The following is a 57,671-nucleotide window of genomic DNA, read 5'->3' as shown; positions in this document are numbered from 1 at the left end:
AGAGGTAGCCTAAGCCCAAGTCGAGCAGGCGATGGGCTGTGTCAGTAAAGGCTTCGCATATATTTTTAGCCATTGGACGCATTGCTTCGGGCAAGGATTCGGGTACGCCTGCTACCCAAATCATCAGCTCATCGAGGGTCATAGCGGTGGCTTCGGCTAAAGAAATCCCCCTAAGGCGAGGGGCACGTGAGGCTTCAGAAAGGCGTGTACCGTGGCAATCGTGGCACACTTCCTCCTTTAAGAATTTTTCAAGGCGCTTCATTCCCTTTTCGTCTTGTACCTTATCCAAAGCATTCTGCACGCTATATACGGCACTGTAGTAAGTGAAATCCATTTCGGCTGTTTGCCCTGTTTTGGGATTTAGGTAGAAGATATGTTTCTTTTCGGCAGGTCCGTGGTATACGATTTCTTTTTCTTCGGGCGTCAAATCCTTGAAGGGGACATCGGTACGTACGCCCATTTCGCGGCATACGTCTTTCATCAGCGACCACATTAGAGTGCCCCATACTACGACAGCGCCCTCGTCGATAGTGAGGTTTTCGTTGGGGACTAAGGTGCTTTCGTCTACCATTCTTACGGTACCTGTACCACTACAGGTGGGGCAAGCCCCGCGACTGTTGAAGGCTAAATCCTCGGCACCAGGTGCATAGAAGTGCGTGTGGCACTCAGGGCAAGTGATTTCCTGCTCGGCAGCAACGGCTAAAGTAGGCGCTACATAATGTCCGTTAGGGCAACGGTGGTTGGCAAGGCGCGAGAACATCAGGCGGAGGCTATTGAGGAGTTCCGTCATTGTGCCGAAAGTGCTTCGGATACCTGGCACGGTGGGACGCTGGTGGAGGGCTAAAGAGGCGGGGACGTAACGCACGTCGTCTACCTCGGCGCGCTCAGCTTGGGTCATACGGCGGCGTGTGTAGGTAGAGAGGGACTCTAAATAACGGCGTGAACCTTCGGCATAAAGCACGCCTAAGGCGAGGGAGGACTTGCCAGAGCCCGACACTCCTGCGATACCTACTATCTTATTAAGGGGGATATCGACGTCTATATTCTTCAGGTTATGCACCTTAGCACCGCGTACTTCAATGTGCTGGGGGCGTTGTGGGTTTTCTTTTTTCATTGTATAGTGAGTTCTTGAGTGGTGGTGTTCTGGGGGCGGTCGGTGGCGGTGATGGTGATGGTGGGTAGTGAATAGTTTGGTTAAGATTTATAAGTGTTTCTCAAAGAAATTGAGAGTAAGTTCATTTAGCTTACGATGTGTTTCTTTAATAGGTGTTTTACCACTGAGTCCTAACTGCTGTGCAAAGGGCAACCACAGGGGAGCATCGGTGAAGTCTATATGAAAAATATTGGATATTTCTACAAATTCACTATCGTGGGTGTTCTTGCACAAGCTTTTCATCGTGCTAAGGTGCTGCTCTATATCGCTTTCTGTCCATCCTCCTGAGTGTTCTCTTTCTGTGCGCATAGCTTCTGCAGGGCGTGTGATAACCATTGTGGGAACCGCTAAACCTGCTTGCGCTATTTTCTGTGGAATTGGTGATTCCATAATTAAGTTTGCCTTGATACGCGCGTCCTTTGATGAGGCTTCGGATAGGATTACTCCTCCGAGCGACACTCCAAAGGCTCCTAACTTATCGATATTGAGCTTAGAGGTAAGGAGATTATTAGGGTCGTTCGTGTTGATTTCTGTAAGAAAATCTATGACTTGGGATACATCTTCTGCAAAGTAGGCGATGATTCCCCCTTTAGAAGTTTTTCCGTTATAAGTAAGAATGGGGTTCTCTTCTGTTAAACTGTTATCAATCAGTGGATTTATCACACTTTTCGGCTGACTTTTAAGGGTGCTGCCATCGGGGAAAGTAGCCAATACTACCGCCATAGGGCTGTCTATTCCCACTACTATATATCCTTGTGAGACCAATTCTTGTATCTGAAAAGTACTCATTGTTCTATGTCCGTAGAGCCCTGTGAGATACAATAGTACGGGATAGGAGCTTTTTTCCTTGCTTATGGGGGCTTTTTCTAAAGCATTAGAATGCTTGAATCTCAGCGGATAGAGTAATGTTTTCGGGATGTGTAAAAGTTCAGAAATAGCTTCAGTTACCTTGGTAGTTTCAGGAATATAGGGAGTATAGTCGGTGCGATTTGTGTCTTCGGCAGGATACCACACTTGTATAGGTATTTGCCTGAGTTGCTGTTTATCAGTGATGAAAAGCTCTTCTCTATGAGGGTCGGTTACCCAATAGCTTACAGTCCCGATGGCGTATTTGCCTGTAGGTTTTGTAAAAAGGGTGGGGCGAAATATATAGTAAGCCATTGCTATAAGCAGACATAACACTATAGTTATGAGGATATAAGCCATTTTCTTTTTCATTTTATTTGTTTAAGGGCATTTGTTTTATTGTATGGTAACTTCTTGATAGGTAGTGTTCTGGGGGCGGTCGGTGGCAGTGATGGCGATAGTAGTGCCTTTTAGATGAGGGTTGAGGGCGGTGGTGTGGTAGAGCCAAGTGCACGAGCTATCATTTTGTAACAGCGTTGCAGTGCCTTCTTCGATGATTTCGTCGTGATGGGTGATGGTTACTCGCACGGCTGTTACCTTGAAATTATCGGTTACTTCAATACTGATGCTCTCACCAATGCGTGTTCCAGTATAATTCGAAACGTTTATATGAGCGATTTCAGGAGTCTTCATAAAGTCAGAAAGCGCCATTTTATAAGCACCTTTTAGTCCACGATGTTTGGCTTCGGCTTCATATAGAGCTTTGAGGTCAGGGTCTTGAACGGAGCTTTTAGCATAGTTATTAGCTTCTTTAAACCGATTGTTTTGCTTGATGAGCGTAGGATGAGTAGTAGGCTTACGGTTTGGTTTAGCGCAAACAATAGTCTTATCACCTACTTGACGAAAAAAGAATTGACTGCCTACTTTACCTGAAATACCTTGCGTTAGAGTGTTGTTTTTTATGTGTCCCATAGTTTTTTAAGATTTAGGGTTTAAGTGTTAGATTGGTGCAAAGGTACGGTACAATTATCAAATTAGCAAATTAACAGATGGGTAAATTAGGGAGATAAGATAATAAAAATCCGATACAGCAAGGTGGCTATACCGGATTTTGTTTTTGTTGTAGTGCGACGGGCAGGATTATAGATTAAACGCCTCTTTCAATTCATTATATACGGTTTGATAATGAAAGTTAGTTGCAGAAGGGTGAGAAATATACATAGCAGCGATTTCTTTATTACCTACTTTGTAGTAATAGAATCCCTTTCCTTTATTGATGAGCGTATTTTCCTTGGAGCGATATTCTCCCGTGTAAGGCATATTTATCCAGAGTCTATGACTCCAAACTACAATAATATCGGGTTGATAGGTTTCTAACACTTCCCAGAAAGCCTTTTCTGATTTTGCAAATTGTTCGGTCGTAGGCGACTGACGAGGGCCTGCCATAGGTTCTTGTACGTAGTTATAGAAAACTACACGCTCCCAAAAATCTACTATCTCATCAGCAGAGAGTTCTCCATTATGGAAAACTTTAGCAAACTTGGTGAAGGTACGCATCCAATTAGCGTGCTCTCTTTCGCCCTTTTGATAGTTTTTAAACTCTTGTACTATGTAGTTAGTAAAAGTAGGGTCATCAAGAGAGGCATTACCTTCAGCATCAGCGCTATAATGACTTTCACCTAACACCAATACTTTTTTACCTTGGTAGCCTTGTTCATATTTTTCGCCTATGTAAGGGGTGAATAATACGGAATGTAATTGTTTTGTCATTTATCTAAAAATATTTAAAAAATCATCTAATCTAGACGAACCACCTCCTACTTTTTGTTTTCTGATTAACTCTCCTTTTCTGACACGAATATCCCCTATTTCTTTTTCTAAATTTCCTCTAATTTCTTTCTCTTTGGAGGTAAAAGCAGAATCATCAAAAATAGGTTTTGAAGGAGTAATGCTATTGTAATCAAACTTCTTTAAGGAATTGATTTTTACATTAATCTCATTTATTTTAGCATTTGCTTCAGCCACAACACTTTCCTTGTTATTTTCTTTATCTTTAATAGCATTAAAGTTTTGCTGCTCTTGTTCACGTTTACGCTTTTGCATCGTCTCAGTAGCTAAAGATTTTTCATAAAGTAATTTATCTTTCTTGTCTTGTGCTAATTTTCTTGTGTCGTTATTAATTGAAAGGTATTTAGATTCAATTTTTCTTTTATTAGCAGAAAAATTAGTAGTTCCTAAACTCTTAATTTCTGCTTGCTCTTTAGCCTTATTGTTCTCTAACTGACGAATAAGTTCTTCATCAATAGCTGATATTTTCTTGTCATATTGATCTATAGATTCTCCCAAAAAGGAAAAACCTTCTAACTCTTTGATTTCCTCGTCGATATTATTGATATCACTATTCTTTTTTTCTCTTATTGCCTTGATTTGGTTTTCTAAATAAGTTATTTGAGAATTTATCTCATTTTTCTTTTGAGAAACTGCTACAGAAACTTTTGCCTGATACTCTGCATTAAATTTCCCAAGAGCTTCTAATCTTTCCCCTTCATTAGCGTCTAAGGCTTTAAAGTATTTAGATAAAACCTCATAGTATTTTACCATCTCACAAAAAAGCTCGTATGTATTTTTATTAGGCTCCCCACCACTAACATACATAGTAGCTGTTTCTAATTCTTTGAGATACTCTCTTGCTTCCTCTCTAAGATCTCTATTTTGAATATTTTTTGGGAAAGCAAGGTTAGAATCTGGCCAATACGCTTGGGAAAAAGACATTGTTAAGTTATAGCGATTCCTATCATAGAAGCTACTACCTGTGTTTCGTTTAAAAGTTCTGTAATCCACTATTGACGCTTTAGCTGTCTCATATCGTGGGTCTGATTCAAAATCGGTTTGAGAAAAGGATATTTCAACAAAACCAATAAAAAATACCACACAAAGTGTTTTAATTATTGTACTTTTCATTTTCTTTAGCTTTTTTAATATTCTAAAACTATGTAGAACTGCCCTTCATCATCAATTTGGACAGTATAACTAATTCTCATACTTTGAAGCATATCACTTTTTACTGTAGCTTCACAACTACATTTTTTATTCTCACCTTCTTTAGGTTCTTGTTGGGTAAGTATGTTTTTGATTGAAAGATTTTCAAAGTATTTAGCAACGTACTGATTTGCTCTTACTTCTATTTTTTCTCTTTCTTTTTTCAATACTTCATCATATGAAATATTATTGGTATAAGCATAATCTCTTAAATCAGAAGAATTAAGATTATTTAAAATGAAATCATCTTTTAGTCGATCTTTCATTTTTTCTTGTAGCATTTCTAAAACAAGTTTTTTTACTTGTTCATCGCTACATTTAGGTGTTTTTGTTATATTACAAGCTAACAATAGCATTGATAATATAAGTAGAATTACATTCTTTTTCATTGTTTGATGTATTTTAAAATTAAACTTCTTTTTGTGAGTTGCATACTATCTTTCATTATTAACAAAGTTTTAGAAGTAGGGGTAAAAATACCCCTACTTATTTTTTATAGCCACTTATGAGAAAGCTCTTTTAGCCTCTCATCATAGACAAACAACATTTTATTTTTTGTAAATGAAATTGTCTTCCCTGCTACATTCCTAAATTCGCCCAAAGAGTTTTCCCAATTATGGGAAATTTCTTTTAACTTCTCATCATAGATATAAAACATTTTATTTTTATAGAATACAACAAGTTCAGAGCTAAATCCCATTAGCTCTCCAAGACTATTTTCCCAATTATGTGCAATCTCTTTTTGTTTTTCGTCATACACATAATACATTTTATTTTTTAATTCAACATTTGATATTGGCATTGTTATAAAGTTTAAGGTTATTTTCTTACTCACTTATAGGCTTTTCAGTTACTCCTTTTTATAAAAATCAGCCCTTCGGATAGCTGTTCTATTTCAGTTACAAAATTACAGTGGGTAATGGTCAAACTATGACTCTTGTAAATATTTCTTCACTTTAAAGCATAAAAAAACGTGATGCATTCCTTCTTACCCATTATAGAAGCCCGACCAAAGGCAATATCAAAAGGTAAAAGGAATGCCCACGCTTAACCGCAGGCATTTCCACTACACTTTTCCTTTTGATATTTGAGAAAAATTGGTCGTATTTCTATAATAGGAAAATGTAAAGCGAAATGCTAAATTATGTCTTTATGTAATTGTTTTTCTGTTTCTTTTAAATAGGGTTTAAAGAGTGTTTAAATTTGCGACAAAAGTATGAATAATATTTTTATGTGCAAAGCTTTTAGGAAGATTTTTTAGTAAAAAAGCGTGTAGAATTGTTTTTCCTTCGGTATAGATTCGCTTAGTGTTCACTATAGAGCCGATGTAGAGCCGATGTAGAGCCGATGTAGAGCCGATGATAGTTCGATATAGGTTCGGTGTAAGTTGGGTGTGAGTTCGGTGTGGGTAGTAATAAAAAAGGCACGAGGTATGAGCTCGTGCCAACTGTAGATTTTTAGGAGTTCTATTTTTGAAGAGGATATCCCAAAAGTCGCTTTTGCATCGCTACAACTCCCCCTCTTGGAGGGGGCTGGGGGGAGGTTGTCTCATAGCTACTTGATTATTAAACTCTCGCGGACAACCTCCAAAGGGACGACAATCCATAAAAGTGATTCTTAGGACTTTTTAGAACCTCTTCCTCTCTTTTTTCCTATTTATTGAATATTTTCTGTATATTTTTATAGGAATCTTTCACCAATTCTCGTACCTCTGCCTCGTCTTTCCAACACGCTTTTTCGATGTCTTCTTCGGTTTGAGGGACTAACTTTTTCTTGTAGGTGGTGGTCATATCGTACCAATAAGTTTCCTTTAGGAAATACTGTCCGTCGCGTTTGAATATGTGATAGGTGGTCATACGGAAGCGCTGAATAAGGAGTTTTTTAACGCCTGTTTCTTCTTCGACTTCGCGCAGGGCACAGGTGGCGATGTTCTCACCTTTTTCTTTCTTTCCTTTGGGCAAGTCCCATTTGCCGTGACGCTTAATCATCAGCACTTTTCCTTCAGGGTTGTAGACAATGCCTCCCCCTGCTTTGATGGTAGGGATAAGTTGCTTAAACTTCTTCATAAGTTTCTCTTCCTTAGGGTGATACAAGTAGATTTTATCCACTTCTTTTCGCTTGAGTTCCTGCAAGATAACATCAAGCGTAACATCTTTTAGCAGAAAATATTTGACGTTCTCAATATTTTCTCGTACATTTGTCAAAATAATCGACTTTTCGTCTAAAAATATTTCATACATAACCTATGATTTTAGATAATATTACGGCGCAGACTACTGCTGAATTTTTACTGCAAATTAACGCAATTAAATTGAATTCTGAAAATTATTTTACTTGGGCGAGCGGTTGGAAGTCGCCTATTTATTGCGATAATCGTATAATTCTCTCATTCCCAGATGTCAGAAATCACTTTGCTAATGTATTAGCCAAAGGCGTAAAAGAGCATTTTGCTCAAGCGGAAGTGATTGCTGGGGTAGCTACAGGGGCTATTGGCATCGGTATGTTGGTGGCTAATGCGCTCGGGTTGCCTTTTGTGTATGTGCGCCCCGAACCTAAAAAGCACGGCAGGCAAAACCAAATTGAAGGGCTGTTGCGTGCGGGGCAGAAGGTAGTGGTAATCGAGGATCTTATCAGTACGGGAATGAGTAGTCTTAATGCGGTAAAAGCCCTGCGTGATAGCGGTGCCGAGGTATTAGGAATGCTTGCGCTCTTCTCTTACAATTTTGATGTGGCTAATGAGCGTTTTGCCGAGGAAAAAGTGCCGCTTTACACGGCTGGTGATTATGGCAGTCTGCTTGAAAAGGCTTTGGAGTCAGGTTACATTAAAGCGGTAGAGTTAGGGTTGCTGAAGCAGTGGCGAGAGAGTCCGGACACTTGGAAACAGTAATACACTTATAACAGTTTTATGAAATATCTAATTATCATATGGTTGTTTTTTAGTGTAAGCATCTCTGCACAAAATGAAGTGCGTGGCAGGGTGATGCGCGATACAATACCCTTATCGGGAGCTCACGTGATGAACCTTTATACCAATGCTATTACAACTACTGATGCCAATGGTTATTTTACACTGAAAGCCCGTGAACGCAACACTTTGCAGATTACTTTTGTGGGAATGCAAACTGTCTATCGTGCTCTTACAAAAGCTGATTTTGGCTTTGGTGGAGTTTTAATACAAATGAAGGAACAGGTCAATCAGCTTGATGAGGTAGAAGTATCGAAATATCAGGGGGTATCGGCTCAAAGTTTAGGTATTTTACAGCACGCTCCTGTGGAGCGTACTTTTGCTGAAAAGCGATTGTATTCTGCTACTCATAGTGCAGCAGGAAATTTGTTAAGCATTGATTTGCTTATTAACACCATAACAGGAAGAAAGAAACTTTTAAAGAAAATTGTAGCCAATGAGAAGAACTTAGCGGTAGCTACTTATATACGTGAAAATATGAAAGCATTTTTACAAAAAGAACTCAAGCTAAGTGAAGAGGAAATAGATGTTTTGGCTTACTATGTAATGGAAAGAACCGACTTCCACGAGCTTGTAAGAAAGAAGGAAAATAAGCAAATGGAGTTTATGCTTATAGAAGCGTGGGGTGAGTATCAGAAATTAGCAAAAGCAGAATGATAAAGAATAAAAAAAGATGTATCAAAGAGAGTTTGATACATCTTTTTTTTATTGTGATTACGATACAACATCTGAAGATTTATCTTCTTCTTCACCTGTATCGTGAGGGTCTTTAAATTGGCGCTTACCAAAGATGCTTTCGAGGTCATCGCGGAAGATAACTTCGCGGTCTAAGAGCAAGTTTGCCAAAGTAGTGAGCTTATCTTTATTTTTGGTAAGAATATCAATAGCACGCTGGTATTGTTCTTCTATAATCTTAGAAATCTCTTCATCTATCAGATGCGCTGTTTTCTCACTATAAGGTTTGGTAAAACTATAATCGGACTGGGCTGAATCGTAATAAGTAAGGTTCCCTATCTTGTCGTTCAATCCATAAATGGTTACCATAGCGCGAGCTTGTTTCGTTACTTTCTCAAGGTCGCTGAGAGCTCCTGTTGATATTTTGTCGAATATTACTTTCTCAGCAGCTCTACCTCCAAGGGCAGCACACATCTCATCGAGTATTTGCTCGGTACGTACGATTTGGCGTTCTTCTGGTAAATACCAAGCAGCACCCAGCGATTGCCCGCGAGGTACAATGGTTACTTTTACTAATGGTGCAGCGTGCTCTAAGAGCCAACTTACGGTAGCGTGCCCTGCTTCGTGGAAGGCAATTGCTTTGCGTTCTTCAGGAGTGAGGATTTTGCTTTTCTTCTCTAAACCGCCTACAATTCTATCTACCGCATCAAGGAACTCTTGTTTGCTTACCGCTGTTTTTCCTTTACGTGCTGCAATAAGAGCTGCTTCGTTACATACGTTAGCAATATCAGCCCCTGAGAAACCTGGGGTTTGTTTTGCTAAAAAGTCGATGTCAAGTGTTTCTGCTGTTTTAATAGGGCGCAAATGTACTTCAAATATCTGTTTACGCTCATTTAGGTTAGGCAAATCTACATAAATCTGACGGTCGAAACGACCTGCACGCATCAATGCCTTATCCAAGATATCAGCGCGGTTAGTAGCTGCCAAAACAATGACATTGGTATGTGAGCCAAAACCGTCCATCTCGGTAAGCAATTGGTTGAGGGTATTCTCACGCTCATCATTAGCTCCCGTCATTGCATTCTTACCACGAGCACGCCCTATAGCATCGATTTCATCAATAAAAATAATACAAGGCGACTTCTCTTTGGCTTGTTTGAAAAGGTCACGCACACGAGAGGCACCTACCCCTACGAACATTTCCACAAAGTCAGAGCCTGAAAGCGAGAAGAAAGGTACTTGCGCTTCACCTGCTACGGCTTTAGCTAAAAGGGTTTTACCTGTACCTGGAGGACCTACTAATAGCGCCCCACGTGGTATTTTACCTCCCAATGAGGTGTATTTATCAGGGTTTTTGAGGAAGTCTACAATCTCTTGTACTTCTTCTTTTGCTCCTTCTAAACCTGCTACATCTTGGAAAGTTACTCGCGTTTCTTTCTTTTCATCGAATACACGTGCTTTTGATTTGCCAATACTGAAGATACCACCAGCTCCTGCACCACCTGCCATACGACGCATTATAAATATCCACAAGCCTAAAATCACGATAAAAGGCAATATGGTAAATAGTAAATCACCAAAGATATTTTGCTGGGTTTTGTTTTCACGCGTAGTGCTGAGGTTATTATCTTTTACAATTTGGTCGAATCGGTTTTCGAAGTTGCTCAAATCACCTAATTCAAAACGGTATTGGGGCACTTCTCCTGCGTTAGCACCTTGCATAAGGGAATTGCCTGTAGGCTTCACCTCTTTGTGCTCTTCTTTTTTAAGAGCATCTTCGGTGAGATATACATTAGCTTCTTTCCGATTCAAGATGATGATTTTAGAGACATCACCATTGCTGAGGTATTCCTCAAATTTAGATTGCGGTATCTCCTTAGGTTGCGACCAAAAGCTCGCTCCTGAATAATAATTAAAACCTATGAGAATCAGCAGTAATATGGCATATAACCAATAGGCTGAAAAACGAGACCCGTTGCTTTTGTTGTCGGACATATGTTTAATAGTTAGTTTCTAAGTTGATAAATTTAGCATCACCCCAAAGACCTTCGAGGTCATAATGCTCACGTATTCTTGTTTGGAAGATGTGTACAACCACATCTACGTAGTCTATAAGCACCCATTCGGCATTGGCTTCGCCTTCTACGTGCCAAGGGTGTTGATGACCTTCGGCTTGGCTTACCATCTTTTGAATAGCTCCTGAAATAGCCGACACTTGGGTGTTAGATGACCCATTGCACAAAATAAAATAATCGCATACGGTATTCTCTACCCCACGCAAATCCATAATGGTAATATCAGTTCCTTTTACTTTTTTTATACCAGCTATAATATTGCTAATGAGCTGATTTGATGATATTTCTTTATTCAATGTTGTTTGTTTTTACAGTTTAAACTTATTGTATCTTTATTGAAAGCGCGCAAAGATAAAACATTCCTTTCAGAAAAGCAAAAACATTGCCATTATTCTTTTGTCAGTTATAAATCGGACAATTTGGCAGGTAGGTAAAAGTTAAGAGCTTATATAATAAACAAACAAAAGACGGTGCGAGCCACACGGGCAGGTGCGAGCCGCACAGGCAAATAATAAAGTTTAAATAAAGATAAGACGAACAAAAGACGAAGGAAGAACGAACAAAAGACGAACAATGAACGAAGGAATGACGAACAAAAGACGAAGGAAACCTCCCCCTAACCCCCTCCAAAGGGGGAACTGTAGTGACAGAAATACGAATAAAACCTCCTTCTATTCACTTACTCCGCTATCGCGGACAACCTCCAAAGGGGGAATTGTAGTGACAGAAAGACGTGCGAGCTACACAAGCAAATAAGTAATGAACGAAGGTAAGGTGAAGTTATCTAAACGATACGATATTAGGCAGGCGTTGAGAAAAGCTGTGCAATCTAAAATCGTCGTTAGTGACACCGGTGAATTTGAAGATATTGTTGCCTGTTCCTGGAATATTAGGGTAATATCCAAAAGAAAACTGTATAGCTCCAAAAGGCAAATAGTCATTAGAGATATAAAAGCCTATGGAAACCTTAGAGTATACTTCTGTTTTGAAAAAAGCGGTGTTTTCCCTGCCTATAAAACCTACATCGGCTGATAGAAACGGACTAAACCTAAAGCCTATCAGCTGAAAAGGGGCATATACTTGCGTTTGTGAGGTGAGAATGAGTTTGCGCGTGCCGTAGACTTCACGACTGTTGAAGCCCCAAATACCGTTTGAATCGTTTAGGTTGATTCTATCGCGTTGGTATACATTTCGGTTAAAGCCTACTACAAATGAGGAACGCAAAAACTGACGGAAATGCCAATCTCCTATATCAAACAATTTACTGAAGTAAGTGCCTTCACCTCTTAGTACGGTTTCTTTATTGGTGCCTTCTTGAAAGAAAGTGCCTAACTCGAAATTGACAGAGTGATAACCGCGCTTGGTGTAATTAGCTTCGGCAAAGCCTATCGCAAGATAGGGCAAGGTGGTATAGTTTTTCCGCAGTATCCCTGAGGTGAGGAACAGAGAGTGGCCTATCCCTACGTCCTCAATATCGCCGTTGCGAAAGATATAGCGGTCTTTCACAAAGCCTGTACTGTTCAAACTAAACTGCGTGAGATAGAGATTTTCATTACCATAATACTGCTCGGGGTCTATCTCCAGAGGAGGCTTTTCATAATAACTGATATTACGAAAACGTGCTGCTATGATAAAGTTATTGATGTGTTTATTCTCGGTTTTCTTGAGGGGTTTTACCCAACTGCCAAAAGCATCGAAAGAGCGCGTCATTAGTGTAGGAGTATAAATAGAATCACGGTGATAGATACCTTCGTCTTGAAAGCGGTTTTCGTAGTATCCCAAGCGCCCCGACCATCGTGCTAAAGGCGAATAAAGTGGTCGCTCTACTTGTAGGTTTTTTGAAAAATAGTTCTCGTAATCAGAATAATAACCGGTTCTCACATTGATGTAAGTATTTTTGATATTCCTCACTACATAGTTAAAGCCTTTACCGTTATTGCCAATTCCTGAAAAGTATTGTTGATAGGTGAGCGAAAGTTCGTGCCCTATCCCAAAGAGGTTTTGCTCGGTAAGTCGCCCCCAAGCTCTGCTTCCTGCAAAGTCACCATCAACGTACATCGACCAGCTGTCGAGCACGTTTACTTGTACATCTACCGAATCGGAGGTTTGATTTACAGGTATAGCTCGCACTTGTACTCTTCGCACGTAGCGCTGATTGCGCAATACGCGCTCGGTTTCACTGAGCAAAAGGGTATCTAAAGGCTTGTCTTTTTTAAAGAGGAGAAACTTGCGCACGGTACTCTCACGGGTTTTCACGTGCAAAGCATTACCGAAACGCTCTAAACGAGAGTTAGGAGCTTTGTTCAAATCTTTTTCGTCAAAACCAAAAGGGTCTAAGGTTGTAATAACAATATTTCTAATGATCTTCCCTTGATAAGAAGGGGCTTTACGAGGGGTAACCGTAGTAGTAACGGTAGCAGTAGGAGTGATAGTTTCTCCTATTACCTTTTCTTTGACTACAATAAAGTTGTTGAGGTTTTTAGTGAGTTTATATTTACTGAAGAAGTTCTTAATTCTCTCATAAAATACCTTATTCTTAGCCTCTCTTTCTGGCGAAATACCTTCTAACAACGAATCTTTTACTCTTAAAGTATCTATTTCTTGAGAAAGAAGATAATTCATTCCCAAGAGAAGGAGCACTATAAGAGTAATGGTTTTTCTCATTTTCTTTTTTGCTGAAAGAATTGTTGTAACAAGGCGGTAGATTCCTCGGCTAAGATACCGGTAACTACTTCGGTTTTGGGGTGCAGTTTGCCACCCATTACGCTGTAACCTCTATGCGTATCGGGGGCAGCATACACTAAGCGCGAGAGCTGACTCCAATAAAGCGCTCCTGCACACATTGCGCAAGGCTCTAAAGTGAGGTACATAGTGCAACCAGTGAGGTATTTACCCCCCAGAAAGTGAGCTGCCATAGTTATGGCTTGCATTTCGGCGTGGGCGGTTACATCGTTGAGGCGTTCGGTAAGATTATGGGCTTTCGCGATAATCCTATTATCTACAGTGATGATAGCCCCTACAGGAATCTCGTCTTCCTCGAAAGCGAGCTGAGCTTCCTCTAAAGCCTTTTGCATAAAGTATTCGTCAGTGTTCATTTAAAATAAAAATTACTTTGGCAGAGCACAAAAACTTTGCCAAAGTAATGTTAAAATTGCGGTGATAAGTTAATTATTTGTTACCGCCAAAGAGGTTTCCGATGCCTCCCATAATATCGTCCATTACATTTCCGTCTTTGTTTTTATCGAAGAAAGAAGTAATCATCTCACTAATATTGCCTCCTTTGCCTGAGAAAAAGTTGGATAGCATTGGTGTTAAGTTTTGGAAAATCTTACTTACGTTGTCTAAAGAGACACCTGTTTTTTCGCTGATAGCGTTCAAGGTAGATGATTGACCGTCGCCAGTGAGTTTGTTGAGCACCTCACTACCTTCGGCATTGCCGAGCATAGATTTGAGTGAATCCATTACCGAGCTTACTTTATCAGTACCAATACCGGTTTTCTCACTTAATCCTTTCACGAGTTGTTGGAGGTTATCACCTCCTAAAAAGTCTAACATTCCTGCCATAGTATAAATTATTTTAATAGGGTTGCGATTTGTGAGGCTAATTCATAGCCTATACGGTTTTGTGCTTCATTAGTAGCTGCCCCTATGTGTGGTGTTAGTGACACTTGAGGGTGCATTAGCACTTGTATAGCGGGCTCAGGTTCGTTTTCAAAAACATCTAAGCCTGCAAAAGCTACTTTACCACTGTCCAGAGCTTCTATCAGAGCTACTTCATTCAAGGCTCCTCCACGTGCTAAGTTGATGACCCCTACGCCGTCTTTCATTAGGGCAAACTCTTTAGTATCGAGTATATAGCCTCCTTCAGCAGGGCTGTTATTGAGGGTAATATAATCGGATTCCTTCAGTAAGTGTTCTTTTTCGACGGTTTTAACAGTGAAAGGCAAAGTTTGTCCGTTAAAAAACTCAAGGGTGATGACCGCTTCGCTCACTTTTGGATCATAAGCCAATACGTTCATTCCTAAACCGATAGCAATACGCGCTACCGCTTGTCCGCTACGACCGAAGCCTATAATTCCTATCGTCTTACCACGCAGTTCAGCCCCATTGGTATAGTTCTTCTTAAGCACGTTGAACTGAGTATCGCCTTCTAAAGGCATATTGCGGTTTGCATCGTGCAAGAAGCGCACCCCACTGAAGAGGTGTGCAAACACGAGTTCGGCTACTGAATTAGCGGAAGACGCAGGGGTGTTAATCACGTGTAAGTTTTTGCTTTTGGCTTGTGCTACATCTATATTATCCATACCGACGCCTCCTCTACCGATGAGTTTGAGTGATGGACAGCCATCGATGATATCTTTTCGCACTTGTGTAGCCGAGCGCACTAAAAGAGCATCGATTGCGTGCTTGTTAATATAGTCTACCAATTGGTTTTGAGCTACCTTAGTGGTGATTACCTCAAAACCTTCTTTTTCTAACGCTTCTTTTCCTGAATCGGAAATGCCGTCGTTTGCAAGTATTTTTATCGCCATTATTTTGTTGTTTTTTGTATAACCTCCCCCTATCCCCCTCCAAAGGGGGAATTGGTGACGGTCATCATAAGAGAGATTTATGATTTATTTTTTTAGACTCTTCGTTGTACTACTTCAAAGATGCGTTCGCCATCACATTTTAGGGTTTTGGACGGGAATTTAAGAATAAGTGCATAGTCGTGTGTTGCCATTAGGATAGTGCGCCCTGAAGCATTGATTTCCTTGAGTACTTGCATTACCTCTACGCTGGTTTCGGGGTCTAAGTTACCTGTGGGCTCATCGGCTAAGATGAGTTCGGGGTTGTTGAGCAAGGCACGGGCAATGGCTATGCGTTGCTGCTCACCTCCAGAGAGTTCGTGCGGAAACTTAAAGCCTGTATTCTGCATTTTCACTTTGGCAAGCACTTCTTCTATGCGTTTTTGTATCTTAGCTTTGTCTGTCCACCCTGTAGCTTTTAGTACAAAGGCGAGATTGTCGTGCACGCTTCTATCGGTAAGGAGTTTAAAGTCTTGAAATACGACTCCCAATTTGCGACGGAGCAAAGGGATCTCATCTTCAGTGAGTTTATTGAGGTTAAAACCTACTACTTTCCCTTTTCCTTTAGTAAGTGGTAAATCGCCGTAGAGCAACTTGATCAAGCTACTTTTTCCAGAGCCTGTTTTGCCGATAAGGTACACTAATTCACCTTTTCCAATGGTGAGATTTACATTGGATAGAATGAGGTTATCTTTTTGATATACTGATACTTCTTTTAAATCTAAAACTGAGTTTTCCATTGATATAAACGCAATAAGGTAACGACTTTAGCTTACAAAATTCTTGCAAAGATAGTAATTTTTTTTGGATAGTAGAAATTTTTTAGAGAAAAAGTTTGTAAAACGCTGATAATGCTAATAATGCTAATAATACTGATAATACCGATAATACTAATAATGCTGATAATTAACTTTGCCAAAGTTTCTAACTTTGGCAAAGTTTGGAGGAGTCGCATTTTTCGGATAAGTCAGATTTTTTTGGAAATTCTAAAGAGCAAGCTACACAGCGATGAAGAATTGGAGGAAGTGAAAGATAACAAAGAATATCGGAAGAAGGATTTTAGGTAAAAGATAAAAGGTAAAAGGTAAAGTGGGTATGGTTAGCTTATACAAAGCTTATAGGAAGCTTATACGAATCTTGGACGATTGTTATACAATAGCTATGTAAATAGTTGATTAATACTATAATACAATAATGCCAATAATGCCAAAAATAGGGTTTCGAGACGAAAGAAAAAGGTCGTAGCACGACGGGCAAAGAATGAATAACGAATAACGAGGGACGAATGACGAAGAAAATGTGCAGAAACCTCCCCCTAGCCCCCTCGGGGAGGGGGAATTAGTGACGGAAAAGTGAAAGAAACCTGCCTCTTATTCAACTTTGACAAAGTTCAAGATTTTGGCAAAGTATTAGACACAAAAGCGAGTTAAAAATAATACGTTAGTAGTCTTCCTTACAACCTTGGTTTCCAACTTTGGCTAAGTATAGGGTGTACGGAAAGGCAATGATTCATACTTTTAGAGTGCTTTATTTTAAAGGGAAAATTCGTGTGTTTGTACTGCGAAAAAGTGAAGAATATTTTATATAAACAAAAAAAGTATTACTTTTGCCTCACGCAAAACCATTTATTGAGGATGAAAACAGAAGAAATTATAACTATTGCCAAACAAACTATTAGTGAAGAGGCTCAGGCAGTTGCTAAGTTAGTAGACTATGTAGATGAGGATTTTACCAAATCAGTGGAGTATATATTACAGTCGAAAGGACGTGTAGTGATTACGGGTATCGGGAAGAGTGCTATTATTGCTAATAAAATTGTAGCGACGATGAACTCTACGGGTACGCCTGCTATTTTTATGCACGCTGCTGATGCGATTCACGGCGACTTGGGCATCATACAGCAAGATGATGTGGTGATATGCATTTCAAAAAGTGGTAATACACCGGAAATAAAGGTATTAGTACCTTTGCTTAAACGGGGTAATAACAAGTTGATAGCGATTACTTCTAATAGAAATTCGGTTTTAGCCCAGCAAGCGGATAGCGTGCTTTACGCTCACGTAGAGAAAGAGGCTTGTCCTAATAACTTAGCTCCCACGACCAGCACTACCGCTCAGTTGGTTTTAGGCGATGCTTTAGCGGTGTGTTTGCTTGAGATGAAGCATTTTGGTAGCAGTGATTTTGCTAAATATCACCCTGGTGGAGCATTAGGGAAACGTTTGTACCTGAAAGTGGCTGACATTGTAGTGCACAACCAGAAGCCTGAGGTGGCTCCGGATACTGATATTAAAAAGGTGATTGTGGAAATATCGGAAAAGATGTTGGGGGTAGCTGCTGTGATTGACCACGGGCGAATTGTGGGGGTAGTAACTGATGGGGATATTCGCAGAATGCTGAGCAAAACAGATAGCATAAAAGGTTTGGTGGCTAAAGATATAATGAGTGCTAACCCTAAGACAATTGATTTAGAGAGTTTGGCTATTGATGCGTTGCACTTGATGGAGAAGAATAAAATCACGCAATTATTGGTAACACGTGAAGGACAATATGAGGGGATTATCCACTTACATAATTTGATACAGGAGGGACTTATTTAAGAGGAGTTCGAGTTAAGGAATTATACGATAATGAGATTATTAAGATTAAAAATCTCCCGCAAATTCAGTGAGGGTTCACATTGTTTATTATCAATAACTTAGTGATTAGTGTTGTAAAAATATTACAGATTATTTGGTCAGGTAAAATAATTGTAGTACTTTTGCACCCTGAATTAAAAAAATATTTAATCATTTTATTTATGAATCAATACGAAACTGTTTTCATTTTGAATCCCGTTTTATCTGATACACAGATAAAGGAAGCAGTAGAAAAGTTTGAGAGTTTTCTTACTTCGAGGGGTGCAGAATTTGTAGCAAAAGAGAATTGGGGCTTAAAGAAATTAGCTTACCCAATCCAGAACAAGAAAAGCGGATTTTACCACCTCTTCGAGTTTAAAGTAGCTGGTGAAGTAATTGATGCTTTTGAATTGGAATTCCGTCGTGATGAACGCGTAATGCGCTACCTCACTGTGAAATTAGACAAGCACGCCATAGAGTGGGCTGAAAAGAGAAGAGCAAAGTTGAACACTAAAAAAGCGTAAGAAAATGGCAGTAGAACAAAAAAAAGGAGATATCAAGTATCTTACTCCGTTAAACATCGACACTTCAAAACAAAAGAAATATTGTCGTTTTAAGAAATCAGGTATTAAATACATTGATTACAAAGATGCAGACTTTTTATTGAAGTTTGTGAACGAACAAGGAAAGTTGTTACCTCGCCGTCTTACTGGTACTTCATTGAAGTTCCAACGCAAGGTAGCTACCGCAGTGAAGAGAGCGCGCCACTTGGCTTTAATGCCTTATGTAGCCGATTTATTAAAATAATAACAAGGAGTAGAGACTATGGAAATTATACTAAAACAAGACGTACATAATTTAGGTTTTAAGGACGATGTCGTTACAGTAAAGAACGGCTACGGACGTAATTACCTTATTCCGCAAGGATTTGCAATTTTGGCTACTCCCTCAGCAAAAAAGGTATTAGCTGAAAATTTAAAACAGAAAGCTTACAAAGAACAACACATTATTGATGAGGCTAAGAAAACAGCACAAGCACTTTCATCATTGGCGGTTAAAATTATTGCTAAAGTGGGAGCTGGAGACAAGCTTTTTGGTTCTATCAACAATGGTGATGTAGCACAAGAGTTAGCTAAAGCGGGTCACGATATTGACAAGAAATTTATTTCTATCGCTGGTAACACCATCAAACGTACTGGGAAATATAACGCTGCTATCCGTTTACACCGTGAAGTAATTGTTGATTTTCCATTTGAAATTGTAGCAGAAGTGGCAAAAGTAGAGTCAAAACCTGCAGAAAAGGCAGAAGAGCCTAAGGCGGAAGTTGCACCTGAGTAACCTGCTGAAAACTAATAAATTATAAGGATTTAAATAGTTCATATCAATTATAATTTTTGATACCTATAGAGGAAATTTACCTTTGTAGGTATTTTTTTTACAATAAAATTTTTGTATGTAAAAAATAATGCGTACTTTTGTACCAATTTTAGCAGAATCTTAAAAATACTATGGAATCCAAAATTAATACAATAGGTTTAACAATTTGGGGTTACAAGCAGGGATGCAAGGTGTTAGCCTCACAAGGAGTGAACTTTCAGTCGCAAGAAGTAAAGGACAGATTGAAAGATATCAGTGCTTTTATACGTATACACACCCCACGTGTAGATTTTTACACATTGCAGTTTAGCAATAGTTACAAGATATACACACAGTATCGTTCGTCAAAAGAAGTGAATGGGCAGAGTGGTGTGTATATAGCCATTTCATTATATATACCACATTTTTTGCAATGGAGAGGGGTGCGACAAGTATTGAACTTGTTAATGGATATGTACTTTGCAGAGCATATCAATTATGACAACAATATTCCGCTACTGAATGAAAAAGAGGATATATTTCCTTATTTTAATCTTCTGAGAGGGTATGAAAAACAGTTGGTAGAGGAACCGGTAACGGCTTCTTATGCATTAGACCAAAGCTATATGCCTAAGGTATTTCCTTATATGGATATTTACGAGGTAGATAAGTACTTCAATATGCCTTATCGTCCTGAGTTTGAGAAATACCAAGATCTTGTGTTCTTGCGCAAGGAGTTTGTGGAAGACCCTCGAGCATATAGTATTGACTTTCTTTTCCCAGAATATGCAACCCCGAGAACGAGTGCATCTACCTTTCAAGCAACGAATGCAGGAGGAGGTGGGGGAGCTTCTCGGTTTGTGCTTTCTAATGCTGATATTAAGATATTAGCGTTTATGAAGAATGGCAAGGATATAGGAGCTACCTATATGAACGAAGTTTTCTCGGACGACGATACTATTGAGGTGCTTCTTGAGAAATCGAGATACCACGAGATGTTTTCTTATCACGACACGATTAAGAAAGCTATTAGGAAGGGTTACATCAAGAAAGTACAGAACAATTATACTTTTGATTTAATTCCGTTTGCTCCAAAAGAGTTTAAGGTGTACGTAGAGACTCCTCAGCGAGAGTTTGAGAAATACATATCGTTCTTATCATTAGAGAGTACAACTTTTAAAGCTAAGCTATACTCTAATACAAAGGGATATTACTTTTTACTAAAAGGAGATGAGGCACGCAATGTATTCAACCTTAGTTACAACGGTATTGTTTTCAAGAGTAACTATATGGTAGATGATAGGGTAGCCTTATCAGTGCCTTTTGAGAAGTATCACTTTACGATTATTTCGAGCACTATAACTTCGGTGTCTTTGAAAATCAACGGTATTGTATTCAGTAAAAACTTGCGTAGTGATTCGCCTGTAGAGATTGTTTTACCTGAAAACTTGTACCACTTTGAGTTTGAAAATCAAGATACAGGAAGAGTTATTAGCATATCGAAAAGTGGAGATGTTAATTTTGATAGAGCTAAAGATGCTAACAATCCACAAATGATTGGTTCAGAGAGTCCTGAATTTTCTAATGGTTTATCAGTAGTAAACAGGGGAGTTGCCACCACTGAACAACGCGAAACAATGGAGATGAATAATAAGTCTCGTGCGTTTTGGATAAAGATAGCTTCGGCAGTTGCCTTTGTTTTAATATTAGTAGGTGTAGGTTATTGGTTTATTTTCCCGATGCTTAAGAATCCGGTGAAGGCTTATGTGGCAATCAATTCGGAGAGCGAGATAGAGGGTATGCACTTTTTAACTAATATTGATGAGCGCACTTACGAAATTGAAGATTCTTACATCAGATTAAAGAAGAGCTTACCTATAGCCGAGACAAAATTGGTTGTTAGCTTTAAAGAAGAAGGGAAAGATACTTTGTTATTAAGTGAAGAACAGCTCAGTAAGTTGGCTCAAATGGTAGAAGCAAATAGTAAGGATACACTTAAAATAGATATGATTTCGCCTGCAATGGCATTTCTTTTAGATGTGAACAATTGGAAAGAAACCCACGCAGACCCTAAAGGAAGTCTTTTTATAGCAGAGGCTCAAAAGCGCAATTTCCTTACAGATAAATTACGCCCTGAGTTTGAGAAAGCCGTATGGGAAAACTTCTTGAAGGATTTTGATTACTCAGCTTATAACAGTGAGCAGGTAGATAGTTTATTGCGTCCTTATTTAAAAGGAGGTAGTTCAGAATTGAAATCTTATCAAGTAGATTTACAAAGAATAATTAGAGAAAGTAAGGCGCGCGACCAAGTGGAAGTAGCTGTAGAGCAACCTAAGAGAGAAGAGCAACCAGCTACTAGACCCGAAACAACTGTTGTTAATAGAAATGAGACTACAGTAGGAAGGACTCCTAAAACGGTTACACCTCCTCGCGATAATGAAAGAATTGTGACCATAAGTGAATCACGCGATCCTAAGACAGTAAAACGAGGAGAGAACGCTACTCGACCTATCGCTAAAAATGTATCGCTTACAGAGAGTTTTGTTACAGATATGAAACGCTTTAATTCACAGGCTTGTTCAGAAGAAGTTGTAGATAGAGTGAAAATGAATTTAAAACGTTTGGAAGGTAATGATTGGAGCGTGGTAATGTTTGAATTTAACCAAGGTAGAAGAGAGATAGAAGAACGTGCAAACCAATATAGTATGTTTTTCACAGCACTTAAAAATGGTACTTCAATTGACCAAGTTAAACCTTCTTACTTTGGAGGACAGACTAGTTTGATTAATTATCTTAAGAAAGGAACAAACTATGAGTTAGTAAAGGGGAAAGCTAATCTTAAAACTTTTGCTGATATTCGCCAAGCTATTGTGAATATGGGTATAGACCCCAAAACAATTCGCTAATAGATATTAACTCTTATACTAAAACACTATACCTATGATGGAAGTTTTTAACAACCTCGACACTTTACTTAAAGGCTTTTGGTTAGTAGCTATTCCCGTAACAGTGATATTTATCATACAGATGATACTCACTTTTATAGGAAGTGATGCCTCTGATGGTACTTCAGCTGATTTTGATGGTGACTTAGACGGAGGAGATACTCCTTTCCAACTGTTTTCTTTCCGTAACTTGATGAACTTCTTGTTAGGTTTCAGTTGGACGGGTATTTCGTTCTATAAAATAATCACTAATCAAGTATTATTGATTTTGTTGGCTGTTATAGTAGGGGTATTATTTGTATACTTGTTTTTCCTTGTGATTAGAGCACTGATGAAACTCTCAGAGGATAACACTTTTAAGCTCACTGAAACATTGGGTAAAACAGCAGAGGTATACATTCCTATTCCAGAGCATAAAACAGGAAGAGGCAAAGTGACAATTAGTATACGAGGTACTATTCACGAATTAGAAGCAATGACCACAGATGAACGTATTCCTTCTAATACTATTGTCAAGGTTGTTTCAATTGAAGACTCTGTGTTATTTGTAGAACAATTGTAATTACACAAGATATACTAAAGAAAAGCGTTACCAATTTGGTAGCGCTTTTTTTATTATTACTCATTGATAGATCGGATTCCTTGTTCTAAGTTCTTTGCTAACCCAAATAGATAGTTGAACTGTTCTGCATAAAACTGCGTTTCACGCATTGAGATAGGAGAGGAGTTGTCGGGAGTTTGAGGAGTATCCATTATTTCTTTAATAGATTGATTAAGCTCATCTATAGGTGTTTTATAATCTGTATGAGTGTCGTTAACTTGGTGGGTGAGTGGTGCTAACGATTGGCGTAGTGCCTCTATAAGGCTGTCAATAGCCTTGTTGAACACAGGTTTAGGGAAGGTTACTTTCTTGTTGTTAAGTCGGATACCAAAAGAGGCTACAGAGGCTAAGAAAGTTTGCTGTATCACAATAATACCATATACCGACGGGTTTTTGTACTGCATAAACTTCGGCTCTTGTAGCATTCGTTGGAAAGTGGTATTGAGGTTAGAAAGTGCTAATACCGCTTCCTTACGCGATACTTTATAGGCAGTGGTAATTCCTTCTTCAGTGTTAAAAATCTCTTTTACTTGCTTCAAATATTCAATATTGGCTTTCACCGATTGGCTAACGGCACCCCTATAAGTGCTGTGTTCCCACGTAGGCAATATGAGGTAATTACCTGCAAACGATAGCCCAACCCCTATAACAGTGTCTAACAAACGGTCGTAAATAAGGCTGTACACGTTGGGGGTAATCAGTGCAAAGATGAATATCGCACAGATAGTGATGAAGATAGAGGCGTACATATAGTTCTCCTGTATCAGCCCAAAAGCAATAGGCATACACAGTACTGCCACATAGAGGTACAAACTGGGGTAGGGGAGTAGGTAAATTACTGCAAAGGAAGCTACCCCACCTATCATAGTGCCATACACCCTACTGAGAGAGCGTTCTTGAGTAATCCCAAAGCCAGGGCGCATAATGATAAAGATAGTAAGGATAATCCAGTAAGCATTGTTAATTGGGAAGATATCGCCAATGAGATAACCCAATGTTATCACTATAGAGAGACGCATTGCGTGCCTAAAAAAGGTAGATTTGAGCGAGATATGGTCTTTGAGTCGTCGCCACGAGTAGTTTTGGTAGCTCACGAACTTGCGATAGGTCTTCTCATCGCGTACGCCTGCATCGTTGCTATAGTAGTTCTCGAAAATATGTCGGATATTTTCAATAGAGTGGTACTGACTTTCTATATAAATATAAAAATTCCGCAATAACAAAGCGCGTTCTTTGTCAGCTTCCGATACTTCTGCTAAGGCTTTCAGTGCCTCATTCTTTTCTTTGGTTTGTGCCAACAAATCTTTGAGAGAGTTGTCCAACTGTATCTTCTTGCGTGAACCTATGTATTCTGACATTTCTTGCAACTGCCTCGATAGCTCTTTTAGGAAATCCACATAAGTTTGTAGATATTCGCGGTGCTCAGCAAACTCGCGGTCTACTTTCTCGTATTGTACGGGGTTGGCTAAAGCTAACTCAAAGATATCCACCAGCTCAATAAACATCAAAAATTGGCGTTGCAGGTAGTCGGTTTTCCCCGACTTGCTCCGTGAATCGAGTACGGCTTCACGTAGCTTTTCATACTTTTCGTTGAGACTTGTTTGCAGATTGATGAGCTTTTTGAGTCCCTCGCTTCTGTCTTTAGCAATCAGTAAATCAGCTCTTACCGAAAAAAACTCTGCTGTAAGAGCAAAACACTTTCCTAATAGCTGTTCGCTGTACAATCGTGGGCGCACTTTTAGGAATATGTACACTAAAGCACTGTACCACAGTCCGCCTAATAACACACAACCCGAGTACAACACAATACCCCAACCTGTTTGTAAGTGCGCTAAAGTGGAAGCTATCTCAAACAATCCCGCGAAAGCTACCATAGTAGCGCGATGTCCGTAAAGCGAAATATAAGCATTACCAAAGGTCAGTATAAATATGGTAGGTAGTAGCAAATACTCATAAGGAGCCGTCAGGTTTACCAAAGTACAACTGAGGGTTGCCAATAGTGTTGCTATAAAGAGACCTCCGTAAAGGTGTCGCTGATTACCAGGAATATCGCTGGGCGAAATAGCAATTACGCTCAAAGCTATGGGTATGCCAATATCCATTAGGTCAAACCAATAGCCTAATCCTAACGGAATAAGCACTGCAATGGTTTTGAGGCAGCCTTTGAAGAATGAAAAACTTTTAAAGAAAGATATGATAGAGGTAAGCATTTTTTACATATATTTGCGGGCAAAATTACAAAACTAATGGCAAATAACCATCTGATAACTGAAATATTAAAGGCAGGGAAGGTCATTCTCTACCCCACCGATACGGTTTGGGGCTTAGGTTGTGATGCTACAAATCCTGAAGCTGTAGCCAAGATTTTCCAGATTAAACAACGCAGTGAGAGCAAGAGCCTCATCATTTTGGTAAGCGATGTAGCAATGTTGCAGCGTTATGTAGCAGTTATCCCTCCAAAGGTACTCAACTATCTCAAAACCTTGCAAGAGCCTACTACTATTATTTATAGCAACCCCTTACATTTGGCTAAAAATGTGATAGCATCTGATAATACGGTAGCCATTAGGGTTGTGCAAAATGACTTTTGCCAACAGATGATTGCCGATTTTGGCAAGCCTATCGTCTCTACTTCTGCCAATATCAGTGGAGAGCCTACGCCCTTGAATTACCAACTCATTAATCCTGACATTATTGCGCAGTGTGATTATGTAGTACCCTATCGCCAAGAGGATATGGAAATAAAAAATCCCTCACGTCTGATTAGGTTTGATACAGACGGAGAGATTCAAATATTAAGATAAATAGTAAGTTACTCTACTACTTTTATCGGTGTTCCGTTATCAATGTTTATTTGTCCACTGGTAATTACTTCTTCACCAGCAGTAAGCCCGCTGATAATTTCTACTTTATCCCCAAAGTTACGACCGCTTTTCACATTAGCCATTTCTGCTTTAAGCACTTCTTGTCCCTGTGAATTTTGACTCTTTATTATCTTAAAAATTTTATTTTGGCTCACACTGCCCACAAAAGCAGAATGAGGTACCACAAGAGCAGTAATCTCGTCACTACCACTACCAAACTGAGCAGTGGCATACATACCTGCTTTTAGTTTTTTATCTTTATTAGCTACCAATATTTCTACGGGAAATTTAAGAGCCCCGTTAGATTTTGGCGCAATAAACGTAATCTTACCTTCTACTACCTCAGACGAAGTGCTGGGCTTTATTTTAATAACCTCACCTACTTTCAATCGACTTACTTGCCCCTCATCTACAGTAATTTTAAGTTTCAAGTTATCAATATTTACCACATTGAAGAGTGTCTGTCCAGGACTTACAAGCGTTCCTTCTTCCACGTCTTTGCTAGTGACAATCCCGTTGATTTTACTGCGTACGGCTGTATCGCCCGATACTATAGCTGCTGAATTGTAGTTAGCTTGGGCGTTTTTCAGTTGCAAGCGTGCTTGTTCCAATTGTTGAGCAGTAACTCCTCCCGTTTGGTAAGCACTCTCAAAGCGTTTCAAGTCCGATTTTGCTGTTTCGAGCACTGCTTTGGCATTGTCTAACTGCACATTGGTTCTATCAGCTTTTGTTTGTGCCAATACTTGTCCTGCTCTTACAAAATCACCCTCTTTTACGTAAATTTTTATCACTTGTCCGCCCACTTCTGAAGACACATTCAAGTCCTGTTCTGCCACAAAAGTACCATTAGCGCTGAATAAGTCAGCTACTTTTTCTTCAGTCACTTTAGCAGCACGTACGGCCACTTGAGCTTCTTTTTGGGCTACAATAGCCACCTCTTCAGCGTTCTTCTTTTGGTTAGAATATAGGCGGAAACCCATTAATCCTACCAGAACTACTATGATAACGGTAGTAATTACTTTTTTCATTTTTCTTATGTTAAATGTATTAAGTGTTCTAAATCGGGGGCAAAGGTACGATAAAAAACTTAATAAACAAAAAAAGTTTCCGTATTTTTAATATCATTCATTCTTCATCTATTCTCTATAAGGCTATTTTACCCCCTATTAAAGAAAGTGAACACTCACTCTATCAAGGTATTTGATGTCTAATAAAGTAGAAGCTCCTCCCACCGTATGGGTATCACTTTTGTAAACACTACACTGCAAATAGTCGAGATCGTTAAACAGAAGCAACCGCTTTCCATCAGGAGCCCGAAGGTCAGCAGGAACACTGAAATCAATAAATTCGCTGTAATGGTTATAAATCTTTTTAAAAGTATACATATTAAAGATAACCTCAAAGGCTCTATCTTGTCTTATTTCTTCAAATAATCTCCTACTGATATTGCTCACCGCATTACCATAGTGGTCAATATAAATAATCGTACCGTAAACAAAATGTTTATCAGCCGATATCTCTGGTTTAAAATGAGTAGCCTCTAAATACGTATCAGTTTTCTTACCTATTTTGTTAAGCGAAATGTTTTGGCATATTTTCTCAGCAATCGAAGGGAATGAATACAGCGTAGGGAAAAGTTCAGTGCTTTGTTCTCCTTTTATTTCATACAGTTCAGCATTGTTTTTATCTTCTGCTAAAAGATGAAAAATACCGTTATCAGCCCCGATAAAGTAATGCCCGTTCAGTTTCATTACCATATGCCTTTTTTCAGGAGTGCGCTCCGCATCTACCCCTATAATATGTATACTTCCTTTTGGATAATGTACGTAAGCATTTTTTAAGATGAAGGCAGCTTGAAACACATCAAAAGGCGAAATCAAATGCGAGATATCTACCACGCAAGCCTCAGGGCACTTACTATAAATAGCACCCTTTACAGCTCCCACCGAGTAATCTCGTAAACCAAAATCAGTAGTTAATGTAATGATTTTCATTCCTTTTGTTATAATGATATCAAGTTTAAAACAGCCTAAATATATAAGTATAAAGTTAGCTTACCTCCTTTTAATTTGCAATAACCCATCCTCAAGTTTCCTTCTATTGTCCTTCATCATTCCTTCGTTCATTGTTCGTCTTTCCTTCGTTCATTGTTCGTTCTTTCTTCGTCCTTTGTTTCTCTTTGCATCGCTACAATTCCCCCTTTGGAGGGGGTTAGGGGGAGGTTATCTTCGTTCTTTCTTCGTTCTTTCTTCGTCTTTTGTTCGTCTTTTGTTCGTCTGCCCGTGTGGCTCGCACCGTCCTTTGTTCGTTCATTTATTTTTTATCAGCCTGTCGTGCTACGACTGCCCGTGCGGCTCGCACCGCCTTTTGTTTGTCATTCGTTCGTCTTTGCGTCGCCACACTCCCCCTTTGAAGGGGGGCGGGGGGATGTTTCCTTCGTCTTTTGTCTATCTGCCCGTGCGGCTCGCACCGTTTATTCCTCACTTCTCAGCCCTTTAAGCTCGTTGATTTGTTGCAGTAGCCTATGAATAATCTCTAATCCTGCCATATTCACCTCAAGGTCGTAATGCCAATTAGTAAAACGTTCAAAGGCTGAAAGCTGGTCGTAGTGAAGGTAAGTAGTGTTGTCAATCACCTCCGTTTCTATAAGTCCACTTGATTCTAAATCGTCAAAGAATGTAATTTCTATATTATATAAGCGAACGATATCTTCTCTTGAAATTCTCTCTTTCATAATTATGAATTTTTAAGTTGTTCAAATAATGCTTTTTGTTGCTCTGTAAGATTCTTAGGCAATTGCACTTGATAGGTTACAAAAAGGTCACCAAACACGCCTTCTTTTTTGTATACAGGGAAACCTTTGCCTTTTAAGCGCACTGTCGTTCCGTTTTGTGTTTCAGGGGCTACTTTCATTTTCACCTTACCACTGAGGGTATCTATCTGCACTTCACCACCTAGCATAGCCGTATATAGGTCAATGTTTACGGTAGTTTTCAAATCGTTGCCATTGCGCTCAAACTGAGTGTCGGGTTCAATATGGAACGTGATATACAAATCACCGTTAGGTCCTCCGTTATATCCCTCATATCCGTGACCCTTTAGCTTAATTTGCAACCCTTCATATACCCCCGCAGGTACTGTAATGCGTATATTCTTACCATTCACCGTAAAAGTGCGTTGCTGAGTACTTGCCACTTCTCGCAGTGATAGCGACATATCTGCATAAATATCCTGTCCCTTAAACTTACCAGAGGCACTGCCGTAACCTCTACCAAATCCTGAAGTGCGTCCACCAAACATATCTTTGAAGAAATCAGAGTAGTCTCCCTCAGAATAGTTACCTCCGCCAAAGCCTTCAAAGCCTCCAAAACCACCTTGGGAACGTTGCTGTTGTTGGGCTTTTTCGTATTCCTCTCCGTATTTCCAGTGCTCTCCATACTTGTCGTATTTGGCACGGTTTTCAGGATTGCTAAGCACTTCATTGGCTTCGTTAATCTCTTTAAACTTTTGCTCTGCCGTCTTGTCGTTGGGGTTCATATCAGGGTGATATTTGCGCGCCAACTTGCGGTAAGCCTTCTTTATATCGTCTTGGGTAGCAGTTTTCTCTACCCCTAAGGTTTTATAGTAATCTATCATTTCTTATAATTTAGCAGTCGCAAAGATACTACTTTTATTGATATATTTTGTATGCGAGTAATAAAAAAAAAAGGAAGAGATTAGTTCATCTCTTCCTATCATTGTGTTTTTGCTCAGTTTTTATGGCAATCGCTGGTACAAGCAGCAGTGGTGTAAGTTCTTGTACACTTCGTCGTCAGCGCGCTCCTTACCAGCATCGTGACCTACTTTAGCAATCGCTTTCTGCACATCGCTTTCACTGCATTTGCGCTCGTCGAAAATAAGGGTCATATTCCCACTTTTGATGTTCCAATTGGCACTTTTTACGCCTTTTACACTGTAAGCCGCTTTCTCTATGCGCGCTTTGCACTGTTCACAGTTGCCTCCTACGGCAAACTCTACTTTTTTACTTTTGTTTGGTGCTTGTTGTGCACTTGCGGTAGTGAGCCCAAAGAAGCTCAAAGCTACCCATAATAAAATACGTGTTTTCATTTTTTTTAATATTAAGGGAATAGGAATTGAAATTTAGAAAATAGTTGCTAAACTTCTAATTCCTAACTCCTAAGTTCTACAATAATTTAAATCTTAATCCTGCGTAATACATTTGCCCAAAGGCTGGAGCGTACTGCATAGTACTATCAAAATACGCACCAAATGGGTCACCAGCCGCCAAAATACCGTTCTCTTGTTTGTAATTGGTGATATTCTCACCGCCTACATATATCTCAAAGGTTTTAGAGAACACCTTAGTGATTTGAGCATTCAGTGTAGCAAATGAGGGAGCATAGTTGTTGAGCCTATAAGCTACGGGGTTCGTAGCGGTAGTAGGCAAACGTTGTTCGCCCAACCAATTGAAGGTTACATCAAACTTCCATTGTGCGTGGTTGTTCTCGTGGCGCTCGGGAGTTTCGTAAGCTACATTGGCAAACCAGCGGTGTTTTGGGGTAAGGGTTTTCTCCAATTGTCCTTTGGTGAATTGTGTCTGCACATCGTAATACTTGTAGGCAGCTTTGAAGTCTAAACCTTTAGCAGGAGTAATACTAAATTCGGCTTGCAAAGAATTAGCAAAGCTATTGCCGTTTAAGTTATAGAATAAAGCTTGTTGAGGCGAGTTATCCAAATCCACTACTACTTGATTATCAAAATCAGTGCGGTAGAAGTCTACTGAAAACTCAGCCGTCTTGCCAAATACTTTAAATGATTGCAAGAAGCTCACGCCGTAATTCCAAGCAATCTCAGGGTTTAACCCGTAGAGCTTACCACCATCACCTCCTATAATACTAAGCTGACGTGCAGAAGCTAACAATTGTTGGTTCTCAGCAATCACATTGGCAGCGCGCTTGCCTCGTCCTGCCGATACTCTAAAGGTAGCTTGTTGCCAAGGGTTGTAGCGCACGTGCAAACGCGGAGTGATAAAGTTACCTAAGTGGTTATGACTATCGGCGCGTACACCTGCCACAAAGCTAAAGTTACTCAAGTTGTCGTAAGTGTATTCAAAGAAAGCACCTACCGAGCGGTCTACACGTGAAAAATCTCCTGTGAGAGCTCTGGTAGTAAGCACCTCATTGTAATCGTCGTAAGTACCATTGAGTCCTGTAGCAAACTTGTGTTTGGTATTGGTGATGATAGAGTTGTATATCAAGTTGCCATACCAACTCTTTTGGTGAATGTCATATCGGTTCAAACCAAAATAAGAATCTTGGCGATGTGACTGAAAAGAGTTCTGTAAACCTATGCTTTTATAAGGAGTCTCAGGGAATACATAACCTATTTTGTTAAATGCACTAATGCGTTCAGAGTTCACTTCACTGCCCCAAGCATTGGTAGTACCTTTGTCGGTAAGCGGATTAAAGCGCAATTCACCTGCCTGACGCTCGTCTTTCATATAATGAAGATTCAAGAAGCCTACCCAACCTTTTTGTGCATCAGCGTATTGCCAACGGTTCAATAGGTTGATTTGGTTACCTATGGGGTTATCAATAAAACCATCGTGATTGTGGTCGGCTTTCTGTTGTCGTACATTGCCGTGTGCAAAGAGGGTAGTTGCCCATTTGTCGGACAGTTTATAGTTCGTATGCGCGTTAATTTCGTAGCGGTTATCCTCTGAGGCGTACAAGTTCAAGAAGAAAGGAATCGCATTGATAGGCTTTTCAATTTCGTAATTGATTTGCCCTGAAATACTCTCATAACCGTTAATCACGCTACCTGCTCCTTTGGTAATCTGGATACTCTCAATCCACGTGCCAGGTACAAATGAGAGTCCGTAAGCCTGTGAAGCACCCCGCATTGTAGGGATATTCTCTTCAGCCATTAGTATATACGGACTGGTCAAACCTAACATCTTTATCTGTTTGTTACCCGTAACCGCATCCGAGAAGTTCACATCAATTGATGGATTGGTAGAGAAACTCTCCGATAGATTACAACAAGCGGCTTTCAGCAGCTCCCCACTGCTCATTGTGTGCACATCGGCTACTTGCCACTGCGATTTCATCGTATTAGCCCGTTTGTGGCTTACCACTACCTCTTCCAAAGTAGTTTCAAGCTCCAACTGAATGTGTAGGGGCGCATTGCCACTCACATTTACTGTTTTCTTTTTATAACCTACATAACTTACTACTAAAGTAGAGTTCCCTTCAGGTCGTTTCAAGGTAAAGGCTCCTTCGTTATCAGTAGAAGTACCTATTTGTGTGCCATTCCAATATACATCAGCACCTATAAGTGGAACGTTGTTTTCATCCACTACTGTGCCCTTGGTAAAGTTTTGAGCAAAGAGTGATAAGGGCAACAATAGCCCTAATAAAAGAATATATTTTTTGTACATTATTGTTCTGTTTTTATTCAGTTCAGTAATTAGAATTTAGAAATTAGAGGGATAGAGGTATTTTCTTCCCTCTTGCCTTTTGTCTTTTACCTATTACCTATTACCTGAATAAAACACTCTCTGGCAGTACAGTTCATACAGTGGCGGGGCATTGAGCAGTGTAAAGAAATCAGTACTGATAGATTTCTTTATCATCTTAGCAATGCTTACCTCTTCTAATACGGGTAGGGTAGAAGTAACAATTACAAAAGGGTGTAGTTGTAATTCCAATACCTTTACTACCGATGTACTATCAGAAATAGAAGAAGTGACAGATGTATCGTCACAACATTTTTTATGTGAAGTTTCTGTTTCGTCCTCATCGTCATCAGAAGCACAGCAAGAGTCCATTGTAGCGCAACCTTCCTCTTCTTCACTTGCAGAAGTGATGTATTCTAAGGAAACTGACGATAAGGTGTCTTTGCAATAATGAAAAGTAATTGCCCACCCTGAATTCGAGAACAGGATAAGTATAGATAATAATATGTTGATAGTTTTTCTTTTCATTACGGGTGCAAAGATACAACAAATTTTATATCTCGTTTCTAAAGATGGTATTTTTTAATAAAAACTCAAGTAATAATAATACAACAGCAATCATCGCTAAGGGTCTAAATTTCTCATCTACCTCAGTGTATTTAAACTCTTCAATTTTGGTAGTCTCCATCTTGTTGATTTCGTTGTAAATCTGTTGTAACTTCTGGTTATCAGTCGCGCGGAAGTATCGTCCGTGTGTTACTTCAGCTATCTTTTTCATTAGAGGTTCGTCTATTTCCACTTGTAACATACGGTACATTATGCTACCGTCAGGATTCAGTGCGTAAGGTGAAAGCGCTGTTCCATTAGTGCCTATCCCTACGGTGTAAACTCTGATACCGTATTCAGCAGCCAACTCTGCTGCGGTTTGTGGGTCTATAAATCCTGTGTTGTTCACTCCATCGGTAAGCAGAATAATCACTTTGCTTTTAGCTTTACTTTCTTTGAGTCGGTTTACAGCCGTTGCCAATCCCATACCAATTGCTGTACCGTCTTCTATTTGTCCATATGTAATTTCCGAAAGAGCGTTTAAGATAATACCTTTATCCGTAGTTACAGGTGTTTTAGTATAACTTTCGCCTGCGTAGATAACAAGTCCTATACGGTCGTTAGGTCGGTCTTTTACAAATTGTGAGGCTACCTTCTTTAGCGCTTCAAAACGGTTCGGTTTTAAGTCTTTTGAAAGCATACTCGCCGATACGTCTATTGCCATCACAATGTCTATCCCATCAGTAATTTTAGTATGTGCATTTTCTGAATGGGTTTGTGGGCGTGCTAACGCTATAATTAGCAAAGCAACAGCCAATAAGCGCAACGCAAACAGTGAATGGTATAAATAGTCTTTCCACGAACTCATCTTCTTAAAAGCAATCGTGGAAGAGAGGGTTACGTTAGGTTTAGATTTCTTATTCCAATACCAATACCACGCCACCATTAGTGGTAAGATTAATAACAACCAAAAGAACTGTGGATTGGCAAATGTAATATTTTTAAGCATATTATTCTGTTTTAAATACAATAGAATTGATTACCCTTTGAGCAATCTCATCGGCATTAGCTTCATTTATATGGGTAATGAGTACTTGCTGGAGCGCATTGTTTTCAGTAAAACTGTATAGCTCATATGAAGCGCTAAAATACTTGCCTTTCTCGTCCGGAATACTCATTTTTCCAAATACTTTCATACCTTTGGCTCCACTCGGTGAAGTGTATTCTTCGGTCAAGGTAGTGATGTTCTTCGCCTTAGCTTTATCTAATTGCGAGAGCACTATTTCATTCACCTTCTGCGGGTCTAAGGTAAGTCCGCCGTCTTGCCCCTCTTGTTGTGGAGCGGTATTTTGGGCGTCTTTCTTAAACGTTATGATATTCGTCATTATGTACAAAGGCGAATTGAGGCTGCCGTAATAGAAAGTGTATTGCTTATCAATAATCGATTTATATTCTGTTACATCTACTATTTGCTTGCGAATGAGTATCTCAGGGGTAGTAAGCTCAGTAATAGGATAACCGTAATCACTCGTTACCCATTTGCTGTGATTGATACTTGCATAAGTATTGAAATATTTATTGTACAAAATGCTATACCCTATAAACAATACAGGGCTCAATGCTACAAAGCAAAGCGAAACTATCAGTGCCACACGATTGCGTTTTTTTCGGCGTTCTCTTAATTTTAGTACGCTCATTGTGAAGGCGTCTTGCGTAGGCACTTCGCCTTCGGCTACTACCACAGGGATAGCTTCTTTGGTTTTAATCACTACGTTTTCAATAGTCTCACGGTCGTATTCGGCATTGTTGTCCGAAGGTTTACTCTTAGCGAACTTCACCAAGTCGGCATTTTGTAGTACGCGTTTGAGATTGCTGATAGTCTCTCCTGAGAGGTGTAGCTTCCCTGCTTCTTGCAAAGCATTAATTTTGCCCAAAAGCTCATCGGTGGTACTCTCTTTCGCTAAAATGTGTACTTCGTCTTCTAAATATTCTTTTACGATGTCGGTAAGGCGAGTATAATAGGCTTTGTGTTGTGATTCTATCAGGTATTTAGAATTTTGTAAGTCTTTGAGGTCTTGTATAGCACGCTCAAAAGGAGGTAACTTTTTCCGCTCTTCTTCAGCCGTTAGTTTTTTCTTGCGGAATACGAAGAAGTATAGAGCCCCTGCTATCGCAAGGAGTCCTATGATTCCTAAAACAATCCACAACCACATACGTGAAGCTGTAGGTGAGGCTACTTCAGTAATAGGCTTGATATCATACAAAGGTTGTTTGAGGGTATCAACGGCTACGGTGTGTACTTCTACGAGTAGTGAATCGGTGTAGTAATCTTTGTTACTGATGTGTATGCGTTGGCGCGGAATGGTGTATTTTCCTTCGTCGAATTGGGTGAGGTAATATGCCTTTTCTAAGCGAAACTTACCTGCCTCTTTTAAGGTATCGGTAGGATTGGCTTTCACCATTTCCAGCGGACTAAAGCTTTGCCCTTCGGGGAATACTACAGCCGCATCGGCAGGAGCTTCCACCGATATCTTGTACTCTATTTGTTCCCCTATTTTGATGTTCTTTGTATTAGCCTCAACCTTCACTTCTTGAGCGTAAAGCGTAGGAAATACAAATAATATGAATATGAAATATAATATACGTCTCATTTTTACCTCTTACCTTTTACCTGTTCTTAAAGTATCCTAACAACTTCTGCGTATAGCTCTCATCGTCTCTACAACTCACTACCCCAGCTCCTGATTTCTGCCATAGGGTCTCAAAGTAACTCACCGTTTCGTGATATTGCTTGGCGTACTCTCTTCGCACTGCCGATGAAGCTGTATTTACACGCATTAGCTCGCCTGTTTCAGCATCTTTCACCATTAGATAGCCCAAATTAGGCAGTTCAGTTTCTTTTTGATCATAAATGCGAATACCCGTAATATCGTGCTTTTTAGCTGCTATCTGTATAGGTTTCTCATAGCCTTTATCCATAAAGTCCGAAAGCATAAACACAATAGCTTTCTTCTTGGTTACCCTACTGAGGAATTGCAACGCCTCCGATATATTCGTCCTAAAACTCTTAGGCTCGAACTCTATCAGCTCTCTGATGATGCGTAACACGTGCGATTTTCCCTTCTTGGGTGGAATATAGAGCTCTATCTGGTCAGAGAAGAGTATCAAACCTGTTTTGTCGTTATTTTGTAAAGCCGAGAAGGCTAAAGTAGCGGCTATCTCGGTAATTACTTCACTCTTGAATTGTTGCTGGCTACCAAAGAGCTCACTACCACTTACGTCAATCATCAGCATAAGGGTGAGTTCGCGCTCTTCTTCAAACACTTTCACAAAAGGCTCATTGTAGCGCGCCGTTACGTTCCAGTCGATATTACGAATGTCATCGCCAAACTGGTACGGACGTACTTCGCTAAAAGTCATACCTCGTCCTTTAAAAGTAGAGTGATACTCCCCTCCGAAAATATTATCGGAGAGTTTGCGCGTTTTTATCTCTATCTTGCGTACTTTCTTTAATAGTTCTTTAGTATCCACTTTGCTAATATGGTTTTATTGTGAGTTCTGATGTAATAACTTTTGCGTCAATACATTTTCCCCTTAATTTGCACTGCTAATTCATTTAAATATTATAAACTCATTACAACAGTTCTTTTAGCCTTACCTTTATTTCCTTCACTTCATCACTGTCAGTAGCTTTATACTTAATCTTAACTGTTTTGCCTTTTTGTTTCAGCATCTGGCGATATTGCTCTAAGTCTCCCGTATTGTTTTTGTCAATACTAAGGATTTTACTTCCTTCTCGCAACCCTTTTTGGTAAGCTTCCGAATTTTCTATGATTCTTGTAACCACAACCTCATTGTTCACTTGTCGTATAGAGATAGGACTTATAGGCTTTTCAAATGCTTTGGCAAATAAATTATTAGGTCTTAGGTATAACTTATGTGTTTGATAGTTTAAGATAATATCAAATCTGTTAATAATTTCACTTCCTAAAATTCCTAAATAATTAGGGAAAGCACTTACTCCTTCTTCATCTGATGATAAATCAATGGGAATGTCTTTAAAGTCAAAACCTGCAACACTAAGTTCTTGTATCATTCCTGTTGTTACAGTGCTCTTTTTGCTTAGGTTATCACTCGATGAAACTAAAGTTTTCCCTATTTTCTCTACCAACTGATGTGCCTTCTTATAAGGAGTGTTGATGAGTAATGAGAGCCCTGCTCCACTATCAAAAAACACATCTCCTTCAAATACTTCTCCGTTCTGTAATGTAATGCGTATAGGGAACTGCGGGATAGGCACACCTAATTTAAATTCAAAAGGTACTTCAGTATATCCCTCAGTATTTACAGTCTCATTGAGGTCGTAAAGTGAAATAACACGCTTCTGGAAATCAATTTTTGTAACATAATTCTTTATAATATCATTCCCGATGATACCGTCAAACTTTTTCTCAAAGGCATTGTTTAACCTACTTAAATCCTCCAAAACAATATTCACATTCTCAATTGACGACTGAGGGGTTAAATTTATCGTTTGCGATAGTGCTATTTGATACTCTTTACTTCCTCCAGCACCTTCTACTTTTTGGGTGTGATTAGGGTTTATTCCATACTGCTCCGCAACACTCTTATCCAAAATAGTAGTGGTCGCTCCCGTATCAAAATAAAAGGTAAGAGGCGTTGCCTCGCCTTTTACTGATAGCTTTAGTAACACGTACTTATTCTCTAATAACTCAAAAGGCAGTATTGCCCTTTGTGCACTAATAGCCCACGGCAAGCATAAGGTCAGTATTAAAGTACTCAGTGCTTTCATAATAAAACCACTTATTTTTTAGGTCATTTTTTATTTATCACTTGTTCTTTACAGCTTTTACTTCAGCAGAAATTTCTTCCATCGACATTTCAGAAAGCCCATACTTTTCAGAAAGTTCAACCGCTTGTTGTAAGTTCAACTTAGTAATTTCTTTACTGATAATATCCAAAAGTTCTGAAAAATGTAATTGTTCACCTCTGATACCAAATTTTTGGTATTCAAGATCTGAAATAGATATTTGTAAAGTCCTCATAATTTTACCTTTTACCTTTTATCTTTTACCTATTATGGTACTTCAATAGTGTTTACTATCTTGTGAATCATCTCTACTGAAGTGATGTTCTCAGCTTCAGCTTCGTAGGTGATACCAATACGGTGACGCAATACGTCAAACACTACCGCACGCACGTCCTCAGGAATTACATAACCACGGCGTTTGATGAAAGCGTAACATTTGGCTGCCATTGCCAAATTGATACTACCACGTGGCGATGCCCCAAAGCTAATGAGGGGTTTGAGTTCAGCCAAGTTGTATTTCTCAGGATAACGAGTAGCAAAAACGATGTCTAAGATGTACTTCTCAATCTTTTCGTCCATATATACCTCGCGTACGGCTGATTGCGCTTTGAGGATTTGCTCCAAACTCACCGTTTGGTTTACTACCGCATAACTATTGCTGAGGTTGTCGCGCATAATCTGTTGCTCTTCGTCCAATTTAGGATAATCAATCACGGTTTTGAGCATAAAACGGTCTACTTGTGCTTCAGGCAGTGGGTATGTTCCTTCTTGCTCTACAGGGTTCTGAGTCGCCATTACCATAAAAGGGGCGTCTAATTTAAAGGTCGAATCGCCAATGGTTACTTGTCGCTCTTGCATTGCTTCCAATAGGGCAGACTGCACTTTGGCAGGCGCACGGTTAATCTCATCCGCCAATACAAAGTTCGCAAAGATAGGTCCTTTTTTAATGGAGAACTCGTTTTGCTTGATGTTGTAGGTCATTGTTCCTATCACGTCGGCAGGCAATAAGTCCGGCGTAAACTGAATACGACTAAACGACCCGTGTACCGATTTAGCAAGTGTGTTGATGGATAACGTTTTTGCCAGCCCTGGTACCCCTTCCAAAAGGATATGCCCCTTACCTAACAACCCGATAAGCAAAGCATTTACCATATGTTTTTGCCCTACAATCACCTTGTTCATCTCATTGGTGAGTGCATCGATAAATACGCTCTCGCGCTCTATTTTTTCGTTTATCTGACTGATATCTACAGATGTTCTTTGTTCCATAGTACAAATTATTTTTTAGCGTTTTTCTTTAATACAAATACTGTGCCGTCTTGTTATTCACTGCAGGCTACAAAAGTATTTCTTTCTTACTAAACCAACAAATATTTTTACAAAATAATTTTCCAAGCTGTGTTTAACCTTCCTTATACATCTTGTCATTCCTTTTGCGTCGCTACACTCCCCCTTTGAAGGGGGGTAGGTGGGGATGTTTTTAGTATCTTATCACCGCTTTACATTCATTATTTATTCGTCATTCGTTCGTCCATTCTTCATCTTCTCATCATACGCCCGTGCGGCTCGCACCGCTACACTCCCCCCTTTGGAGGGGGTTAGGGGGAGGTTTTCTTCGCCTTTCCTTCTTTTATCCTCTATGGTAGAGCCGATGTAGAGCCGATGTAGAGCCGTTCATTGTTCGTCTTTCCTATAAGCTTCCTATAAGCATCTCCCAACCATTAACCGTTAATCATTTGTCATTTTTTTGTGTAGCATATAAAAAAGTACTACTTTTGTCGCTCTAATAACAAAAATATTAAAATATGAAGTTTGAAACCAAAGCCATTCACGGCGTAAGAACTACCGATAAAGGAATAGAAAACTGGGGAAGTACCATAAATATGGCTACCACTTTCCCTATCCAAACTTATGGTCAGTGGCAAGAGTTCGAATACTCTCGCGTCTCCAATCCCACACGTAAAGATTTCGAAAGCCTTATAGCTCAATTAGAAAGCGGTACACACGGCTTTGGCTTCTCATCAGGTATGGCAGCCATTTCTTCCGTTTTCACAATGTTCAAAGCAGGCGACCATTTTGTGTTAGGCTTAGATATCTACGGCGGAACTTATCGCATTATGCACGATATCTTCAACCAATTTGGCTTTGAAGCTACTTTTGTCGATATGACCGACCTAACCCAAGTAGAAAAAGCCATTCACCCTAATACAAAAGCCATCTTTATCGAAACGCCCTCCAACCCTCTGTTAGACGTTACCGATATACGTGGGGTAGTAGATATTGCTAAAAAACACAATATCATCACCATAGTCGATAATACCTTTATGTCGCCCGTATTGCAACGCCCCTTAGAGTTAGGAGCCGATATCGTATTGCACAGTGCTACCAAATATTTAGGAGGTCATAACGATATCATCGCAGGAGCAGTAGTGGTAAATGATGAAGCCTTAGCCGAGAAAATACTTTTTGCACAAGTAGCTATCGGGGCATTAGTATCGCCGTTCGATAGCTGGTTGCTCTTGCGCAGTATGAAAACCCTTAAACTAAGGGTCGAAAAAGCACAAGCCAATACCCTAAAACTATTAGAATTCCTAAAAACTCACCCCGAAGTAGAAAAGGTCTATTACCCCACTGATATCCATAATAAAGGCAAGGCAATACAAGAGAAGCAAGCATCAGGCGGAGGCTCTGTGTTTTCCTTTACAGTAAAAACTGAAGACAAAGCCAAAAAGTTCTTCGAGAGCCTAAAAGTAGCTCTTTTTGCAGTTAGTCTCGGAGGGGTCGAAACATTAGTAACTCACCCCAGTTCACTTACTCACACTGAGTTTCCCGAAGAAGAAAAAGTAGCGCGAGGCGTTACCCGCACACTCATTCGCGTAGCCGTAGGAATTGAAGATCCTGACGACCTTATCGCCGATTTCAAACAAGCCTTAGAAAAATAATTTGTAAAAAAATAACCGTTGATTCATTATTTATTCGTATCTTTGCCCGCTGGAAGAAAAAGAAGCTAACTTGTGAAGACACCCTATTTTAAACAATCTTTTTTTATTGTTTTATTGGCAACACTCATTTTCATTGTTTTTAAAAACTATCTACCCGCACGTATTTTTCCCGAAAATAAAGCCTCAGGAAGCAATGTAGTAGTAGATAGCTTAATGCTCGAAGCCATTTCAGGCAAAGAAATTGATAAAGTGCTCAGCCAAGCTAATGATTCGTTAGCACAAGAAAAAAGACTTAAAAAGTCTGACCAGTATCTTTTTTCTTTCTTTAAAAAATTAGAAGAGTTAGAACAAACTAAAAGTGGTAAAATAAGAATCGCTTATTACGGCGACTCAATGACTGATGGCGACCTCATCGTGCAAGACTTAAGAGCACTTTTCCAAAACGCTTTTGGGGGTTTAGGAATTGGTTTTTTACCTATCGCTTCTGAGTCCGCTAAATCAAGAGGGAGTGTATTACATTCTTATTCCAATACTTGGAAAACCCTATCTTATGTAAATATAAAACGCCCTAAACGTCCTTTTGGTGTCTCTGGACAAGTGTTCTTTACACAAGGCAATGGTACGTGGGTGCAATATAAGGCGTCAAACCAAGCGCACATCAGTCAGTTGTATGCTCCCGCACTGTTCTATGGTTCATCAGGTAATAAAGAAGCCAAAGTAGAAATTGCCTATAACGATACTGTCAGAGTAGTAAAATCATTAGATACTGATAAACTGCTCAATGTATTACCTTTAACCGATGGTGCAAATACTAAAGCAGTGCGTATCACTTTTTATAAATCCGATTCTATTCCTATTTATGGAGTGGGCTCTATGCAAGGGAAGGGAGTATACGTAGATAACTTTTCAAGCAGAGGTAACTCAGGCTTACCCTTGTCGCTTTTCAATCGCGATTTAATGAATGCTTTTGATAGAGCGTTAGGAGGGTATGACCTCGTGGTATTGCATTTCGGGGCTAATGTGCTCAATTATGGCACTCTTGATTATTTGTGGTATGAACGCGGAATGACAAAAGTCATAAACCAAATAAGAACTTGTTTTCCTCATACCTCAATTCTCGTCATCTCTACCGCCGATAAGTCTACCAAAGTAGATATGGAAATGCAAACTGATAAAGCAGTGGTGCCTTTAGCAAATGCACAACAAAAATATGCACGAGACACTCACTCTGGCTTTATTAACTTATATGAACTGATGGGAGGCAGAGGCTCTATGAAACAATGGGTAGAAGCCAGCCCATCATTAGCAGGAAAGGATTATACTCACTTTAACCCAAGAGGAGCTAAAAAAGTAGCGCACCTTATCTATAATAAACTTATGGAAGAGTATGAGCACTATAAAGACCCTCATAACAGTGAGAGAGCTGAGGCATTTCAAGAAAGAATAAAAGAAATTCAAACAGTACAAACAGCAACGCCTACTACTCAACCCAATGCAAATAGAATAAGAATACAAGGTGTACCTGCCCAACGAGTACAATCACCAACTACCCAACGAATACAAAGTGTAGCAACTCAACGAGTGCAAACTACAACTACTCAACGAGTACAAAGTGTAGCCACTCAACGGGTGCAAACTGCAACTCAGCGAGTACAAAGTGCTACAACTCAACGAGTACAATCACCAACTATTCAGCGAGTACAAAGCGCAACCACTCAAAAAGTGCAAAGTGCAACCACTCATAGAATACAATCATCAACAATTCAAGCTGTACAGAATATTACAACTAAAGTACATAAAGATACTATTAAGGAAAGAAAAGACAATTTACATAAATAACATAACAGATAGATAACACACTAAAAATATAAAAACAATGAAAAAGCGAACGCCATTCATAAAGAAACTAATAGCTCCTGTATTGTTTATCATTACAGTAGCACTTTATTTCAATACTAATTATACTACAGCTATTAATTTATCTTCACTTACTTCAAAAATAGCAAATATAGAGCATAAAGTAGGAATTGATAAAGATGCCTTTAAGCAAGCTATTGCTCAGCCTTTGGCATATGCTGCAGGTGATGATGAGACTCCTAAAGAGTACAATAATCTGTACAATGCCTCAGCTTTGAACCCTTTCTTCGAAAAGCTTGCTGCTTTAGAGAATTTGAAAGATAGAAAGATTAATATTGTTCATATCGGCGATTCACATATTCAAGCCGATGTAATGACCAATATTGTGAGACAACGCCTGCAAGAAGAATTTGGTAACGCAGGTTTAGGCTTGGTATTTCCGTATTCACTTATCAGAACTAACGGAGGGCATAACGTGAGCTTTACCTCTAATATCTCTTGGAATAGTGAGAAAAACACCTCTTCTGCAACAGTAGGTATCACAGGCTATTCGCTTTCCACCAGTAACAAGAACTTCGTTATTGAACTCAACCTAAAAAATAAAAACTATGCCTTTAATACCGTAAAAATTATTACCCCCAATAACCAACGTTTGTTCGAATTGGCTACTAATGTAGGTAAAGTAGCTCCCTTGAGACCCAGTGTGCCCAAAACACTTTCGCACAAGGTAGAGCAAGGACAAACACTTTATGGTATCTCAAAGAAATATCATACCACAGTAGAAAAAATACAGCAAGCGAATAGCTTAAAAAGTGCACAAATAAGAATAGGGCAAGTATTGCGTATTCCTACTAAAGAAATGGTAGCTTCTACGCCTAAACAAAAAGTAGATTTATCTAATGCAACTATTTTAAGTGGCAATTCATTATATAGTTACTATTCTTATGATAATTTAAACTCTTCCGATAAGATTTATCTCACTGCTAATACTGAGAGCTCTTCATTTACGCTCAATGGTATTGTTTTAGAGAATGATAAAAACGGAGTTATATATCACAGCATAGGGGTAAATGGCGCTCATTTTTCCGATTACAACAAATCACAACTCTTTTTTGACCAAATCAAAGCCTTAGAACCCGATTTAATTATCATATCTCTGGGTACTAATGAGGCTTACGGTCGAATGTCTGCAACGCGTTATGACGAAGAAGTAAATAAATTCATAAAAGCCATTCGCTCTCAATATGGTCAATGCCCTATATTGCTTACCACTCCTCCGCCTTCTCTTTACAAAAAGAAAAGTCCTAACCCTTTGTGTATAGAATATGCCGATATGCTCATCGATAATTCAGTGAAAGACAATTATAGTGTCTTTGATCTTTACCGAGCTGTAGGAGGAAATGAAGCTATACAGCGCTTTATCCAGCAAAATCTCATTGCTGGTGACCGCGTACATTACACCAGAAGTGGCTATACTGAGCAAGGTGCTCTTTTTTACGATGCTTTTATGAGCAATTACTTGAATTACAAAAAACAATATAAACTACCTTTAAAACCCTATCTAAATTGAATATAGATGCCTTACTGCAATGGTTTATTGATACGTTCACAACTGAAAACATTTCTAAATGGTTTGTTGATAATTTCTCATTCACAACCGAACAAGTAAGACAATGGTTCACTTACGACCCTAATCATCCACTACTATTTAATAGTAGTTTGTTTTTAGGGTTATTTTTAGTGTTTTATTTGGTGTACATTATTACCAAAAAACACGCTCATTTCCGCACAGTCTACGTTACCTTATTCTCTTTATTCTTCTATTATAAAGCAGGAGGTAACTACTTTGTACTGCTGATAATCTCCTCTTTCTTAGATTATTTCTTTGCACGCCAAATTCATAAAAGTCAAAAGCCTGCCGTTCACAAGTTCTTTCTCGCGGTAAGTATGGTTACTAATTTGGGTATTTTAGGCTATTTCAAATATACTAACTTTTTAATTGATAGCTTCAATACACTGCTTCAAAGTAACTTTGCCCTACAAGATATCATCTTGCCTATAGGTATTTCCTTCTATACTTTCCAAACAATGAGCTACACTATTGATGTGTACAGGCGCGAAATACAACCCGCTAAATCATTCTTAGATTTTGCTTTCTTTGTTTGTTTCTTCCCCCAGTTAGTAGCAGGACCTATTGTGCGTGCCAAAGATTTCATACCACAGATATACAAAAAGATAAGCTTAACGAAAGAAGAAACCTCTTTAGCTTTATTCCTTATCATTGGAGGATTGATTAAAAAAGCAGTCATTTCCGATTATATCTCTTTGAACTTCGTTGATAGAGTTTTCGATGCCCCAAACAGCTATACATCTTTTGAGAACTTAATGGCTGTATATGCTTATTCATTACAAATATATTGCGACTTCTCAGGCTATTCCGATATGGCTATAGGCTTGGCACTTTTAATGGGCTTTACGCTCCCTATAAACTTCCGTACGCCTTATCAGTCTAAAAATATTACTGAGTTTTGGAGACGTTGGCACATTTCGTTATCCACTTGGCTAAAAGATTACCTCTACTTTTCAGTGGGAGGAAACCGTAGAGGTACCTTCTGGGGGTACTTTTTCCCTACCGTATTTTTTGCTTCTACCTTGCTATGGGCATTCCATATGCAAGAAAAAACAATGTTACCTCTTTACATTACCTTAGGGGCTATTGTTGTGTTTGTGCTGGCTATACTCATTTCCAAAAACCGACAAAAATCAGTGCGTAGCCATTTCAACCAGATGACCACAATGCTTCTCGGGGGGTTATGGCACGGAGCTAATTTGCGCTTCATTATTTGGGGAGCGCTACACGGTTTGGCTTTAGCTGTTCACAAAACCTTTACAGAGTTCTTTCCTAATAAGAATCCTGAGAAGAAAACTTTCTTTAAAGGTATTGCCAATATCATTTTTGTAGTGATTACTTTTCACTTCGTGGCTTTTTGCTGGATATTCTTCCGTGCCAAAGATTTTGATATAGCCCTAAGTGTAATCTACAATATTCAAGCTATAACCTATGACCTCCACCAATGGCTAGTCATTGCTGAAGGCTATCAAAATGTCTTTTTGTTAATGGCAATAGGTTTTGTATGGCATTTCTTCCCCGCTAGTTTAAATGAATGGCTTAAAAAGGTATTTGGGGCAATGCCTATCCTCTTTAAGGCAATTGTTTTGGCACTTACTTTTTGGGTGGTATACGCCACAGCTTCAAGTGGTGCACAACCCTTTATTTACTTCCAGTTTTAGGCGACACACATCTGAGTAAAATCTTAGTTTCTTAACTCAATATACGAATAAAAAAAGTGATTACTTTCTCTTGAAAATAATCACTTTTTATAGTTTCTATAGCAGTGCTATCCAACTATAATACGCTTGCCAAAGCTTTGTTTACTTCGCGTACAGCTTCAGTACTTTCAGCGAATTTAGCTTTTTCAGCATCGTTGAGTTTCACTTCTACAATTTTTTCAACGCCATCTTTACCGATGATTACAGGTACCCCTACGCACACATCTTTTTGTCCGTATTCGCCTTCAAGCAATACTGAGCAAGGGAAGAGTTTCTTTTGGTCGCAGGCAATTGCTTGTACCAAGGCTGATACAGCTGCCCCTGGAGCGTACCAAGCTGAAGTTCCCAAAAGTTTAGTAAGGGTAGCGCCCCCAACCTTAGTATCTTCAGCTACTTGGTTCAAGCGGTCAGCGCTCAAAAACTCGGTTACAGGCACACCACGGTAGCTTGCCAAACGAGTAAGAGGTAACATACCGCTATCGCTGTGTGCAGCGATTACCATACCTTCTACGTCTGAAATAGGACTGTTAAGGGCTTCAGCCAAACGGTATTTAAAGCGAGCACTATCCAAAGCACCACCCATTCCGATAATATGGTTTTTAGGTAATTTAGTAGCTTTGTGCACTAAATAAGCCATAGTGTCCATAGGGTTGCTCACTACAATCACAATCACGTTAGGTGAGTATTTTACCAATTGTTCTACAACCGATTTCACAATGTTTGCATTGGTACCGATAAGCTCTTCACGAGTCATACCTGGTTTACGAGGAATACCTGAGGTAATCACCGCTACATCACTGCCCGCAGTCTTTGAATAATCATTAGTAACCCCTACGATACGAGTGTCAAACCCATTAAGCGAAGCGGTTTGCATCAAATCCATAGCTTTACCTTCTGCAAAACCTTCTTTGATGTCAATTAACACTACTTCAGACGCGAAGTCTTTAATAGCGATGTACTCTGCGCAACTTGCTCCTACGGCACCAGCGCCTACTACTGTAACTTTCATATAATCTATTATTTAAAAATGATGAGCAATCAAAATGCTCTATCAATGGTTATTTTCAAGCCACAAAAGTAAGGACTTTTACCAAATCCGCCAAATTATCTTTAAAATATTTTTAACAATCTTTTCCCTTTTTCATTTTGTACTATCTGCTTTTTGTGTACTTTTGCGCTTTCAAAGCTAATAAACCATTCGAAATGAAAGACACTTATTTTGTGGTGGGCATCTCCACCGAAGTCGGTAAAACCATCGTTTCAGCTATCCTCACCGAAGCCCTCCAAGCCGATTATTGGAAACCAATTCAATCTGGTGATTTAGAAAACTCCGATACTCACAAGGTAAAACGCCTCATCAGCAACTCCCGCACGGTATTTCACCCTAATAGTTACGGGCTACACACCCCTGCCAGTCCACACCTCTCTGCTCAGTTGGATGGCATTCGCATTGAGCTTTCCAAAATTGTCCGTCCTATTACCGATAACACCTTAGTTATTGAAGCAGCAGGTGGGCTCTACGTCCCTTTAAATGAAGAAGATACTATGCTCGACCTTATCCTCCCTACCGATAAAGTAGTGCTCGTTTCTCGTCACTATTTGGGCAGTATCAATCATACAATGCTTACCTATGAAGCCCTAAAAAACAAAGGTCTCAGCGTTCACGGTATTATTTTCAGTGGAACTCCCACACCATCTACTGAGGAGTTTATTCTGCATAAAACAGGGCTACCCGTGCTCTTGCGTATAGATGAAGAACCTTATTTCGATAAGCAAGTCGTCAAAGAATATGCTAATAAACTAAAAATATAACACAAAATGTTATATTTTTGTAGTAAAAACTGAATTTGTAATCTAATGATAATCAATTAGTAATATACCCTTTGTATAACAATCGTCCAAGATTCGTATAAGCTTCCTATAAGCTTTGTATAAGCTAACCATATGTTTTGAAGAAGAAAAATTCACCTATAAATTTGCACAATTCATAAAACATTTTTACCTTTGCGCCCGAAAAATTCGTACATAATAATCATTAAATTAATATTGGAATGTATTTAACTAAAGAAGTAAAAGCGGAAATTTTTAAAAAGTACGCAGGTTCTGAAACCAACACTGGTTCAGCTGAAGGGCAAATCGCTCTCTTTACCCTTAGAATCAATCACCTTACTGAACACTTGAAAGTGAATCGCAAAGATTTTAACACCGAGCGTTCTTTGGTGAAATTGGTAGGTAAACGTAGAAGTTTGCTCGATTATTTGAAAAATAACGATATCGAAAGATACCGTGCGATTATCAAAGAGCTAAACATCAGAAAATAAGCAATACGAAGGAGGCTTTGTGCCTCCTTTTGTTTATTACAGCAGTTTTTCATTGGTTGAAACCCTAAAGCCCGCAACAACACAACAAGCATCTATTAAATTAAAAATTAAAGATTAAAAATGATTCCAGAAGTAAAAAAAGAAATCATTGAGTTAGGTGATGGTCGTACCATCTCTATCGAAACTGGCAAGTTGGCTAAACAAGCCGACGGTGCTGTTGTGGTGCAAATGGGCAACGCTATGCTATTGGCTACCGTTGTATCAGCCAAAGAAATCAATCCTGAAACCGACTTTCTGCCCCTTACGGTAGACTATCGCGAGAAATTCGCCGCTGCAGGTCGTTTCCCTGGCGGTTTCTTTAAACGTGAAGCACGCCCCAGCGATCAAGAAATCTTGACAATGCGCTTGGTCGACCGTGTGTTGCGCCCGCTTTTCCCTAAAGATTATCACGCCGAAACTCAGGTGATGATCCAGCTCATCTCTCACGACGAGAACGTAATGCCCGATGCTTTGGCTGGCTTAGCCGCTTCAGCTTGTTTGGCAGTATCCGATATTCCGTTCGACGGTCCTATCTCCGAAGTGCGCGTAGGGCGTGTAAACGGTCAATTTATTGTAAACCCAAGTCGCGAACAGTTAGAAGTATCCGATATCGATATTATGGTAGGAGCTTCTAAAGACTTTGTGGCAATGGTGGAAGGTGAAATGGACGAGGTGAGCGAAAAAGATATGGCGGAAGCGATTAAATTTGCTCACGAAGCGATCAAACCTCATATTGAGGCGCAATTGCGTTTGGCTGAAAAAGTAGGTAAAACCGAAAAACGCACCTATGAACCTGAGGTTGAAAACGAAGAGGTTAAAGCTAAAGTATATCCTTTGGCTTACGAAAAATGCTATGCCATTGCTAAAGAAAATACTACTAAACAAGAACGCGGTGAGAAATTCGCTGCGGTAAAAGAAGAGTGTTTGGCACTGTTCACCGAAGAAGAATTAGAAGAATTGACCCCTATCATCACTCGTTATTTTGACGATGCTGAAAAAGAGGCTGTTCGCAACCTTATCTTAAATGAAAATATCCGTTTAGATGGTCGTAACACTACCCAAATACGCCCTATCTGGTGTGAAGTAGGTTACTTGCCTTCTGCCCACGGTTCTTCTATATTTACGCGTGGTGAAACCCAATCGCTTACTACCGTTACTTTGGGTACTTCACGTGAAGCTAACGTAATCGATTTACCTTCTGAACAAGGTGAAGAACGTTTCTACTTGCATTACAACTTCCCTCCATTCTCTACTGGCGAAGCACGTCCGTTACGTGGCACGTCACGCCGTGAGATTGGTCACGGTAACTTAGCACAGCGCGCCTTGAAACGTATGATTCCTGAGGATTGCCCTTACACCGTGCGTGTAGTATCAGAAATTTTGGAATCCAACGGTTCTTCGTCAATGGCAACTGTGTGTGCGGGTACTTTAGCTTTGATGGATTCAGGGGTACAAATGGTAAAACCAGTTTCTGGTATTGCTATGGGGCTTATCACCGATGGCGAACGCTATGCAGTGCTTTCTGATATCTTGGGCGATGAAGACCACCTTGGCGATATGGACTTTAAAGTTACCGGTACTGCCGATGGTATTACCGCTTGCCAAATGGACATCAAGATCAAAGGTCTTTCTTACGAAATTCTTGAAAAAGCCTTGAACCAAGCACGCGAAGGCCGTATGCACATTTTGGGCAAAATCACCGATACCATCGCAAAACCTAACCCTACAGTGAAACCTCACGCTCCTAAGATTGTGAAGATGGATATGCCTAAAGAATACATCGGGGCATTCATCGGTACGGGTGGTAAAAATATTCAAGACTTGCAAGCCCGCACCAATACTACGATTGTGGTAGAAGAAGTAGGCGAGCTTGGTATTGTTGAAATCTTAGGTACTGACGAAGCAGGTATCCAAGAAGCTATTGAGGCAGTAAACGCAGTGAAATTTGAACCTGTAGAAGGCGAAACTTACACTGTGAAAGTAGTGCGCTTGGTAGAGTTCGGTGCTTTTGTAGAGTTTGTACCTGGCAAAGACTCTTTGCTCCACATCTCAGAAGTATCTTGGGACAGAATAGACAAAATAGAAGACGCCCTCAAAGAAGGCGATGTGATAGAAGTGAAATACCTCGGCATCGACCCTAAAACTAAGAAAACGAGAGTATCGCGCAAAGCTTTGTTGCCTCGTCCACCACGTGAAGACCGCCCAGCGAGAGAAGACCGCCCTAAATCCGACAAACCTTACAATGGCAAACCTCGTAACAACGACCGCAAAGGCGGACACAACAATCATCAAAAACCACATCAAGAATAGTAAATTCAAAAGAATTTTGTATTCATAATGATATGAAAAGCTGAAGATTTTGTACTTTTAACGTACAAAGTTTTCAGTTTTTCTTTTTTTTACTATTTTTGCAATCAGATAATAAGCATTAGACAATAAAGATGAAACCTTATCTTATTTCAACAGTAACTGATGTGATTGATGCTCCCGTAGCATTGATATATAGTATTGTTACCGATAACAAGAACTTTCAATGGCGAAGAGAAGTAGAGAACATTGAGTTATTGGAAGATGGTTTTATTGAATATTACAAAGGAGGAGGACATACACTTTTTGGTAATATTCAAAAAGTAGAAAATGAGTATTACGCCTTTACGATGCAACACAAACTATTCAACGGAGAATGGGAAGGGAAGTTTGAATCACATAACGGAGCTACCAAAATTTGCTTTCAAGAGAAAATACATATCAAAAATTTCTTTTTAAGGCTTATAGCCCCTCTGTTTTGGAATTTGAAACAGATACAACAGAATTATATTACCGCATTAAAAGCAGAAGTCTATGCACACCAATAAATATTTACATTTATGGCTCCCTATAATGGGGCTACACGCCTTGCACCAAGTAGAAGAAAGTATTTCCTTTTGGCAATGGTATATTGATTTTGCTGATAAGATACCACAATGGTTACAACTCCCCAGAGTTGCCGAGAACGCTCATTTAGCCAATGCCCACCCCGAGTACTTTGTGTGGGCTTCTATAGGACAACTCGGTTTGGTAGCCCTTATAGCCTTTCTGTGCCGAAAGAGCGAAAAAGCTACAAGAATTGCTCTTAGCTCATACCTCGTAGGATTGAGTTTCTTCTTGGTATGGCATATCTTGGCAAGCTATTTCACACATTCCTATTCACCCGTAATGGTAACCTGCCTCATAGGCGTTTATCTCATTCCAAAATGGGGGTATCAACTATTTACGAAATAATAAAATTACCTTATGAAAGAACAAGCACAAACCCTTTACAACCAAGCCCAAGAGCCCTCTTTGACTTTTTTAATCAAGAAACCGAAATGCAAGAAAAAGACACAGTGGCACTAAAACTCTTAGTGAGCTGTGCCAAACGCCTCAAAGAGGAATGGGCATCTCTAAACATTCCTTCCACCGATGACTTTGTAATAGTTGTAAGTGATGAAGAGGAATCGACACTTAAAATTGTAAAATAGAAATAACAAACTATGAAAAAATGGATTATATTAGCGGTAGTAGCCGTATTGGTCGTAATAGGCTTTTTAATGTATCGCGCTGTATTAGTGAGCAATACAGCTTTTGCTGAAAAAGAACAAGTGGTGTATATCCCTACAGGGGCTGACTTTAGCGATGTGTTGCACGTGATGAGTCCGCTACTGAAAGATCGCACTTCTTTCACTCAAATTGCTAAGCGTATGGGCTATGCCGACAAAGTGAAAGCGGGGAAATACATTATCAAGAAAGGGGCGACTAACATTGAGATAGTGCGTACCTTGCGCAATCGCAATACGCCTGTGAAACTTAAGTTCAATAACCAAGAACGCTTAGAAGACTTCGCGGGCAGGATAGCCGAACAAATAGAACCCGACAGTACAGCCCTAATACGCGCTTTTTCTGACCCTAACTTCCTTAAAGAAAACGGATTTACTGAAGCAACTGTCTTGGCAATGTTTATCCCCAATACGTATGAGTTCTATTGGAATACTTCAGCGGAAGACTTTCGCGACCGTATGCTCAAAGAATACCAGCGCTTTTGGACAGCTGAACGCAATGCCAAAGCCCAAAAACAAGACCTTACCCCTATACAGGTGAGCATTTTGGCATCGGTGGTGCAGAAAGAAACGGCTAAGGTAGAAGAGCGTCCGCGTGTTGCGGGGGTGTACCTCAATCGCTTGCACAGCCATATGATGCTTCAAGCCGACCCAACCGCTGTGTTTGCTTACAAAAACCATTTAGGCGACTATAGTCTTGTTATCAAGCGGGTAACCTCTTTGCATACCAGCGTACCTAACCCTTATAACACTTACCAAAACTACGGTTTACCTATAGGGCTCATTACGATGCCTGATATCTCCAGTATTGAAGCTGTACTCAACCCTGAGCAACACGATTATCTCTTCTTTGCTGCCGACCCTGAAAACTTTGGCTATCACACCTTTTCACGCACTTTCTTGCAACACTCCAAAGAAGCTAAAAAGTATCACAAATGGGCGAATGAAAAGGGAGTTAAGTAAATGATTAATGATGAATGTTTAATGATTAATGATGAATGATAAATGGTAAAATTAGGGTTAGCTTATACAAAGCTTATAGGAAGCTTATAGGAAAGACGAACGATGAGTGGCTCTACATCGGCTCTACAACGAAGGAATGACGAACAAAAGACGAAGGAATGACGAAGGAAACCTCCCCCTAACCCCCTCCAAAGGGGGAATTGTAGCGACAGAAAGACGAAGGAAAGACGAACCTAAGGTGGAGTTATGTAGGAATTAAGGGGGAGGTAGAGCAAAGGGAAAGTATATTTGTATTCATTTATTTGTGAATAAAGAGAATTAAAGGGGTGATGGTTATATAACCATCACCCCTATTTATTTGCGCTGTTATTGTGGATAACCCTCAGAGGGGAAGATGTGTTACAGAAACGTCTATGGAACTGTAAATCAGGTGTTATTGTTTTTCAGCTCTCGGTATATGCTATATGTGATTAGGCACTGACAAAAAATAATGTTAAAAATCTTGTGCTTTTGTAGGAGAAGACCTACTTTTGCTTTGTGAAAATGAAAGTTTTTAAGACTTACTAATGATGTGGAATTTTAAACAAATGACAAAAACATTCGCCTTAGCAATACTACTTGTATTCTTTTCTTCGACAGAGACTGTTAAAGCTCAGCAAATTAAAACTGTAATTTCAGAACATATTAAATTTACTTCTTCGGCTTTTCAAGAGGGCACTTATATTTCGGTAAGAATTATTTTTCCTAAAGATAGAGAGAAAATGGATGTAAGGTTTACTTTTCCTGAGGGGATTGAATACGCAGGATATACCCTTGAAAAGAACAGTGCTATACGAAAAGTTATTCCGAAAGAGAAAAATTCGCCTAATAGCCCTATACTTACTGTATTGAGTAGACCGGGGGCTACAATTCATCTTTTGGTAAAGCGAAAAATCACCAAAAAGGGTTATGATACATTAAAAATGCGTTTGCCTCTTCAAGACGAAGTGTCCGCAATAGTTGATGAGGTAACGGTTGCTACTAAAAAATCTAATGACTACTTTTTGAATGTTCCTAATTTGATTGTACTTCCACAAAAGGTGAAAGAAAATCCTCAGGGAGGTTATTTGAGGGTATTTAGTATTGAAAATAAAAACACAGCAGGGAAAAGAGTAGGCATCATAAACGATATTTACTTTTCAGTAAAGCACCCTTTGGGGATTAAAACACGGAAAATGATTTACAACAAAAAAGTGCTTACCCCCGTAGGTAAAGTACCTGAGCATATAGGACAGAATGGGGGTGAGGATTTGTATATGATACGAATTTCGGAGGGGCTAAAAGAGAAGGGAGGAGTTTTGATTACAGAAGAGTATACGGCAAAGGGCTGTGAAGCTAATGGAGAGGTAACTTATGAGGCTTATTGGGGAGAAAATACTTTGAAATTATATGAAGTGAGCAGTGCTGTTCAGTCGGTTACAATGGAGGTGGCAAGTGATGAGAAACCTGATGTTGTTTTGAACCCGCAGAGTACGGCAACTTACTTTAAATGGGACGATGGTTTCTGTGGGAATACCTTGGGAATGTTTACTGCACAATACATTAACAAAGGGAATGCTACGGCTTACAATCTTCAACTGACTCTTTACGAAGAGGAGGAGAAATATAAACTTTACAAGCCTACAAATTTTAGGATAATAGATTACAAAGGCAAAGAATTGACGATTCCTGAGAGTGTTATACAAATGCCCGAAGGTGCGTTAGGAAAGCATATTATTAACTTTGCTGAATTAGAAAACTTTAATGATTTAGGATTAGGAGAAACTGATATGGGGCTTACTGATGAGGACGGTGATGGAATAAGAGATGATTTAGCTCCGGAGGGCAAACTAAACATACGGTTTGATTTGGTTAAAGACGATACTATTCCTTGTATATCATCTACTAAGGGGGTATTTAGTGTGAACCCTATTACGGAGCTTACTTATCGCAGTTTATGTGGTGATTCGTTTCACAAACAAGAGCGATTAAATGACTATACTTTTAAACGAAAAGTAAAGGGAGTGGAAGACACTTCGCAATTCCCCACGTTATTACCTCTTAACCAACCGACATCAGCTTCTATATCATTTACGGCTTCTATCACTTCAGCAGATAATATCCAACAGTTACAATCACATCGCAGAGAAATAGCGCGGAGAAAGTACTTTTATGAGCTATCCTTGCCTGAAGGAGTGGCAATGAAGAATGTAAGATTTTACAAGAATAGGACTTCAGTAGCGCCTGTGATAGTTTTGCCAGCAGTCTCTTCAGGAGGAACGTTCAGTTATACTACGGCAGATGAAGTGGAAGGCTATATCACTTTTGATTTGGTTTTAACTACTTGTAAGGCAAATAAGGTTTCTTTGCAGTATTCGGTTGGGCAAATGGATAAGGATAGATATAATACTTATTGTAAGATTCCGTATATATGCGAAAGAAAGATAATCGCTACAGAATGTCCGGATATTTGTTTTAAGAATGCTCCTAAAACACTTTCGACAACGATAGAAAGGGCTGATAATTCATATGGTTGGACCGATTATACAATGGCTGAGAGGCAAAAACGGGGTAAAATATCAGGAGAAGACTGGAAACGAGTACTTTTGTTAGATGATATTGAAGTAATATCAGAAGGAGTACAGTTAGGTGAGACCTCTAAAAATCTTTATTATTGTGTGCGAGTGCCTAAAACAGTAACGCTATTGCCTAAACAGATTAGTTTAAAGGTAGGAGAGCACGCCATAACATTAGTTGCTAAGCAGGGTGTTCTTAGTCAGACTACCGATAATGAAAATAATTATTTCTTGTGGAATTTAACAGAGGCATTACCTTCAGAAGGAGTTTGGGCTAATGAAAGATTTACTGCTGTTGCTACCTATCAAGTGAAGAGTTGTACTGCTGAAGATGTTACGTCAGTTACTGAATTAAAAGAAGAGATACACTCTTTTTTCTACAGGCTTGATAATACAAAGGAGCAAGCTATAAGTGAAAAAGGTTATCATACGGGAGCGTTGCACTGCGGGAAAGAGAGCAAGAATGTGTTTTATATTGTAAATATACCTGATAGAGTGGTTAGAGCTACTTATAAGCTAAAAGATTGTGTGCTATTTACTCTACGGAGTACAGCGGTAATTGATACCTTACAATCGGCTACTGTAGCAATTTTTAAAGATGAATATAGACCCAAGAGGCTTGTACAGACAATAGAGATAAAAGTTCCTAAGGGTTATGATTTGGTGAAGCCGGTAGCGTATTATTATTTGGAAAACACGGTGACTAATGTAGTATATATTCCGTTAAACAGCTTTACAACGGCTGAGGATAAGGATTTTAAAGTGTACACTTACGCCAATCCTAAGAAAGGAATGGAGGGATATTTACCTCCGGAGATTATTTCGGTACAGAACAATGAAAATCAGTATATAGAAGTTTTTGTACAGCCTACTTGCAAAGCGAAAGTAAGCACAAGCGAAGGAGAAGCGTTTGATCATCATCAGTTGGTTACCATAGAGGTAAGCTATGAAGATGCTTATTACCATTACGCTAATAGTGGAGAGAGAAAGATTAGGTGTGAAAATAGCACTTATACTTTGCTTTATGCGGGGCAAAGGTCTGTTACTTTACAGTCTATCACCCCTGAGCATATAAAGATAGATAGTGAAACCTTTTTCATAGACTTTAGGGTAGGAAATTTGAATGAGGAGGCTGTAACTAATGTACATCTTATAGTTCCTGAAATAGAAGGAATAGAAGTTGTGAGATTGTTGGAAATAGACTCTATTACGCAAGAAATACAAAAGGTTATCAGTGCTCGAGATATACAAGGAAAGAAGTATTATTCTTTAAGTGAATTACAGGCGCATACGGATAAAGTTTATCGATTGGAATACCGAGTGACCAACTGCGATATGACACATTTTGTGGTTAAGGTTTATGCAGGCAGGGGTTGTGGTGATAGTCTTATGGAGTGCCATAGGCATCAACTTGTGTATAATGTGGAAATTGAAAAAGAAGCAACGCCTAATATTGTTATTGAAGAACAACCCGAGAGTCAAGCGTTGTGCAGTGGAGAAAGAGCTGTATTTACTTCAGTGGCTAAACTTAGCTCAGCAAGTGCTATAGAAAAAACGATTAGTTATCAGTGGCAAGAGCTAACTGGCAAAAATATCCAGTGGAAGGATATAGATACAGAAAAGGGGACTGTTGCAAGTGGCGATAAAGTGATGTTACTTTTAAACAGTGTCAGTAGAGATTTGAACGGCAATAAGTATAGGGTGAAATACAGTTATACAGCTGTGGAAACTACTACTGTTCATTACTCAGAAGAAGCGATATTAAGAGTAAATTATTTGACAATAGCACAGCAACCTACTTCAGCAGTTTATATTCAAAACACTTTACCATCGCCTTTGTATGTGGAAATGAAAGGCAGAACAACACCTGTGTATCAGTGGTATGAAAACACAACGAACACAAATGTGGGGGGTAGAACAGTAGGTTCTCACACAAATAGTTATATACCTTCGACTGAAGCAGTAGGGGAGAGGTATTATTATGTGACTATAACTGGTAAGTGTGGCACAGTAACGAGTTCAGTAGCCAAAATAGAAGTGAAAGCAGATAGTTTTTCACCAATGAATAAATTGAAAGGCATTACTGTTTACAATGGTATATCAGCAAATGGAGATGGGAAAGACGACTACTTTTATATTGAGGGAATAGAGTATTACCCCAATAACAGGGTGAGAATATATAATAGGGGAGGTGAAAAAATATTTGATATAGAAGGCTACAACAATGCTTCGCGCATATTTAGGGGAGCGGGCAATATACCATTAGGGACATATTATTACATAATAGAATATTACGATAGATTTGAGCAGAAGCAAACCAAAGTAGGGTGCTTATATATACAAAAGTAATAAGAGTATAAAAATAAAATATTGTATAAAAAGTGGTATAAATGTAAAAAAAGTTGTACTTTTGCCGAAAATAAAGTCAGTTAGAAATGCTATCTAATTGATTAACAAATGTAAGTAATAAATAGTAAAGTAATATACGGTTTAAAAATGGTTAAAAAAGCATTT

Annotated in this window: 52 protein-coding genes (1 of these 52 running past the window's edge); 22 read left to right on the top strand and 30 right to left on the bottom strand. The window is 39.3% G+C overall.

Translation table 11 applies throughout. The features are described 5' to 3' along the window. The 8 genes from RCZ04_RS05805 to RCZ04_RS05770 all read right to left on the bottom strand — a co-directional run. A protein-coding gene (locus tag RCZ04_RS05805) for an excinuclease ABC subunit UvrA (RefSeq protein ID WP_460485018.1) crosses the window boundary here: on the bottom strand, positions 1–1,114 show its start. The gene continues 1,379 nt to the left of window position 1, outside the view; 1,114 of the gene's 2,493 nt are visible here — the first part of the coding sequence; the start codon lies at positions 1,112–1,114; its stop codon lies beyond the left edge, outside the window. 87 nt (positions 1,115–1,201) lie between these two features. Beyond that, positions 1,202–2,371 (bottom strand): alpha/beta hydrolase, encoded by a 1,170-nt coding sequence (locus RCZ04_RS05800; protein WP_460485017.1) that lies wholly within the window; start codon positions 2,369–2,371, stop codon positions 1,202–1,204. A gap of 24 nt (positions 2,372–2,395) precedes the next feature. Continuing rightward, positions 2,396–2,971, bottom strand: coding sequence for a hypothetical protein (locus tag RCZ04_RS05795; RefSeq protein WP_460485015.1), 576 nt, complete (start codon positions 2,969–2,971; stop codon positions 2,396–2,398). Positions 2,972–3,139: 168 nt separating this feature from the next. Beyond that, on the bottom strand, positions 3,140–3,769 hold the full coding sequence (locus RCZ04_RS05790; protein ID WP_460485013.1) for a hypothetical protein: 630 nt from the start codon (positions 3,767–3,769) through the stop codon (positions 3,140–3,142). Next, complete coding sequence (locus RCZ04_RS05785; protein ID WP_460485012.1) at positions 3,770–4,960, bottom strand: hypothetical protein; 1,191 nt, start codon at positions 4,958–4,960, stop codon at positions 3,770–3,772. It lies immediately after the preceding gene. Between the two features lie 14 nt (positions 4,961–4,974). Then, positions 4,975–5,427 carry a hypothetical protein gene (locus RCZ04_RS05780; RefSeq protein WP_460485010.1) on the bottom strand — a complete coding sequence of 151 codons (453 nt, stop codon included), beginning with the start codon at positions 5,425–5,427 and terminating at the stop codon, positions 4,975–4,977. A 104-nt stretch (positions 5,428–5,531) separates the two neighbouring features. Continuing rightward, positions 5,532–5,840 (bottom strand): hypothetical protein, encoded by a 309-nt coding sequence (locus RCZ04_RS05775; RefSeq protein WP_460485009.1) that lies wholly within the window; start codon positions 5,838–5,840, stop codon positions 5,532–5,534. Between the two features lie 850 nt (positions 5,841–6,690). Continuing rightward, the gene (locus RCZ04_RS05770) at positions 6,691–7,278 is read right to left on the bottom strand and encodes an NUDIX hydrolase (RefSeq protein WP_460485008.1); all 588 of its coding nucleotides are present in this window, start codon (positions 7,276–7,278) and stop codon (positions 6,691–6,693) included. Between the two features lie 5 nt (positions 7,279–7,283). Between RCZ04_RS05770 and pyrE the strand changes: the two genes are divergently transcribed. Together pyrE and RCZ04_RS05760 are read left to right on the top strand one after the other, a co-directional pair. After that, entirely contained in the window at positions 7,284–7,925 is a 642-nt protein-coding gene (gene pyrE / locus RCZ04_RS05765; protein WP_460485006.1) for an orotate phosphoribosyltransferase, read from the top strand. A gap of 18 nt (positions 7,926–7,943) precedes the next feature. Then, complete coding sequence (locus RCZ04_RS05760; protein WP_460485005.1) at positions 7,944–8,660, top strand: carboxypeptidase-like regulatory domain-containing protein; 717 nt, start codon at positions 7,944–7,946, stop codon at positions 8,658–8,660. Positions 8,661–8,717: 57 nt separating this feature from the next. Here RCZ04_RS05760 and ftsH read toward each other — a convergent pair whose 3' ends face one another. The 7 genes from ftsH to RCZ04_RS05725 form a co-directional block, all read right to left on the bottom strand. Beyond that, entirely contained in the window at positions 8,718–10,673 is a 1,956-nt protein-coding gene (ftsH, locus tag RCZ04_RS05755) for an ATP-dependent metallopeptidase FtsH/Yme1/Tma family protein (protein ID WP_460485004.1), read from the bottom strand. Positions 10,674–10,677: 4 nt separating this feature from the next. After that, the gene (gene rsfS, locus RCZ04_RS05750; protein ID WP_460485003.1) at positions 10,678–11,049 is read right to left on the bottom strand and encodes an RsfS/YbeB/iojap family protein; all 372 of its coding nucleotides are present in this window, start codon (positions 11,047–11,049) and stop codon (positions 10,678–10,680) included. A gap of 484 nt (positions 11,050–11,533) precedes the next feature. After that, entirely contained in the window at positions 11,534–13,417 is a 1,884-nt protein-coding gene (locus RCZ04_RS05745; protein ID WP_460485002.1) for a BamA/TamA family outer membrane protein, read from the bottom strand. Further along, entirely contained in the window at positions 13,414–13,848 is a 435-nt protein-coding gene (locus RCZ04_RS05740) for a nucleoside deaminase (protein ID WP_460485001.1), read from the bottom strand. Before RCZ04_RS05740 ends, RCZ04_RS05745 begins: the two co-directional genes overlap by 4 nt. A gap of 73 nt (positions 13,849–13,921) precedes the next feature. Then, positions 13,922–14,317, bottom strand: a complete 396-nt coding sequence (locus RCZ04_RS05735; protein ID WP_460485000.1) for a DUF937 domain-containing protein — start codon at positions 14,315–14,317, stop codon at positions 13,922–13,924. Between the two features lie 8 nt (positions 14,318–14,325). Next, positions 14,326–15,285 (bottom strand): D-2-hydroxyacid dehydrogenase, encoded by a 960-nt coding sequence (locus tag RCZ04_RS05730; RefSeq protein ID WP_460484999.1) that lies wholly within the window; start codon positions 15,283–15,285, stop codon positions 14,326–14,328. A 92-nt stretch (positions 15,286–15,377) separates the two neighbouring features. Beyond that, complete coding sequence (locus RCZ04_RS05725) at positions 15,378–16,061, bottom strand: cell division ATP-binding protein FtsE (RefSeq protein WP_460484998.1); 684 nt, start codon at positions 16,059–16,061, stop codon at positions 15,378–15,380. Positions 16,062–16,217: 156 nt separating this feature from the next. On the opposite strand from RCZ04_RS05725, the gene RCZ04_RS05720 reads away from it, so the two are divergent. From RCZ04_RS05720 to RCZ04_RS05690, 7 genes are all read left to right on the top strand, one after another. Next, positions 16,218–16,388 (top strand): hypothetical protein, encoded by a 171-nt coding sequence (locus RCZ04_RS05720; RefSeq protein WP_460484997.1) that lies wholly within the window; start codon positions 16,218–16,220, stop codon positions 16,386–16,388. A 567-nt stretch (positions 16,389–16,955) separates the two neighbouring features. Further along, positions 16,956–17,918 (top strand): KpsF/GutQ family sugar-phosphate isomerase, encoded by a 963-nt coding sequence (locus RCZ04_RS05715; protein ID WP_460484996.1) that lies wholly within the window; start codon positions 16,956–16,958, stop codon positions 17,916–17,918. 200 nt (positions 17,919–18,118) lie between these two features. Beyond that, a complete protein-coding gene (rpsF, locus tag RCZ04_RS05710; protein WP_460484995.1) occupies positions 18,119–18,460 on the top strand; it encodes a 30S ribosomal protein S6 in 342 nt (113 codons plus the stop codon). Positions 18,461–18,464: 4 nt separating this feature from the next. Then, the gene (gene rpsR, locus RCZ04_RS05705; RefSeq protein ID WP_002671374.1) at positions 18,465–18,743 is read left to right on the top strand and encodes a 30S ribosomal protein S18; all 279 of its coding nucleotides are present in this window, start codon (positions 18,465–18,467) and stop codon (positions 18,741–18,743) included. Positions 18,744–18,761: 18 nt separating this feature from the next. Further along, positions 18,762–19,274 (top strand): bL9 family ribosomal protein, encoded by a 513-nt coding sequence (gene rplI, locus RCZ04_RS05700; protein ID WP_460484994.1) that lies wholly within the window; start codon positions 18,762–18,764, stop codon positions 19,272–19,274. Positions 19,275–19,444: 170 nt separating this feature from the next. Then, positions 19,445–22,198 (top strand): hypothetical protein, encoded by a 2,754-nt coding sequence (locus RCZ04_RS05695; RefSeq protein ID WP_460484993.1) that lies wholly within the window; start codon positions 19,445–19,447, stop codon positions 22,196–22,198. Positions 22,199–22,232: 34 nt separating this feature from the next. Continuing rightward, complete coding sequence (locus tag RCZ04_RS05690) at positions 22,233–22,799, top strand: NfeD family protein (RefSeq protein ID WP_460484992.1); 567 nt, start codon at positions 22,233–22,235, stop codon at positions 22,797–22,799. Positions 22,800–22,855: 56 nt separating this feature from the next. Here the strand turns inward: RCZ04_RS05690 and RCZ04_RS05685 are convergent, their stop codons facing one another. Further along, positions 22,856–25,048: an FUSC family protein gene (locus tag RCZ04_RS05685; protein ID WP_460484991.1), complete on the bottom strand. Its 2,193-nt coding sequence runs from the start codon at positions 25,046–25,048 to the stop codon at positions 22,856–22,858. Positions 25,049–25,084: 36 nt separating this feature from the next. Here RCZ04_RS05685 and RCZ04_RS05680 point away from each other — a divergent pair, with 36 nt between their 5' ends. After that, entirely contained in the window at positions 25,085–25,642 is a 558-nt protein-coding gene (locus RCZ04_RS05680; protein ID WP_460484990.1) for an L-threonylcarbamoyladenylate synthase, read from the top strand. Between the two features lie 8 nt (positions 25,643–25,650). Here RCZ04_RS05680 and RCZ04_RS05675 read toward each other — a convergent pair whose 3' ends face one another. The 13 genes from RCZ04_RS05675 to RCZ04_RS05615 form a co-directional block, all read right to left on the bottom strand. Beyond that, a complete protein-coding gene (locus RCZ04_RS05675; protein WP_460484989.1) occupies positions 25,651–26,730 on the bottom strand; it encodes an efflux RND transporter periplasmic adaptor subunit in 1,080 nt (359 codons plus the stop codon). Positions 26,731–26,868: 138 nt separating this feature from the next. Beyond that, complete coding sequence (locus tag RCZ04_RS05670) at positions 26,869–27,696, bottom strand: SAM hydrolase/SAM-dependent halogenase family protein (protein ID WP_460484988.1); 828 nt, start codon at positions 27,694–27,696, stop codon at positions 26,869–26,871. A 479-nt stretch (positions 27,697–28,175) separates the two neighbouring features. After that, complete coding sequence (locus RCZ04_RS05665) at positions 28,176–28,436, bottom strand: chaperone modulator CbpM (protein WP_460484987.1); 261 nt, start codon at positions 28,434–28,436, stop codon at positions 28,176–28,178. Positions 28,437–28,438: 2 nt separating this feature from the next. Continuing rightward, on the bottom strand, positions 28,439–29,338 hold the full coding sequence (locus RCZ04_RS05660) for a J domain-containing protein (protein ID WP_460484986.1): 900 nt from the start codon (positions 29,336–29,338) through the stop codon (positions 28,439–28,441). A 120-nt stretch (positions 29,339–29,458) separates the two neighbouring features. Next, a complete protein-coding gene (locus RCZ04_RS05655; RefSeq protein WP_460484985.1) occupies positions 29,459–29,809 on the bottom strand; it encodes a heavy-metal-associated domain-containing protein in 351 nt (116 codons plus the stop codon). 76 nt (positions 29,810–29,885) lie between these two features. Further along, positions 29,886–32,141, bottom strand: a complete 2,256-nt coding sequence (locus tag RCZ04_RS05650; RefSeq protein WP_460484984.1) for a TonB-dependent receptor — start codon at positions 32,139–32,141, stop codon at positions 29,886–29,888. Positions 32,142–32,234: 93 nt separating this feature from the next. Beyond that, on the bottom strand, positions 32,235–32,687 hold the full coding sequence (locus RCZ04_RS05645; protein ID WP_460484983.1) for an HYC_CC_PP family protein: 453 nt from the start codon (positions 32,685–32,687) through the stop codon (positions 32,235–32,237). A gap of 25 nt (positions 32,688–32,712) precedes the next feature. Further along, positions 32,713–33,714: a vWA domain-containing protein gene (locus RCZ04_RS05640; protein WP_460484982.1), complete on the bottom strand. Its 1,002-nt coding sequence runs from the start codon at positions 33,712–33,714 to the stop codon at positions 32,713–32,715. 1 nt (position 33,715) lies between these two features. Further along, on the bottom strand, positions 33,716–35,356 hold the full coding sequence (locus RCZ04_RS05635; protein ID WP_460484981.1) for a hypothetical protein: 1,641 nt from the start codon (positions 35,354–35,356) through the stop codon (positions 33,716–33,718). A gap of 16 nt (positions 35,357–35,372) precedes the next feature. Beyond that, positions 35,373–36,236 carry a DUF58 domain-containing protein gene (locus RCZ04_RS05630; RefSeq protein WP_460484980.1) on the bottom strand — a complete coding sequence of 288 codons (864 nt, stop codon included), beginning with the start codon at positions 36,234–36,236 and terminating at the stop codon, positions 35,373–35,375. Between the two features lie 103 nt (positions 36,237–36,339). Beyond that, positions 36,340–37,518 carry a retropepsin-like aspartic protease gene (locus RCZ04_RS05625; RefSeq protein ID WP_460484979.1) on the bottom strand — a complete coding sequence of 393 codons (1,179 nt, stop codon included), beginning with the start codon at positions 37,516–37,518 and terminating at the stop codon, positions 36,340–36,342. 37 nt (positions 37,519–37,555) lie between these two features. Then, positions 37,556–37,771 carry a hypothetical protein gene (locus RCZ04_RS05620; protein WP_460484978.1) on the bottom strand — a complete coding sequence of 72 codons (216 nt, stop codon included), beginning with the start codon at positions 37,769–37,771 and terminating at the stop codon, positions 37,556–37,558. 32 nt (positions 37,772–37,803) lie between these two features. Further along, positions 37,804–38,805 (bottom strand): AAA family ATPase, encoded by a 1,002-nt coding sequence (locus tag RCZ04_RS05615; RefSeq protein ID WP_460484977.1) that lies wholly within the window; start codon positions 38,803–38,805, stop codon positions 37,804–37,806. 536 nt (positions 38,806–39,341) lie between these two features. Here RCZ04_RS05615 and RCZ04_RS05610 point away from each other — a divergent pair. The 4 genes from RCZ04_RS05610 to RCZ04_RS05595 all read left to right on the top strand — a co-directional run bounded on the left by RCZ04_RS05610 (position 39,342) and on the right by RCZ04_RS05595 (position 45,626). Next, entirely contained in the window at positions 39,342–40,478 is a 1,137-nt protein-coding gene (locus RCZ04_RS05610) for a trans-sulfuration enzyme family protein (protein WP_460484976.1), read from the top strand. Positions 40,479–40,550: 72 nt separating this feature from the next. Continuing rightward, a complete protein-coding gene (locus RCZ04_RS05605; protein ID WP_460484975.1) occupies positions 40,551–42,317 on the top strand; it encodes a GDSL-type esterase/lipase family protein in 1,767 nt (588 codons plus the stop codon). Positions 42,318–42,354: 37 nt separating this feature from the next. Then, on the top strand, positions 42,355–43,905 hold the full coding sequence (locus tag RCZ04_RS05600; RefSeq protein WP_460484974.1) for a LysM peptidoglycan-binding domain-containing protein: 1,551 nt from the start codon (positions 42,355–42,357) through the stop codon (positions 43,903–43,905). After that, on the top strand, positions 43,902–45,626 hold the full coding sequence (locus tag RCZ04_RS05595; protein WP_460484973.1) for an MBOAT family O-acyltransferase: 1,725 nt from the start codon (positions 43,902–43,904) through the stop codon (positions 45,624–45,626). The genes RCZ04_RS05600 and RCZ04_RS05595 overlap by 4 nt, the downstream gene beginning before the upstream one ends. Before the next feature lie 115 nt (positions 45,627–45,741). Here the strand turns inward: RCZ04_RS05595 and RCZ04_RS05590 are convergent, their stop codons facing one another. Continuing rightward, positions 45,742–46,674: a malate dehydrogenase gene (locus tag RCZ04_RS05590; RefSeq protein ID WP_460484972.1), complete on the bottom strand. Its 933-nt coding sequence runs from the start codon at positions 46,672–46,674 to the stop codon at positions 45,742–45,744. Between the two features lie 194 nt (positions 46,675–46,868). Between RCZ04_RS05590 and bioD the strand changes: the two genes are divergently transcribed. The 8 genes from bioD (at position 46,869) to RCZ04_RS05550 (ending at position 57,506) form a co-directional block, all read left to right on the top strand. Beyond that, positions 46,869–47,477: an ATP-dependent dethiobiotin synthetase BioD gene (gene bioD, locus RCZ04_RS05585; RefSeq protein ID WP_460484971.1), complete on the top strand. Its 609-nt coding sequence runs from the start codon at positions 46,869–46,871 to the stop codon at positions 47,475–47,477. Positions 47,478–47,716: 239 nt separating this feature from the next. Then, positions 47,717–47,986, top strand: a complete 270-nt coding sequence (gene rpsO, locus RCZ04_RS05580) for a 30S ribosomal protein S15 (protein ID WP_002677173.1) — start codon at positions 47,717–47,719, stop codon at positions 47,984–47,986. A gap of 120 nt (positions 47,987–48,106) precedes the next feature. Continuing rightward, positions 48,107–50,335: a polyribonucleotide nucleotidyltransferase gene (locus tag RCZ04_RS05575; RefSeq protein WP_460484970.1), complete on the top strand. Its 2,229-nt coding sequence runs from the start codon at positions 48,107–48,109 to the stop codon at positions 50,333–50,335. Positions 50,336–50,466: 131 nt separating this feature from the next. Next, on the top strand, positions 50,467–50,880 hold the full coding sequence (locus RCZ04_RS05570; protein ID WP_460484969.1) for an SRPBCC family protein: 414 nt from the start codon (positions 50,467–50,469) through the stop codon (positions 50,878–50,880). Then, on the top strand, positions 50,867–51,286 hold the full coding sequence (locus tag RCZ04_RS05565) for an HXXEE domain-containing protein (protein ID WP_460484968.1): 420 nt from the start codon (positions 50,867–50,869) through the stop codon (positions 51,284–51,286). The genes RCZ04_RS05570 and RCZ04_RS05565 overlap by 14 nt, the downstream gene beginning before the upstream one ends. Before the next feature lie 86 nt (positions 51,287–51,372). Beyond that, positions 51,373–51,525 carry a hypothetical protein gene (locus tag RCZ04_RS05560; protein WP_460484967.1) on the top strand — a complete coding sequence of 51 codons (153 nt, stop codon included), beginning with the start codon at positions 51,373–51,375 and terminating at the stop codon, positions 51,523–51,525. Positions 51,526–51,537: 12 nt separating this feature from the next. Further along, positions 51,538–52,563, top strand: coding sequence for an endolytic transglycosylase MltG (gene mltG, locus RCZ04_RS05555; protein WP_460484966.1), 1,026 nt, complete (start codon positions 51,538–51,540; stop codon positions 52,561–52,563). Positions 52,564–53,150: 587 nt separating this feature from the next. Continuing rightward, positions 53,151–57,506, top strand: a complete 4,356-nt coding sequence (locus tag RCZ04_RS05550; protein ID WP_460484965.1) for a gliding motility-associated C-terminal domain-containing protein — start codon at positions 53,151–53,153, stop codon at positions 57,504–57,506. Positions 57,507–57,671 lie beyond the last annotated feature (165 nt).

The sequence above is a fragment of the Capnocytophaga sp. HP1101 genome, from assembly GCF_054772415.1.
Note: the sequence above shows the minus strand (reverse complement) of the source record. Positions and strands in the feature narration are given on the sequence as shown.

What these genes read in the sequence shown, in the direction of transcription:
- RCZ04_RS05800 (WP_460485017.1), bottom strand. Translation starts at nt 2,371, where the DNA reads ATGAAAAAGAAAATGGCTTATATCCTCATAACTATAGTGTTATGTCTG.
- RCZ04_RS05795 (WP_460485015.1), bottom strand. Translation starts at nt 2,971, where the DNA reads ATGGGACACATAAAAAACAACACTCTAACGCAAGGTATTTCAGGTAAA.
- RCZ04_RS05790 (WP_460485013.1), bottom strand. Translation starts at nt 3,769, where the DNA reads ATGACAAAACAATTACATTCCGTATTATTCACCCCTTACATAGGCGAA.
- RCZ04_RS05785 (WP_460485012.1), bottom strand. Translation starts at nt 4,960, where the DNA reads ATGAAAAGTACAATAATTAAAACACTTTGTGTGGTATTTTTTATTGGT.
- RCZ04_RS05780 (WP_460485010.1), bottom strand. Translation starts at nt 5,427, where the DNA reads ATGAAAAAGAATGTAATTCTACTTATATTATCAATGCTATTGTTAGCT.
- RCZ04_RS05775 (WP_460485009.1), bottom strand. Translation starts at nt 5,840, where the DNA reads ATGCCAATATCAAATGTTGAATTAAAAAATAAAATGTATTATGTGTAT.
- RCZ04_RS05770 (WP_460485008.1), bottom strand. Translation starts at nt 7,278, where the DNA reads ATGTATGAAATATTTTTAGACGAAAAGTCGATTATTTTGACAAATGTA.
- pyrE (WP_460485006.1), top strand. Translation starts at nt 7,284, where the DNA reads ATGATTTTAGATAATATTACGGCGCAGACTACTGCTGAATTTTTACTG.
- RCZ04_RS05760 (WP_460485005.1), top strand. Translation starts at nt 7,944, where the DNA reads ATGAAATATCTAATTATCATATGGTTGTTTTTTAGTGTAAGCATCTCT.
- ftsH (WP_460485004.1), bottom strand. Translation starts at nt 10,673, where the DNA reads ATGTCCGACAACAAAAGCAACGGGTCTCGTTTTTCAGCCTATTGGTTA.
- RCZ04_RS05745 (WP_460485002.1), bottom strand. Translation starts at nt 13,417, where the DNA reads ATGAGAAAAACCATTACTCTTATAGTGCTCCTTCTCTTGGGAATGAAT.
- RCZ04_RS05740 (WP_460485001.1), bottom strand. Translation starts at nt 13,848, where the DNA reads ATGAACACTGACGAATACTTTATGCAAAAGGCTTTAGAGGAAGCTCAG.
- RCZ04_RS05735 (WP_460485000.1), bottom strand. Translation starts at nt 14,317, where the DNA reads ATGGCAGGAATGTTAGACTTTTTAGGAGGTGATAACCTCCAACAACTC.
- RCZ04_RS05730 (WP_460484999.1), bottom strand. Translation starts at nt 15,285, where the DNA reads ATGGCGATAAAAATACTTGCAAACGACGGCATTTCCGATTCAGGAAAA.
- RCZ04_RS05725 (WP_460484998.1), bottom strand. Translation starts at nt 16,061, where the DNA reads ATGGAAAACTCAGTTTTAGATTTAAAAGAAGTATCAGTATATCAAAAA.
- RCZ04_RS05720 (WP_460484997.1), top strand. Translation starts at nt 16,218, where the DNA reads ATGCTGATAATTAACTTTGCCAAAGTTTCTAACTTTGGCAAAGTTTGG.
- RCZ04_RS05715 (WP_460484996.1), top strand. Translation starts at nt 16,956, where the DNA reads ATGAAAACAGAAGAAATTATAACTATTGCCAAACAAACTATTAGTGAA.
- rpsF (WP_460484995.1), top strand. Translation starts at nt 18,119, where the DNA reads ATGAATCAATACGAAACTGTTTTCATTTTGAATCCCGTTTTATCTGAT.
- rpsR (WP_002671374.1), top strand. Translation starts at nt 18,465, where the DNA reads ATGGCAGTAGAACAAAAAAAAGGAGATATCAAGTATCTTACTCCGTTA.
- rplI (WP_460484994.1), top strand. Translation starts at nt 18,762, where the DNA reads ATGGAAATTATACTAAAACAAGACGTACATAATTTAGGTTTTAAGGAC.
- RCZ04_RS05695 (WP_460484993.1), top strand. Translation starts at nt 19,445, where the DNA reads ATGGAATCCAAAATTAATACAATAGGTTTAACAATTTGGGGTTACAAG.
- RCZ04_RS05690 (WP_460484992.1), top strand. Translation starts at nt 22,233, where the DNA reads ATGATGGAAGTTTTTAACAACCTCGACACTTTACTTAAAGGCTTTTGG.
- RCZ04_RS05685 (WP_460484991.1), bottom strand. Translation starts at nt 25,048, where the DNA reads ATGCTTACCTCTATCATATCTTTCTTTAAAAGTTTTTCATTCTTCAAA.
- RCZ04_RS05680 (WP_460484990.1), top strand. Translation starts at nt 25,085, where the DNA reads ATGGCAAATAACCATCTGATAACTGAAATATTAAAGGCAGGGAAGGTC.
- RCZ04_RS05675 (WP_460484989.1), bottom strand. Translation starts at nt 26,730, where the DNA reads ATGAAAAAAGTAATTACTACCGTTATCATAGTAGTTCTGGTAGGATTA.
- RCZ04_RS05670 (WP_460484988.1), bottom strand. Translation starts at nt 27,696, where the DNA reads ATGAAAATCATTACATTAACTACTGATTTTGGTTTACGAGATTACTCG.
- RCZ04_RS05665 (WP_460484987.1), bottom strand. Translation starts at nt 28,436, where the DNA reads ATGAAAGAGAGAATTTCAAGAGAAGATATCGTTCGCTTATATAATATA.
- RCZ04_RS05660 (WP_460484986.1), bottom strand. Translation starts at nt 29,338, where the DNA reads ATGATAGATTACTATAAAACCTTAGGGGTAGAGAAAACTGCTACCCAA.
- RCZ04_RS05655 (WP_460484985.1), bottom strand. Translation starts at nt 29,809, where the DNA reads ATGAAAACACGTATTTTATTATGGGTAGCTTTGAGCTTCTTTGGGCTC.
- RCZ04_RS05650 (WP_460484984.1), bottom strand. Translation starts at nt 32,141, where the DNA reads ATGTACAAAAAATATATTCTTTTATTAGGGCTATTGTTGCCCTTATCA.
- RCZ04_RS05645 (WP_460484983.1), bottom strand. Translation starts at nt 32,687, where the DNA reads ATGAAAAGAAAAACTATCAACATATTATTATCTATACTTATCCTGTTC.
- RCZ04_RS05640 (WP_460484982.1), bottom strand. Translation starts at nt 33,714, where the DNA reads ATGCTTAAAAATATTACATTTGCCAATCCACAGTTCTTTTGGTTGTTA.
- RCZ04_RS05635 (WP_460484981.1), bottom strand. Translation starts at nt 35,356, where the DNA reads ATGAGACGTATATTATATTTCATATTCATATTATTTGTATTTCCTACG.
- RCZ04_RS05625 (WP_460484979.1), bottom strand. Translation starts at nt 37,518, where the DNA reads ATGAAAGCACTGAGTACTTTAATACTGACCTTATGCTTGCCGTGGGCT.
- RCZ04_RS05620 (WP_460484978.1), bottom strand. Translation starts at nt 37,771, where the DNA reads ATGAGGACTTTACAAATATCTATTTCAGATCTTGAATACCAAAAATTT.
- RCZ04_RS05615 (WP_460484977.1), bottom strand. Translation starts at nt 38,805, where the DNA reads ATGGAACAAAGAACATCTGTAGATATCAGTCAGATAAACGAAAAAATA.
- RCZ04_RS05610 (WP_460484976.1), top strand. Translation starts at nt 39,342, where the DNA reads ATGAAGTTTGAAACCAAAGCCATTCACGGCGTAAGAACTACCGATAAA.
- RCZ04_RS05600 (WP_460484974.1), top strand. Translation starts at nt 42,355, where the DNA reads ATGAAAAAGCGAACGCCATTCATAAAGAAACTAATAGCTCCTGTATTG.
- RCZ04_RS05590 (WP_460484972.1), bottom strand. Translation starts at nt 46,674, where the DNA reads ATGAAAGTTACAGTAGTAGGCGCTGGTGCCGTAGGAGCAAGTTGCGCA.
- bioD (WP_460484971.1), top strand. Translation starts at nt 46,869, where the DNA reads ATGAAAGACACTTATTTTGTGGTGGGCATCTCCACCGAAGTCGGTAAA.
- rpsO (WP_002677173.1), top strand. Translation starts at nt 47,717, where the DNA reads ATGTATTTAACTAAAGAAGTAAAAGCGGAAATTTTTAAAAAGTACGCA.
- RCZ04_RS05575 (WP_460484970.1), top strand. Translation starts at nt 48,107, where the DNA reads ATGATTCCAGAAGTAAAAAAAGAAATCATTGAGTTAGGTGATGGTCGT.
- RCZ04_RS05570 (WP_460484969.1), top strand. Translation starts at nt 50,467, where the DNA reads ATGAAACCTTATCTTATTTCAACAGTAACTGATGTGATTGATGCTCCC.
- RCZ04_RS05565 (WP_460484968.1), top strand. Translation starts at nt 50,867, where the DNA reads ATGCACACCAATAAATATTTACATTTATGGCTCCCTATAATGGGGCTA.
- RCZ04_RS05560 (WP_460484967.1), top strand. Translation starts at nt 51,373, where the DNA reads ATGCAAGAAAAAGACACAGTGGCACTAAAACTCTTAGTGAGCTGTGCC.
- mltG (WP_460484966.1), top strand. Translation starts at nt 51,538, where the DNA reads ATGAAAAAATGGATTATATTAGCGGTAGTAGCCGTATTGGTCGTAATA.
- RCZ04_RS05550 (WP_460484965.1), top strand. Translation starts at nt 53,151, where the DNA reads ATGACAAAAACATTCGCCTTAGCAATACTACTTGTATTCTTTTCTTCG.